Here is a 55,490-nt window from a genome sequence, read left to right as displayed (position 1 = left end):
CGACACGATCCGATAGTCCGTCGCCGGGGGCAAGGACGCGTCGTCCGCGAACCAGGCATCGCGATCCGCCGCCATGGCGACCGCCTGACCGCCTCGCGAGTGGCCGACAAGGGAGATTTTTTGCAAATCCAGCTTGCCGAATAGCGGGGAGACCGGATCTTCGTTAAAGTCCCGCAGCTGGCCGATATGCCGAAGCAGCACCCAAGCCCTCAGCTTCATGTCCTGGCCGGGAATGCCCGACCAGACGGAATAGTTAAGGAAGTTCTCGTCGACCGATACGGCGACGCAGCCGCGGCTCGCGAGCTGCTCGCCCAGATAGGCATAGCCTCCGTCGGAATAATCCTCCATGGCGTGATTGCCGTGAACGATGAGCACGAGCGGAAATGGGCCGTTTCCCCGTGGCATCCACACTCTTCCGTTCAACGGAAGTTCCTTCGGCCCGAACCCCCAGTACCATTTTCGAAGCAGCGGCCAGTCCTTCAAATAGGCGGAAGCGTCCGCAGGCGCCGAGATCAGCCCCGCCTCCTTGCCGAAGTCGGGACGACGGCCGGTCCCGCTCCCGTAAGTAAAAGCGTCGTATGCATAGCTGCCGGGCAGCGAAGGATCGCCGGCCGCCAGGGGACGGAAGGCGACGCCCGCTGTTCCGGTGCTCCCTCCGTCCGCGCCCGCTGCCGAATCGGCGTCGTCCATCGAAGCGTGGCGCAGCCAATCCGGCCGCAGGTTAGAGGGATCCGCCGCCGATGCGCCCGCGCCGCCTAATAGCGCTAGCGCACAGATGGAGGCGACTCGGCGGCGTTTGCCGGTCCCCCGCGCGAACGCTGCGGCAAGGAGCCAGCCTATTATGGCAGCGGCGAACGTATACGAGCATGCCAATAGAAACGACACGGCGACCCCCATATCGCTGAAAAACAGCAAAAAGAAGCTGAGCGCGCCCGTGTACAGCAGCCCGCCGATCGTCGCGAAAGGACCGGACAGCCGCGGCACGAACGTCAGCGCCCAGGCGATGAGCAGCGAGAGAAAAGCGAACGCCGCCGTATGCGCGGATACCGCCGACACGAGATCGACCGGCGCGCCGAAGCCCGTCGGCGCTCCCAGCATGCCCGTGCCCGCAGCGGTCCCGCCCGCGACCCACAGCCCCAGGATCGCGCCGCGCCAAGGCCCTTGGTCGCCGGCGAGCCCGCGGCTGAGCCGCCATTCGCCCGGCAGTAAGCTGTAGGCGCGGCGCGGCGGCGATATACCGGCCTCTCTGTCGCTCATGCCCGTCAGCCCCTTCTATCGTCTCGCTTTTCGATTCGTCTATCTTTTCAATGAATCTATTATAACGCCGGCAAGCGGCGCCAACCTACGACCAAGTTCAGGAACGGCGCTTCGCGAAGCGATCCGAGCCTTCCAGTCAGCCGCCATGGCCGATCAGCCCGAGCCACTTCCAGTAGGGCACGCAGGCGACGGTCAGCAGCAGCACGGCGAGGCCGTAGCCAATCGCGGTCAATTGACCTTGTCGATGCGTGAACGATCGGCCTTCCGCGCTATAGTAGCCGGTCAGATAGGTCGGCGATTGATAGGCGAAAAAGAACGGGTCGGTCGACAGCAAGATGACGAACACGAGCACCCAAGGGTGAATGCCCGCCTGCGCCGCCAAGCCGGCGGTCGACACGACGAGCAGGATGACGGCCGCGTCGTCCCGGACGACGAGCGTCACGAGGAACGACAGCAGCACGACCGAGACGAGAAACAACGTGGGCGATCCGGAAAAGGCGGCCATCCGCGCGCCGAGCACGTTCGACATCGCGTCCACGACGCCGACGCGCTCGGCTACCTCGGCGAAGCTGAAGGCGACGCCGATGAACAGCAGGAACGGCCAGTCGATGCCCGTCTTCAGCGTATCTCCGTCGAGCACGCCAAACAAGACCAGCGCCGCAAACCCGAGCAGCATGACCCAGGCATAGTCCAATCCGTGCAGCGGCTGCAGGATCAGGAGCGCAATCGATCCGAGCGCAGCCGCCGCCGTCGCCCGCTCGCTGCGGGTCCACCGTCCGATCAGCTTCAGCTGATCGTCGAGCACCTCGGTGCGGATGGGACGTCCGGGCTCCCGCCGGCGGAAGGTCCAGGCCATGAAGCCCGCCATCGCCCCGCCGAAGACGAGGAAGGCCGGCAGGGCGTAGATCAGCCATTGAAACCAACTCACGCCCTCGGTCCCGCCGGCCATGCCGAGCGCCATGACGTTGGTGTAAGAGCCGGTCAACACGAAAGGGGCCGTGAAGCCGTAGAACACCATCGCCGTAAGCGACAGGCCCGCCATCCCGCGAGAGCGGTCCGCGAAGCCCATCGCCTCGGACAGCGTGCGGGCGATCGGCACGCCGAGCCCGACCTTCGCCGACGAAGAAGGGATAAGCGGGTTCAGCAGCGCGCCGCTCGCGACGATTCCCCAGAACTGCCCGCGGTAGCTGGCGGGAAAAAGCTTCAGCGCGAGCAGGGAGAAACGGTACAGCAAGCCGGACTTCGTAATGGCCGCGCCCAGCGCCAATATGAACAGCATGTAGAGCCAGCTTGGCGAGGCGAAGCCCGACAGCGCGACCGACGGCTCTGCGACGCCGCCGACCGCCCACAGCATCGCCATGAATAACGCCACGAGATAGTCCGGCACGGCGCGCACGATCCACATGACGACCGCGGCGAGGCCGATGCCGATGAAGTCCATGCCCTGCCGGGCCAGCCCGGCGAAGGGATCGGCGAAGTGGAAATAAACCAAGCCGGACAGCGCCAGCGCGAGGCCGGCAAGCAACGGAAGGCGGCCTCGGCCCAGCAGCGCGCCCGCTTGCTCGACGAGCCGCTTGTTCTGCTCGTCCCTCAGTTTTTCCCGGGCCAGCCGCAGGCTTCGCTCCGTACTCTCCGCCTCGGTGCCGGGGAGGGACTCGGCGAGCCGCATGTATTCGAGCGCTTTGTGCGAACGGCCCGCCCGCCGGCACCATTCGGCGCCCCAAGCGTACAGGGCTGCGGTCTGCGCCGGCTCGAAGCGACCGGACGCCGTCTCCAGCGCGGCTTCGAACCGGACGTAGCCCTCTTCGCGGCCGCGCGCGAGGCAATCGTCCAGATAGGCGGCGAATAGTCGCGGACGGTCGAACAGCAGCTCGTCGGGACAGCGAGCGAGCAGGTCCGCTAGCGGCAGGTCCTTCGGCAGCGCCGAAGCTGCCTCGGAACGCCGGCGCAAGGCCGCGTCCGGCTCGTCGCGGTCTAACGGCGACGCGGTTGCGGCTTCCAGCGCCGCGGCGGCCTGGTCGCGTGACGGCGCGGCGGCCGCCATCGCTGCCGGCGCTCCGCCGACGTTCGCGTCCGAAACGGAACGTCCGCCTTCCAGCAGCGCGATGAGCGCCGGCCATGACCCGCCGTCGGACAGCACGGCCGCCGCAGCAGCCGTATCCCCCCGCTTCCGCATAATAAATCGCGGCCTCGCGCGTCCATTGCGCGCGCGCGCTATGACCCTGCAGCTCGACGTACAGCTCCGTCAGCACGGTCCGAACCGCCGGCATGACGGAGACGCGCGCGGCGCGGTCCGGATCCTGCCGGATCATGGCGCGAAGGTCCGCATCCGCCGCCAGCGCGGCGTCGAAGGATGCAAGTCCCGCCGCGCGCTCCAGCAGCGGCTTGTCCGCGAACGGCAGCGCCGCCGCCGCGAACATCGCCACCGCCACTTCGGCGGGCCAGCGTGCCGCCTGCTGCCGGATGCGGGCGGTCTCCGCCTCGCGCGTCTCCGTCAGCCGCGCGTTCGTCTGCGTCAGCCTGCCGGACAGCAAGCGGATAAAATAGGCCGACAGCACGGCATGCTCCCCGATCAGCTGCCGGAACGTCTCTTCGCCGATCTCGAAGAGCTCGGTCTCGGCGGCGGCCACGGCGGTCGCGCTGCGCGGCTCGCCGGTCAGGAGCGCCATCTCGCCGAGCATGTCTCCCTCGCGCAGCACCGTCAGCGCCCGCCGCGCGCCTTCTTCCGTCTCTACGTAGAGCGCGATCTGCCCGCGCAGCACGACGTACATGCCGTCCCCCGGGTCGCCCGCGCGGAACAGCGTCTCGTCCGCCCGCAGCGTGCGCCGCTCCAAGCGCCCGAGGACCTTGGCCAAGTCCACGTTGGACAGCCCTTTAAACAGCGCGATATCCGCTATGTTCACATGCATACCTCGACTTAGAAGTAAATTGATCGGACAGGCGGCTTTGCTTGAAAACAGGCCGCCATCTGTCTGCCTCGCTCGCCTGCAATCTCTCCGTATCGTACGCCCGGCACCACGCCTCGCCTATTGCCGAAAGTTAACGCCTCAATGCCCCGGGCGCGGACGGCCGCGCATGCGGGCGAGCACTTGCTCGATGTCCTCGGGATGGAGCAGCTCGATCGGGGACATCCCCTTCTCGAAGTGCAGGCCGTCGGCCTCGATCAAAAGCACGTACCTGCCGTTCATGCGGGCGATATGGATCGAATCGCCGTAGTCGCTCATCTTGGCCCGGACGGCAATATCGTCCGCCTTGAACTTCAGCTCGAGGTCCGGCTGATACTCGACGATATGGGCGGTCGCGCCCATGACGTCCTCGTGCGTCCACTTCTCCTGCAGCTGCCGCTTGTCGCCGGCCGCCCACATCTCGAACTCGCGCGCCTCCTGCGCCCAGCCGCCGCTGCCGCGCGCAGCCCGCGACACGCCACCGCCGCCTTGGCCGCCGTAGCCGCCGCCTTGACCGCCGCCGTATGCGCCGCCGCCCAAGCCGGCTTCATCGTAACCCGCCGCACCATAGCCCATATCCGCCGACAGATCGCGCTCGCGGATCGCCTCGTACTCGCCGTAACCGCCGGCAGCGTCCGCGCCGGCACCGTAAGCGTCGGCCATGCCGCCGTCCTGCAAGGCGCCCGGGCCTCCCATCGCTCCCGCCCCTCCGTCCGCCGCATAGCCCGTCTCGCTCTCCGTGCCGTCTCCCGACCATTTGCGCTCCATATATTCCTGCACCAGGCCCAGGACCTGGTCGTTCACGATCTCCGGCTTCGACTTCTCGTAAGAGACGTACTTCAGGAAGTCCTCGAAGTAGCGCGCGTGCGACGCCTGATGAATCTTCAGCTCGTACGGCTCGAGCATCCCTTCCTCCGGCATGTGGGGATACTGGATCGACTTGATGTTGCGCGCGCTGATCGCCATGTCGACCTTCGAGATCAGGCTGCGCTCGTCGGAGATGCGGGCGATCTTCGACTCGAAATCGCACTTCAGCACGAACACGAACGGCTCGTCGAACAGCTCGTTCACCTTGGCCGCCGCGACGATAAACGCGCCTCCCCGCACCGCGCTCGTGTCCATGTAGCTCCGCAGCACGTCGTCGCAGGCATAGTGGAACTGCTCCTTGGTCGTGGCCACGCGCAGCCGCTGGAACAGGTTGTAGTTCGGGTTGCTCTCGGGCTCCTGCCCCGGCTCCATAATAAAGCGGCCGATCTTCGTCGGCGCCGCGGCGGTATCCGGATTCACGTCGGCCTTGCGCTTCGCGATCCGCGAGAATTCCTCGTCGAGAAACGACTTGACCTCGCTGTCCTCGTAGTCGTAGTGGTCCAGCGTCTTATAGTGCTTATACCGCTTGTTCGTGTCCGTCTCCTTGGGGCTCTCGGACTGGATGACGAAGAAGGACAGGTATTGTATGGAAAATCTCATTAGATACGGTCTCCCTGCTTTGTTCGAATCTAGATCTGACCTGCGGCGTTTGCCGCACTATGCCAAGTGTACCGATCGCGGCTCGGAGTTGTCCAGCCCCGGAGGGGTCTAATTGTGCCACTGACACCCTGTTGTCACCGTCCTTGCCGTAATATACCGTTATACCAAGTTGGGAGGTACGTCCATGTCCGCCAAAATCGACTACAAAAAACACGACAAATCGCTCTATTTGCCCAAAGGAGAACCCGCCATCCTCGACGTGCCCCCCATGCCCTTCGCCGCCATCGAAGGCGAGGGGGGATCCGAACCGCCCCGCATTCGCGCTGGAGACGGAGGCGCTGTACGCGCTGAGCTATGCCGTCAAAATGTCGTATAAAGGAAGCGACGCGCCGGAAGGGTATTACGACTACACGGTCTATCCGCTGGAAGGGGTGTGGGGTCTCGTGGATCTGACGCGGCCTGCCACGGACAAGAACAACTGGAAGTATACGATCATGATTCGGCAGCCCGATTTCCTGACCGAGGACGGGTTCCGATACTTTGTCGGCAAAACGGCGGCCAAGAAGCCGAACCCGCAGCTAGCACGCTTGAAATTCGTTACGATCGAGGACGGCCCGAGCTGTCAAATGATGCACGTGGGCAGCTTTGAAAACGAGCCCGCGAGCTTCTCGAAAATGGAGGCGTTCTGCGCGGAAGCGGGCTATCGGCGAGCGTCGAAGCTCCATCGCGAGATTTATCTGTCCGACCCGCGCAGGACAGGGACGGAAAAACTGCGGACGGTGCTGCGGTTTGCGGTGGCGAAGTAGATGGTTTATCAGAAAAAGCCCGCGCTAGCGCCACCAAGCGTGCTCGCTTAGCTCAGCGAAGCCAGCCGTTCCAGCACGTCGCCCTTGAACAGCTCGTCCACCGCAAAAGAAACGCAAGGGAACCGCTCCGACGCGACACGGTCCTGTTCCTCGAAAAGCTCGCCTACCCGGTAGCGGCCGTCGACGAGCACAAATTGCTCCAGCGTGCGGGCGGTCGGGTCGACGATCCAATATTCGGGCACGCCATGCTTCTCGTAGACCGCGTGCTTGCGTACCCGATCCCGCTTGCGCGAGCCCGGCGACAAAATCTCCACCGCCAGATCAGGAGCGCCCTCCACGCCGCGCTTGCTGACAATCTCCCAGCGGTCCTTGCTGACGAGCACAAGGTCCGGCTGCATGACGTTAGTCTTGCTCAGAATGACATCCAGGGGCGCGTACAACACGATGTAATTCGAGATACAGCTCTGCACGAGCAGATACAATTTGCCGCTTATCGCCTGATGAAAAATATTCGGTCCGGGAGACATCAGCTCCAGCTTGCCGTCGAAGATCTCGTAGCGTTTGCCGTCATCCGGCATCTCAGCGTAGATCTCGTAGGTCACGACCTGCTCGCGCACCTCGCCATCCTTGCCCTTCTTGTTCCCGTCGTCCATTTTCCCGCTCCCTTTACGGTAAAAAAAGCGCCCCGTCAAAGCGACACGTCCCGTGTGCGGCTCCGACGGGGCGCTTCCCCGTACGATTATTTACCAGTATTATGCTTGGTTAACGAAGCCATGTCAATCGCATTTCGCTACGATTCGACCTCGATGCCTTTGTCGGCATCATCCGCTTCGATTGGGGCATAATGGTACGGTTGGCAACCGACGATACAGGAGGGCGTGTAACCGCAATGAGTCAACGCTATCCCAAGGCGATAACGGGCACAGCGCGCGCCGGCGTCCTGCTCGCCTTATTGGCCATCGCAGTCTGGACGGCTTTGGCGGTCCGCGCCGAACAAGCCGATGCCGCGGATACGACCTATCACAAATGGAGCCTCATCGCCATCGAGGAGACGAAGCACAAGTACCCGCAGGCGTCGCTCGTCGATTATTTGCACATCGGCAGAACGCAGCTCGAAGGCGGCCTCAGCGAGGAGAAATTCAAGCTTTGGCTCCGCCAGGCCGACCGGGAGTTCGGCGTGTTCGTGACCGTCCGTTTTAATGACGCCGAGGATCGCCTGATCTCGGTCGCCATGAGCGAAACGCCTCGCTGAGTCGGAAGTCATGGATAAAAGTCCCTTCTTTGATCAAAATCGCAATTTGTCGTTTGACGGCGCGCGCACGCGTTTAATTACAGATTAAGCCATGAGTCATTGGACGCGTCGTCCCGGGGTCGAACCCGGGCGCTGCAGCCGACTGCGCTTCGATCACGGCGGTACGATCTGCGGGTAGACGAACCCTAGACACAGCAAACCCGCATAGCCGCCCTGCCCAAGAGCAGGCTCCGGCCCATCAACCTTCTTCGTTCGTCTCCCGTCGCAGCGCGCGACAAAGACGGCGCCCCGGCCGCTTGGCGGTTCGGGAGCGCCGTCTTTTTAGTTCGCTCGGCGGCGCTGCCGCCGAGCCCTGACATGCTATTCCAACGCGACTTCGTCCACGTACAAGGTCATCGTGCCCGTACCGTCCGGCGCGTAGACTTGCAGGCCGATCGTTTTGATCGCCGTCTTGTCGATGCCGCCGGCATTCAGATTCAGCGTTAACGTCTGATAATCGGTATTCAGCGTCGCTTCGTCGGCGTTCACCCACGTCCATGCGCCGCCGTGCTTAATGAACAGCTTGGCCTTGGCCGTGCCCGCGGCGAGACGCACCTTAAGCTTGATCGCGGACCCGTTGCTGAGGTCCTTGTCCGAGACCGCGCCGAGCTCAAGCTGCGGCGAACTTCCCGTGCCGGTCGCGTTGAAGTCCACCGCCAGCACCTTCGCGCCTCCGTCCGACGTCTGCCTTACGTTGCCGGCGCCGAGCGTGTTCTGGCTGTCGTTCAGCGCCCAACCTTCGGCCGAGCCGTCGAAGCCGTAAAGCGTGCCCGTCGGCAATCCGCCGCCGGCGCTGCCGTTCGGCACCGGGCCCGCCGCGTCGTCGCTGACCGCGCGGATGTCGTCGAAGTACATCGAAGACGTCAGCTTCGTGCCGTCCGGCTTCGCGTTCGTGTAGATGGAGAACGCGTTCACCTTGGACAGGTTCAGCTTCGTGAGCGTGCCCGTCGCGCCGTTAGCCGGCTTGAACGCGCTAAACGGAGCGGTCACGAACTGCGCTTCCTCCGTCGCCGTGTCCGGGTAATACTCGTACGTCTTGCCGTCGGCGTTGATCTGCATGACGAGCTTCTGGCCCTTGCCGTCCGGCTTGTACCGAAATTGCAGGGCGTTGTAGCCCGACCAATCTACGCCGCCGAGCGCCTTGGTGATGCCGGCATAGCCGCTGTTCGCCAGCGTATAGGTATACTTCAGCCCGTAGCTGCCGCCGTGCTTGCTGCCCGCGTCGAGCGCCGCGGCCGTATCGTCGCCGCCCGCATGGACGAACTTCGCGCCGAGCGCATCGTTGCTGCCGAGGTAGCCTTCGAAGTCGTCGACCGATGCCGGATCGGAGGCGGCATCCTGGTACGTGCTGTACAAACGGATGTTGTCGATATAGACCGGGTATGCGGCGCCGCCGTTGTCCAATCCGCTGCCGACGAGCGAGAGCGCCAGATCGTCCGCCGCGGCAAGCGCTTCAGCGTTCGTCAGATCGATCGCAGCCGCATAGTGGACATACGGCTCTCCGTCGATCTGGACCTTCTCCAGATTGTCGAAGGAAACCTGCGTCGTGTCCATGCCGTACTTGTGGTCCCAATCCGGCGGCAGCTGAACGACGCTGCGCAAGGTCGCTTTGCCGCTCTTCGCGCCAGCCGCGACCGGCACCCACGCTTCGTATTTAAGGCGCTTCACGCCGGAGAGCGTGTCTGCGCCGGCGACGGCCTTGGCGTTTTTCAGCTCCAGCTTGAGCTCCTGCCAATCGTCCGTATACGTCGTGCCGACGACGCTGAGCTTAAGCTTGCCGTCGCCGTTCAAGCTGACGTGCGAGAGCCCCTCGATATCCGCCTGCCATCCGCCGTTGCTCTGAATGCCCTCGATGCCGTCGTCGAACGTGTAGGCGCCGATCAGCACCTCCGGAATCTTCACGAATACGGTGTTCGTCTGCGCCTGCAGCACCTTGCCGTCCGCGTCGTACGCCTTGACGGTGACGGTCGCCGACTTGCCGTTCAGGCTGGCCGCCGGGGACCAATCGGCCGTGTAAAAGCCGGTCGCGGGATCGAGCGTCAGCGCATGCTCCGCATCGTCCCCAGCCGTCGCGTAGACGACCTTGGCAGGCGTCTCGTTCAGAATGCGCGCGCGAATCTGCGTCGTATTCGTCTTGACCGTGCTTTGGTCGGTCGGCGAAGCGACGTGCATGAACGGCTGCTCGCGCTCCGTCGCCACGTTGCGATCGTAGGCATGGGAGACTTCCTTGTTGAAAAGGGTGTACGACTCTTCGAAATACTTGACGAAGTCGGGCAGCATCTGATGCGCCGGCTGTCCCTCGCCCGTCGGATACGGCACGTAGGCGGTCGGCCCGAAGTTCGCCCAGGTGAGCATATAAGCCATCTTCCTGGCGTCCGGATCGGATTGCAGCGCCTCCGAAAGCTTGGTGTAGAAGTCTGGCGTCGAATTGCCGCTCGCCTTCATCTGCTGGTAGCCGAACTCGGTAAGCGCCGCGACCTTATGATGGCCGTCCGCTACGCGCGAGACGAGCGCGGCTTCCGTCGTGACGCCGTCGAACCAGCTTTGGCCTTCCCCGTTGTAGTAGCTGTCGAAGCCGAGGATGTCGACGTAGTCGTCGCCCGGATACGTCTCCATATACCGCTCCTCGCTCGTGCCGAAGCCGCCGCCGGGCGAGTAGGCGTACAGGAAGTTGCTCACGCCCTTGACGTCTCTCAAATATTCGACGGTATAGCGGTAGATCTCGCGGTATTCATCCTTCGTCGTGAACGCCGCGCCCCACCAGAACCAGCTGCCGCTCTGCTCGTGGAACGGACGGTAGATGACCGGGATCGGGTTGCCGTTGTCGTCCTTCAGATGGTTCGCGAAGTCCGCGATATTGTCGAGAAACGCATTGTACGCGGCATGCTTGTCTCCGCCCGGCAGGATATGCGAGACAACGTTGCCCTTCAGGTCGTAGAAATCGCCGCCCGTCACGAAGTTCGGCAGGTGCGAGCTCAGCGTCAGTACGCCGCCGTAATTATAAGCCTTTTTCATCACGTCGATCAGGTTGTCGCGGCTCTGCTCGAAGTCGCCGGATACGCCCGGCTTCTCTTTGCCTTCCAGCGTCAGCGTGTCCCAGCCGAATAACGCGGGGTATTCCCCGACCGCATTGTACGTGTCGGACTCGGTGCCGTCCCGCTTGCCGATCGACAGGCCTTCCGTCGTCGCGTGCTGCTGCCCGAACAAGATGCCGCCGCCTCGAATCTCGTTCAGGTAAACGAACAGGGACTTCGTCGCGGCGGAAGCGTCCGGATCGACAAGGTTCACGCTGACCGCGGGGTTGGCTGGCGTGGTGACAGGGCCATTCGCCGAAGGCGAGGTCGTACTCGGCGCAGCTGCGCCGTTCGCGATGCTGAACTTGCCTGCTTCGACCGCTTTCCCGCCTACGATGACGCCGGATGCCTGGATGTCGGCGGATCCTACGGTGCCGCTCCCGGCGATCGTCGTGCCGCTGGCGCCCGAATTCACCTTCAGTTGGTCGATCGACGCACCCGAAGCCAGCTCCAGCGCCACCGGGCTGTTGAACGTAGCGGATTCAACCTGAACGCCCTGTGCCAGCTCCAGCTTCGACGCGCTCTCTACGGTGACCTGTTCGATTTTCGTCTTGCCGGTCGCTTGCACGCGAACCTCGCCTTCCTTGCGGTCGACGACGACTTCGCCAAGCGTCGCATCGTTCAGGATCACCGTGTGCGGGCCGCCGCCCGCGATGAACGTCTTGCCTTTGACCGTGACGCCGTCGAGCTTCACCTCGCCGTCGCCGATGCCCGCGGTCAGATACAGATTGCCGTTAACGACCGCGTTCTTAAGCGTCGCGCCGTCGTGATTGACCACGACATTGCCCGCGATCTCTCCGCCCTCGACGACGCCCGCGGAAGCATAGTAGCCCGCGACGAGCTTGTCGATCAGCGTCACGACCTCCGCGCGCGTGATGCTGTCGTTCGGACGGAAGGTGCCGTCCTGATAGCCGCTTAGCGCGCCGGACAATGCGTCTACCGCCGCCTTGGCGTAGGCTTGGATCTGCGCGCCGTCGCTGAAGCCCGCCTGCGTAGAAGCGCTTCCGGAAGCGGCCAGCGAAAACACGCGCGCCAGCAGCGTTACCGCGTCCTGGCGGCTGATCGCGTCTCCCGCCTGCGCCCGATTCCCCGGGAAGCCCTCGTAATAGCCGGCTTCGCGCGCGATCGACAGCGCGTCCGCGTACCAGCTCGTTCCCCTGACGTCCGAGAATGCCTCGTTCGATTCGGCGTAAAAGCCGAATACGCGGTTCAGGATCGTCGCGAATTCGGCGCGCGTGATCCGGTCGTTCGGATGGAACGTCTTGTCGGGATATCCGCTCAGCACGCCGCTTGCCACCCATTTGGCGATGCTGTCCTTCGCCCAATGCTGCAGCGTGTCGGATAGCGGCAGCCCGGCGGTCGGAGCGGACACGGCGGACGGACTTGCCGTCGCCGACGGTTCTGCAGCCCATGCCGACACCGGCGCGGCGACGCCGGCCAATACGGCGGATGCCGCCAACGCCGTCGATAGGGCGCCGGACAGGATTTTCTTTGAAGCTTTCATCAAGAAACCTCCTCCAACGAAATGAGCGCATTTACGCATTCGGTTAGCGCTAACAACGAATAAATCTTTACATTCGCGTATGCCAAACCAGAATATGCCTCAGATTATAAAGCGCTTACTTTCATTGAAATAGGTGCTCAATTGCTTTTAATATAACTGTATCGTCTTTTTCATCTAACTAATATGCGATCGTTATTTTCGTTAGGTTTACTAACGACTGTTTTACATGGCAGGAAAGTTAGGTTTATTCATGCAAATATATTCGCCTTGTGAATATGTTGAAGACTCATCCGCCGTATTTAGAAAAAAGCAGGCAGATAAGGACGGTTCTTTTCCAGCATCTCGTCCAGCAGCCGCTTCGCGACTCGGACGGACGGCACGAGCGGATGCGCCGCCATTGCCTGCAGGGCCACATCACGGTCGCCCTCCACGGCCGCTCGGATCGTCAACCGTTCGTACGTCTTCACGGCATGGATGAGTCCCTTGGCCTGCTCGGGCACCCGGGTTACCGGCAGCGCCAGCGGACCCTGGCCCGTCACGACGCAGTTCACCTCGATGCAGGCGTCCGGCGGGAGAAAATCGAGCGTGTTGCCGTTCGGCACGTTTAACGTCTGGATATCGCGTTTATCGCCGTAGAGCGACTCCATCAGGTTAACCGCCGCCTCGGAGTAGTAGGCGCCTCCGCGTTTCTCCAGCTGCTTGGGCTTCTCCTGCAGTTCCGGGTCCTTGTACAGCTCGAACAACTCATCCTCGACCTTCTTCACGATCTCTGCGCGCGTGCCGCCGCCCTTCAGCGATTCAAGCTGCTCCTCAAGCATGACGTCTGTCATATAAAAATACTTGAGGTAGTAGGAAGGAAACCCGCCCAGCGAGCGGAGGAAGTCCGGGTCCCATTCGGACGCGGGCACGTTTTTGCCGCTGTATTCCGCCCGCTTGTCGAGCAGCTCGGGCAGCCGGTCGACGCCCTCGACCTCGATGCGCGTCACCCAGTGCAGATGGTTGAGCCCGACGAACTCCGTGTAAATGTGAGAAGGCGTCGTGTCGTACTTGGCGCTGAGCCACTTCGCGAGACCGATCGGCGCGTTGCACAAGCCGATGCTGCGCACCTTGGAATAGCGGCGGATCGCCTCAGTCACCATGCCGGCCGGATTGGTGAAGTTGAGCAGCCAGGCGTTCGGCGCCAGCTCCTCGATGTCCCGGCAGATGTCCAGCAGGGCGGGGATCGTGCGCAGCGCCTTCATCATGCCGCCGGGGCCGGTCGTCTCCTGCCCGATGACGCCGTGCAGGTTCGGGATGTGCTCGTCCCACTTGCGGGCTTCGAGCAAGCCGACGCGCATCTGCGTCGAGACGAAGTCCGCGCCGTCGATCGCTTCGCGCCGGTTCAGCGTCAGATGCACGCTGATCGGCAGGCCGGACTTTTCGACCATGCGCTTCGCGAGCGCGCCGACGATCTCGAGCTTGTGCCGCCCCGCTTCGATGTCGACGAGCCACAACTCCCGGATCGGGAGCTTGTCGTACCGGTTGATGAAGCCTTCCACGATCTCCGGCGTATACGAGGAGCCTCCGCCGATGACGGCCACCTTCAGCCCTTGCGCCATGCTAATCATCCTCCTGATATATGGATCAGATCGCTTCGAATTCCGCGGCGTTCTTCAACGTCTCGCGCGCCGTCTCCGGCAGCGGGCCGTCGGCCTCGAACGCCAGCCACAGCGCGCCGACGACCGGCTCGACCGCCAGCTTCACCACCGAGGCGTCGGGCGCCGCAGCAGAAACGGCCTTCCGAATCTCGGCATGCACCCAATCTCCCTTGCCACGCGTCAAAATGCTGCCGGCCATGACGACGTCGAACGTCTCGTCCGACATGCCGAGCCTTCGGATAATCGCGTTCGCCTGCCTGCCCAGCTCGTCACCCTGTTTCCGCAGAATCGCCTGCGCGGCCGCGTCTCCGCCCGCGGCGGCCTCGAACAGCAGCTTCGCGAGGCCCAGCGGCGGCTGCAGGTCGCGGTCGAGGTAATCGTGGAACATCTCTTCGACCGTCGCGTAGCCCGTCTCCGCAAGCACGAGCGGCGTGAGCGCCGTCTCCGCCTCGCGTCCGTCCCAAGCGCGCACGACCGTGCGGAATGCCTCGACGGCCAACGCCATGCCGCCGCCGAAGTCGCCCGTCATATAAGTGAATCCGCCGACCTGGAGGCTCTCCCCGGCGGGATTGCGGCCCGCGCCGTTGGTGCCGCTGCCGCAGATGAGCACGACGCCGTAGGGCCGGCTCGTGCCTGCGCGCATCGCGATGATCGTGTCGCAGTGGATCTCGTGCTTCGCGAAGCCGAGCTCCGCGATCATCGGACGCAAGATCCGGAAGTCCGCCTCGCGGTCCGCGCCGGCCAAGCCGAAGCAGGCGGACGCAACTTGCTCCCGCGAGATCCCCGCGGCGGCAAGCGCCGCCTTCGTCGCTTCTCTGATGCTGCGCCGCGCGACTTCACGGTCGAGCTGATGATTCCCGTTGCCGCTTTTGCCTTTACCGACGACCCGTCCCCGCTCGTCCGCGACGAGCGCGTAGGTCTTGGATCCGCCGCCGTCGACGCCCAAATAATACTTCATCCTCGTCTCTCCCTCTCGCCTATTCGTTTGTTGAACGGCTGGCCGCCGTCGAATCCCTGACGACCAGCTCCGGATCGATCTGCACCGTGACGTGGCGCCGCTGCTGCCCCTCGATCGCCGCCAGCAGCAGCTCCACGCCCTTGCGCCCGATCTTGTCCGCCGGCTGGCGGACCGTCGTCAGCGCGGGCTTGAGTTCAGAAGCGAGCACCTGGTCGTCGAACCCGACGACCGACAGGTCCCGCGGTACGCGAAGACCCGCGTTCTTGCAGGCGTCGACGACGCCGAGCGCGATGTGGTCGTCCGCGGCGAATACCGCTTCCGGCAGGCTCTCTGCCGCGATCCAGGCCTCCGCGATCCGATAGCCGGACGCGATGTTGAACTCGCCGGACTCGACGCTCCAGGGCGAGAGTCCCTCCTCCGCAAGCGCCTGCAAAAATCCCCGCTCCCGGTCCTGGCTGCTTAAAAAAGCGCGCGGTCCCGCGATATGCGCGATCTTGCGATGTCCGAGGCCGATCAGATGCCGCGCGGCCTCGTAGCCGCCTTTGAAGTTGTTCACGACCACGGACGGCGCCGAAGGCGAAGGCTGCTGATTATCCAGCAGGATATATGGAATTCTCTTCTGCAGCAGCTCCAGCTCGTATCCGTCTTCCTGCATCGGAGACAGCACGATGACGCCGTCTACGCGGTCCTCCTCGAAGAGCAGCCTGCCCGAACCGCCGCCGGCTCCCGTCTCGACCGATAACGCGAGGAAGTAGCCCTGCTCGGCCAGCCGATCGCCGATCTCCTTGACGACCGCGTCGAAAAACGAGTCCTGCAGCGTCGCCAGCGTGAGGCCGATGACGCCCGTCCGCCCTCTGGCCAGGCTCCGCGCCGCGGCGCTCGGGTGGTAGCCGAGCTCCTTCATTGCCTGGAGCACCCTTTCCTTGTTTTTCTCCCTGACCGACGGGGCGTTGTTAATGACGCGGGATACGGTCACCACGGACAGACCCGATTTTTTCGCGACGTCGAAGATGCTGATTTTCACGCTGCCGCGCTCCTTTTCTACCTCAAGAAAGAGGACTGATGCCGGCTGTACGCCGCCCTTCCCAAAAGTTTAAACGCTTTAACTTTCATGACGTTATTTTAGCGTATCTTCTTATCTCTAATCAACCTCAAATGTTTAAACGCTTATACTTTTATGACGCGTTTTTCTTTACATGATTTAGCTCTCGACGGATGGCAGGATTATGGGCAGGCGCACAGAATTTATAAAAACCGGCTTTCGCCCAGTCATCCGATCCAGGCATCTTTGTCCAGTCCCCATCCTACTAGGAGGCTTTCCGCCTTGTCCATAAAGCTTAAACTTACCGTGTTCCTGTCCCTTCTCGTCGCGGCGATCCTCATGCTGAACTTGTCGATTACGTATTTCTGGTCCAAGGCCGGCATGCAGAAGTCGGCGATCGACCGCATGGATATTATCTCCAAGCAGATCGGCGAATCGATCAAATCGTACGAAGACGAGCTCGAGCGGCTGGAGAAGGCTCAGGAGGAAAAGCTGCTCGCCGCCTCGATCGCGATTCGAAGCTCGCTGGATCCGGACATCGACAACGTGACCAACGAAGAGCTCGTCAAACTGACCGAGGAGCTCCAGCTGGAGGGAATCTCGCTCTGGGTGCGGACGCCGAACGACATCGTCGTCAAAAAATCCTCGAAGCCCGGAGAGATCAATCTCGGCTCCAACACGATGGATTACTGGTACAGAGCGTTCCAGCAGCTCTTCGCGCGCCAGCCCGTCAACGTCGGCTTCGGCCGGGCCATGCCGAACTTCTGGTCGGGTCCGTTCAACTTCGCCACCTCGGATCCCGACTTGATCCTGAAGTGGGGCGACTATTACGACGGCACGACGAACTATATGATCAATCCTTTTATGCGGGGCGACGTCCTGGTCGACTTCAAGGACTCGGTCGGTACCGAGAAGCTGATCAAGCAGCTGCTCCAAGACAATTCCGATCTCGTCGAGATTACCGGCATCGATCCCGCCTTTTTCGGAAAAGCGCCCATCATCAAGATAAAAAAAGGGCAAACCCGTCTATAATCTGGACGTGCGCGATATCGTATTCGGCACCTACGCCTATAAGGACGACGCCGACGTCGAGCATGTGAACACGGCCATCACCACGGGAGAAACCGTAACGGCGAACAGCCGCTCCGGCGGCAAACGGCTGCTCAAGAGCTATATTCCGATCCGCGGAGACCGGGACTACATCGTCACCGTGAGCTTCGACCGCGCTGCGATCAGCGGCGACCTCCACCGGCAGCTGCTGCTAAGCGGCGTCATCGGCCTCGCCCTCTTAGCCGCTACCGTCTTGACCAGCTACTGGCTGTCGGGTCTGATGATCCGCCCGGTGCAGCAGATTTTGCGCAAGGTCAACGCGGTGGCCGAAGGCAGCTTCGACGATCCGCTGCCCGTCGCCAGCCATGACGAGCTCGGCCGGCTGTCCGATCGCGTCAACACGATGGCAAGCAATCTAAGCACGTATACGAACCGGCTGAGGGATACGGCGGCGGAGCTGCGGAGCACCAAGCAGTACCTCGAATCGTTCGTGCACCACAGCTCGGACGCCATCCACGTCGCGGACCCCCCTCGGGAACCTGATGCAGGTGAACGCCGCGTTCGAGAAGATGTACGGCTGGAGCGCCGCCGAGGCGCTGGGCCGCCGGCTGCCCGAGGTGCCGGAGGAGCTGCAGGAAGATTACTCACGCATCCTGCGGAAGGTCGTCAAGGGCGGCTCGGTCGCGGACTGTGAGACGATCCGCTACCGCAAGGACGGGTCGCAGATCGACGTCAGCATCACGGTCTCCCCCCGTGCGCGACGAGCATGGAGAGGTGATCGGCATCGCCTCGATCTCGCGGAACATCACCGAGCGGAAGGCGACCGAGGAGATGCTGAGACGGACGGAGAAGCTGTCGATGGTCGGCCAGCTCGCCGCGGGCGTCGCGCACGAGATCCGCAACCCGCTCACGACGCTCCGGGGGTTCGTGCAGCTCCAGCAAAAGTCGGGCGGCATCAACCCTGCCCATCTCGACACGATGCTGTCCGAGCTCGACCGGATCAACTTCATCGTCGGCGAGTTCCTCGTCCTGTCCAAGCCGCAGGCCATTCGCTTCCAGCTCGTCGATATCCGCTCCATCATGAAGGAAACGGTGGCGCTGCTCGAGGCGCAGGCGATCATGAACAACGTGCAGTTCGAGCTGCGCGAAGCCGACGAGCTGGCGCCGTTGAACGGAGAGCCCAACCAGTTAAAGCAGGTTTTTCTGAACGTGCTCAAAAACGGGATGGAGGCGATGCCGGAAGGCGGCACGCTGCGCATCGGCATCTGGGCGGAGCGTCACGGGGAGAATGGCGGCAGCGAAACGGTTGGCGGAGATTCGGTCGGCGAGGCGGTTAACGGGAGGGAGACGATTGCCGAGGCAGCAGCTGCGCGCGAGCCGGAGATGATGGCGGACGTGGCGTCGATCGGGACGTCCCACCAGGCCGACCCTGCGGCGGACGACAACATCCTCATCGTCATCGAGGACGAGGGCTTCGGCATTTCCCAAGAAGAGCTGAAGCATCTGGGCGAGCCGTTTTACTCCAACAAAGCCTCGGGACACGGCCTCGGCCTCATGGTCAGCCAGCAGATCCTGGCGGGGCATAGGGGCACCATCCGCTACAAGAGCGAGCTGGGCCAGGGGACCCGCGTCGAGATTCGTCTCCCGTATTGACGACCCGCATCGATGAAGTGAAGCACGATCGAAAAGCATGGAACAAAATGGCGCTGATGCGGCATTCCTTCCTGACAGACTGCTGTCAGAGCGCATGCGTTATTCTTGGGTTAAGCGATGAGGACTGAAGCGCCTCGCCAAGGAGGAGCGATTCGCATGAACGAATGCCCGTCGGGCCCGATCTCTACAGATAGCGGCTTAGCGGCCGCTCCGACGCTGGACCGCCGCGCGCTGAACCGGGCGCTGCTCGCCAGGCAAATGTTGCTTCGGCGGGAGCGCATGACCGCGCTCGAAGCGCTCGAGCGGCTGTGCGGACTGCAGGCGCAGGCGCCGACGGCGCCGTATTACGCGCTTTGGTCGCGGCTGGAGCACTTTGATCCCGCCGAGCTCGAGGGTCTGCTCCTGGGCCGCGAGGCGGTGCGGATGGCCTTGATGCGGGCCACGCTCCACCTCGTCTCGACCCGGGACGCCCTGGCCCTGCGCCCGCTGCTCCAGCCCGTGCAGGATCGCGGCCTGGCAGGCAGCTTCGGCAAGCGGCTCGCCGGCGCGGACGCGGACGCGATCGCCGCCCTGGGGCGCGAATGGACGGCCGAGCGGCCGCAGACCTTCGCCGAGCTGGGCGCGCGGCTGGCCGAGCACTGGCCGGGCCGCGATCCCGAGGCGCTCGCGGCCGCGGTCCGGGCGCGCGTGCCGCTCGTGCAGACGCCGCCCCGCGGCCTGTGGGGCCGAAGCGGGCAGGCGCTGCATGCGCCGCTCGAGGCCTGGACCGGCCTGCCGGAGGAGGCGAGCTGCACGGACGAGGCGCTCGTCGTGCGCTATCTGTCGGCCTTCGGACCGGCATCGGTCAAAGACATGCAAGTATGGTCGGGCCTCACGAAGCTGCAGGACGCGGTCCGGCGGCTCGGCCCCCCGGCTCGTTCGCTTCCTCAGCGAGCAAGGAACCGAGCTATTCGACTTGCCTGAAGCGCCCCGCCCGGATGCGAACACCTCTAGTCCGCCGCGCTTTCTGGGCGAGTTCGACCAGATGCTGCTCGCTTACGCGGACCGATCCCGCATCCTGGGCGGACCGCACAAGCAGCGCGTCTTCACAGCCAACGGGCTCGTGCGCCCCGTCTTTCTGCTGGACGGCTTCGTCGCCGGCAAGTGGGAGATTCGGCAGCGGCGTCGCGATGCGGCGCTGCTCGTCGAGCCGTTCGCCGCGCTGTCGGCGGGCGACCGAGAAGCGCTCGGCGAGGAGGGCGCCCGCCTGCTCGCGTTCGCAGCGCAGGGGCTCAAGCATGATATCCAGTTTGCGGATAGCGGCGAGGATTAAGCGGAGCATGCTGCGGGGCTCGCTGGGAGTGCCGTAACAGCAAAATTGCAGTTGCATGGACGATCGGGTCGCTTGGACATGCTGTAACCGCAATTTTTGCGGTTGCAGGGACGTGTGCTCGCTCAGACGCAATGGATCAGCAGTTGGACGGGTTTAGGGCAGCAAGGGTACTTTGAAGCAGCGCGTGGGGGCGATGCACGGTTGTACCGCACATCGGCGGCCCAAGCAACGTTTTGTAGCGGGAAATACTTGGCTTCAGCCCCTCGCCCGCGACATCCCCGCCCGCACCCTTTTGACCAGTTGATTGACGACCTCGGAGAACACGAGCCCGACCGCGATCGCGCCGGACAGCATGAACGCCTTGGCCCCCAGCTCCACCGCGGACATATAGTCGTTCTGCACGACCCGCAGCATCGCGTCGTAGGCCATGCCGCCCGGCACGAGCGGGATGATGCCGGATACGCTGAACACGGTGACCGGCACCTTGAAGCGGATCGCCTGATAATGGGCGATCAGTCCGATGAGCACGGCGGACGCCCAGGTGGCCGCGATCGGTCCGGCGCTGCCCTGGTCCAGGCCGTAATAGACCAGCCAGCCGACCATGCCCGTCAGGCCGCATTGAATCAGGCTGCGCTTCGGGATCTGGAAAATGACGCCGAAGCATGCCGTGCCGACGAAGCTCGCGATGGATTGCGATAAGTAATCTGCGATCATGCCCCGCCCGCCCCCTTATCCATTCAGCGTCAGCGCGATGCCGATGCCTGCTCCGATGGCGAAGGCCGTCAGAAACGCCTCCGCCCCCCTTCGAGATGCCCGATACGAGATGCCCTGCCATCAAATCGCGGACCGCGTTCGTAATGAGCAGCCCGGGCACGAGCGGCATAACGGACGCGATCATGATCGTGCTGTGCTGCTCACCGATGCCGAGCCGAACGACCAGATAGGACAGCAGACCGACGGCGAGGGCCGCGATCAGCTCCCCGAACAGCCGGATCGAGCTGAGCTTCGCCATCCGGCCGAGTAGCCAGAAGCCCGTTCCGCCGCAGAGCATGGCCGCAGGCATGTCCGCCCAGGTGCCCTCGTACAGGATAAGAAAGCAGCCGCTCGCGAGCGCCGCCAGCACGAGCTGGACGCGCAGCGGATAAACGGGCGAACCGCGCTGAATTTCCTTGAGCAGGCTGCAGGCTTCCGCAGGTCTCAGATGGCCGCCCGCGATGCGCCGGGAGATGTCGTTCACTTCGGTCACCTTGTTCAGGTTGGTCGACCGCTGCGAGATGCGGACGAGCCGCGTCGCCGACTCCGAGCCTTCAATGGCGAACATGATCCCCGTCGGCATGACGAAGCTCTGCGGTCCCTCCGCGCCGTAGGCGGACGCGATCCGTATCATCGTGTCCTCCACGCGATACGTCTCCCCGCCGTTCTCCAGCATGATCTTGCCCGCCAGCAGGCACACCTCGACGATCTCCGCGCTTCGCGCGTTCATTGGTTCCATCGAATCGATCCCTCGATCTCCGCCACCTCCCGCGCCGGCTCGGCCCGATCGCGAGCCCTCCGCTTGGAGATTGGGTACTTGTAAAGTAGTATGGGGTTAGAATAAGATGCAAACGGGGTGAGCGTCAAATGGCTGTCATTCGTATGGCGGACGGTCCCATCGTGACCGTCGGCCATGTCAAACCTTCTCGTCCGGATTTCCAGGTCGTAGGCGCCTTTAACGCGGGCGTCGCCCAACTGGGGGACGAGGTTATTTTGCTGCTGCGCGTGGCCGAGATGCCGCTGCAGTCGGAGTCCGGCGCCGTGCTGGTGCCGATGCTCGACGAGAACGGCGCCCAACTGGAGCTCGTCCGATTGGCGGCAGACGACCCGAATTACGATTTTGCCGATTCGCGCGTGATCAAAGGCTATGACGGCTCCTACGCCTACCTCACTTCGATGTCGCATCTCCGCGCCGCCCGCAGCCGGGACGGCGTGCGGTTCGTCGTCGACGAGACGCCTGCGCTGTTCCCGTCCGGCGAAGACGAGGCATGGGGCATCGAGGATCCCCGGATCACGCAGATGGGCGATAAATACTACATTACTTACAGCGCCGTCAGCTCCCGCGGCGTCGGCGTCGGGCTGGCGGCGACCCGCGACTTCGTTTCCTACGAGCGGCTCGGGATGATCCTTCCGCCCGAAAACAAGGACGCGATGTTTTTTCCGGAGCGGATTAACGGCAAATACTACATGCTGCACCGTCCCGTGCCGAAGTCGATCGGGGCGCCGGAGATGTGGGTCGCGGAGTCGCCCGACCTGCTCCATTGGGGCGGCCACCGCTACCTGATGGGCCTGCGCCCCGGCCACTGGGACGGCGGACGCATCGGCGGCGGCGCCGTGCCGATCCGGACCGAACGCGGCTGGCTCGCGCTTTATCACGGCGCCGACTCGGATAGCCGCTACTGCATGGGCGCAGCCTTGCTGGACTTTGACGATCCGGCGCGCGTGCTGGCCCGCTCCCGCGTTCCGATTCTGGCGCCTGAAGCCGACTACGAGGTGAACGGCTTCTTCGGCAAGGTCGTGTTCTCCTGCGGCGCGATCCTGGCCGGCGACACGATCCGCATGTACTACGGGGCGGCCGACGAAGTCATGGCCCGCGCGGATATCCCGCTCGCGGATATCTGGGACAGCTTCTGAACCGAACGGCTCAATGCCCCGAACGAACGCCGCCACGCGGCCGCAATCGGATATTCGATGAACGGAAAGGATGTCTGCTCACTTGTCCGCAAAATTGCCCGCTAAAATTTTGGTCCTCTTTACCGGCGGCACTATCGGCAGCCGACGCGGCGCGCACGGCATCGACGTCGATGCGTCGGGCTCCTACTTCCTTATGGAGCAGTATGCCCAAATCGCCGGGGCGCGAGAGATCGCTTTTGAGACTTCGCAGCCCTGCAACCTGCTCAGCGAGAACCTCGTGCCCGGCGACTGGGCAACGTTGACCGAAGCGGTTCGCGCCGCCTACGGCGGCGGCTACGCCGGCGTCATCGTCACGCACGGCTCCGATACGCTCTCGTTTACTTCGGCGATGCTCTCTTATCTATGCTGCGACGCGCCATTCCCCGTCGTGCTGACGGCGGCCAACTATCCGCTGGACGACCCGAGGAGCAACGGGCTCGCCAACTTCGCCGCGTCGGTCGACTTCATCGCCGACGCCGGGTTGCCCGGCGTCTTCGCCCTGTTCGGCAATGACCGGGGCGACTCCGTCGTCTATGTGGGCACGCGCATCACGCAAGCGCTGCCGTTCACCGACCAGTTCGACGCGCCCTACGCGGCGCCGTTCGGCCGGATGCGGAACGGCCGCTTCGAACCGGATCCGCATCCGCTCAACCCGGCCCCGGCAAAGCTCGCACGCTCAGCTCCGCCGTCCCCGCCCGCAACGCCTACGCGGGACGATGCATGGCCGGCCGTGCTCTACGTCAAGCCGTATCCCGGCCTGGACTACCGCGTATACGACTTCGATGCGCGTCGTCCGCGCGCCGTGCTGCACGACACGTATCACTCGGGCACCGCCAACGCGCGGGACGGGGCGGCGGGCAGATCGCTCGTCTCGTTCATCTCGTACTGCCGCGAGCGCGGAGTCGACGTTTATCTCGTGCCGATGCGCAGTCCCGAAGGCGATATGTACGCCTCGTCGTCGCACCTGACGGGAGCCGGCGGGATCGCGCTCGGCAACATTTCGTCCGAGGCCGCGCTCATGAAGCTCCTCCTCGCCTGCGCCGTCTTCGCGGACGACCGCGAGGTCGAACGGTTCGTACGAACGCCGCTGTTTTTCGAATACATGGCATAGTCAGTTGAAAAGGAGAAACGGCCCCCGATGCCGTGCCTCCTTTTTTTGGATGAGGAGCTAGGCATGGATCGTGGCCCGGCCGCCTTCGCGCGTCGCGTTGCGCCCGAACGCTTCGCCGGCCTTCAATCCCGGCAGCGCCGGCGCGAACTCCTCGCTCCCGATACGGCCGAAGAGCCCGAGCTCTCCCGCCGTCGTCCGCACCGAATCCGCGAAGACGCGCAGCGTCCGGTCTCCCGTCAGGCGGCCGAACTTGTCGTTCACTCTTTTGAAGCTGTCGATGTCGCGGACGAGCAGCGAGAGCGGCGTCCAAATCGCACGGCGATTTCCAAATATTGATCGTCCTTTCTTTGGCGCCGAACTGGAACATTTGCCCGCCGGGCTCCGTCAAGAAGTCAAACCACTCGGAAACGGCGGTGCCCCTCATGTCGATCAAACTTTTCGGAACCGTCCTGCTGGCGGTCGTCCTGTTGGCCGGCGGCTTGCTCTTGAACGGCCCGTTGACGCCCTCTTTCGCCTTGTCTCCCGCCGAACAAATCGTGCCGCTGCCTCCCGTGCATCTCGACCTTCCCGCGCATGGACAAGACGACGCCGCTGGCGGTCCGGCCGATCAAGGCGACGCAGCCCGCCTTCTGAGCCTCATGAACGCGGCCGATGCCGTCGTGACGGGGACCGTCATCGCCGAAGCGCATGCGCTCGACGGCAACTCCGCGGTCACGACGCTCGAGGTGCGCGATTGGCTGAAGGGCGGCACCTCGCGTTATATTCGCATCGTCCAATCCCCGAACGCGGGCGGCTCCCTGCTCTGTTCGGGAGAGAGCTACCTGCTGATGCTTCGCGCCGATCAGACGCAGGCGCCCGACGTATACCGCATCGCCGGTAAAGCAAGCGAGGGCAAGTTCGCGCAGCAGGACGGCCGCTGGGCGAACGACGATCCGCTGCTGACGACGGCGCTGCAGGCCTGGTCGCAAAAGCAGCCTGCCGCCTTGGTGAAGAAGCTGGCTGCCTGACCGCGATCCGGCCGGACAGATCCTATTCCGCCGTCCATGCGACCGACGAGGCGTATCTGCTCGGGGACATGCCCTCCGTTTTTTTGAACAGCTTGCTGAAATAATACAGGTCTCCGATGCCAACGCGGACGCCGACCTCCTCGACCGAGAGCTTGCGCTGCGCGAGCAGCTGCTTGGCCCGCTCCATTCGCAAGCGGAGCAGGTAAGCCGACACCGCGACGCCCGTCGCCTGCTTGAACAGCGTGCCGAAATACTTGGGCGTGAAGCCGGCCCTGCCCGCGAGCAGCTGCGCGTCGATCCGCTCCGCATAGTGCGCCTCCATGTACTGGATCGCTTCAAGCACCGTATCCGCGTGCGGATGTCCGATCCGCACGCCTTCACGCGTCATCAACTCCTCGTACACCAGCCCGAGCAGCCGCAGCATGGCGGACTTCAGCCGAAGCCGCGCGCCGACGCCGGCGCGGTTGAAGCAGTCGTTCAATTCCTTGAACGTCTCGTAAAAGCCCTTCACGTCTCCGACCGCGATCGCTTCAGGGATGTCCAGCTCAGCAGGCTCGACGGCCGGCCTTTCGTGCAGCCGTCCCGCTCTCTCCTCCACGCCCTGCCCCATATACACCGCATACGGCGAAAACTCGTGTCCTTCTCCCAGATACATATAATCGAAATGAACGGCAAAGCAATCCATCGGCTGCGTCTCGGCAATTTCCATCGCGTTGCTCAGATGCGGCCGGATATAGAATAGATCGCCCCCTTTCATCGCATGCACGCGGTCGCCGAGCCGCAGCTTGCCTTCCCCGCGGACAACGAAAATGAACTCGTAATCGTAAATATGCCGGTCGGCGTTACGTGCGCCGGGAGCGATCACGATCTCGTGCACAAAGCGCACGTAAGGCGACAGCAGGCGGTAATCGATTCTCTGCGGGACAGACATGTAAGCGCTCCTTTTTTCGACCTTTTTTACAAATACGGCGAACTTCTATCCATCCACCGCGACTCCTTTACCCATTATGCTTGAACTACAGCAAATCACAAGGAGGCTTCAGCGCAATGACGAATCAGACGCAAGTACAAACGCCGATCACGCAAGCCCATATCGATTTCTATCGGGAGAACGGGTTCGTGCAGGTGGACAACATGATCTCGCCGGAGGAACTGGCCGAGCTCCGCGAATATTTGGAGGAAGCGATGCAGAACGACGGAGACCGCGCCGTCAACACCGACAAGAAGGGCGGCCTGTACTACCGGGTATTGAACCAGAAGGTAAACGTATGGCGCGATCATGCCGGCATGGGCCGCTATACTGCGCATCCGCGCTTCGCGGAATCGGCGAGACTGCTGGCCGGCGCTTCCGGCATGCGGCTTTTCCACGATCACGGCTTGTGGAAAATGCCGGGCGACTCCAAGGAAACGCCGTGGCACCAGGATACCCCTTACTGGCCGGTCAACGAAAAAAATCCCGGCATGATGTCGATCTGGCTGACGCTAGACGACGTGGACGAGCGCAACGGCTGCATGGCCTTCGTTCCGAAGTCGAACCGGCTGGGTAAATTGAAGGGTATCGATCTGACCGACCCGCAAAACATTTTCGACTATGTGGAAGGCGGCCAGGCGGATACGCAGAAGCCGGTCATCGTGCCGCTCAAGGCGGGAAGCTGTACGTTCCACGACGGCCTGACCTTCCACTACGCGCATGCCAACTCGACGGATCGCCCCCGGCGCGTGCTGGCCATCATCTACATGCCGGACGGCGTCACCTACAGCGGCGACGCGCATGTCATCACCGACGGGGCGGGACTGGAAAAAGGCCAACCGATCGCAGGTCCGCGCTTCCCGCTGCTCGCCCGGGAGGGCTGAGCCGATGTGCAAGCCGAACGGATGCGCCGGGATCTGCCCCGGCGGCTGCCGGCGGGAAGAGACGCGAAGCGGACCGGAAACGACAGGCCGCGGCAACGAGACCGCAAGCGCGAGCGGCGACAAAAAACGGAAGGCGGACCGAAAGTGACGGATATGAGAAAGAACGGCATCCGGGAGGCGGCGAATTACGCGCCGCTTTCCGGGTGGGCCAAGCTGCCTGAGGGCGTCGCCCTCGGGTATACGCACGGACTGGCCGAGGATGCGGCGGGACGAATCTATGTGTTTAACATGAGCCGGCATGCGATCGCGATCTTCGAGCCGAACGGCGAATATGTCGGTTCCTGGGGCGAAGAATATGCCGCCGGCGCCCATGGCCTGTGCCTGGACCGCGAGGCGGACGGCGCGGAATATTTGTACGTGACGGACATCAGCAGGCAGCGCGTCGCCAAGCATGCGCTGGACGGCCGCGAGATGCTCGTACTGGACGTCCCGCCTTTACCCGAGACCTATGAGACGCCGGACAAGTATCGCCCGACCGACGTCGGCGTCGCGCCGAACGGCGATATCTACGTGACGGACGGTTACGGGGAGTATCAGATCCACCGCTACGACAAGGACGGACGCTGGCTGCAAAGCTGGGGCGGACGCGGGGACGCTGAGGACGGGAAACTGTGCGAGCCTCACGGCCTGTGGGTCGAGGGCTCCGAATCCGGCGAGACGACCGTCTACGTCGCGGACCGCAGGCACCGGCGATTCGTGCAGTATGCGGCGGACGGGGAGCTGCTGCGCGCGTTCGGGGGCGATTACATGCTGCCATGCGATCTCGTCGGCGCAGGCGATTATTATTGCATTCCGGATCTTAACAGCCGCGTCGTCGTTGCGGATCGCGAATTTAACGTCTTCGCCCAGCTCGGCGAGGCGGGCTCGCTCTGGCAGGACGCCAGATGGCCTGCAATCCCGCCGGCCGAATGGCCGGAGCGCGGGTTCGTGTCGCCGCACGCGGTGCATGTGGACGGCGATGGCGCCATTTACGTCGTGGAATGGGTGCCTGAGGGACGGATCACGAAATGGGTGCCGCACGCATAACTCGTTGGAAAAAGCCGTCCGCCGCGTCGCAAGCGCGGGGACAGCCTTTTTTGCTTCGAAAACGCCGACGCGGTACCAAGCGGCCCCCGCGAGGCTGTACCGTAATGCTGTGGGGAATAGGGGCGAGTTGTGGCAGGTGAAACCTAAGGACGTCACTTCAGGCCGACAGGTGATCCGCTCCAGCCATGTGGCGTTGTATGGCGTCTCTTTGTGCCGCTGGGAATCGTCCGACGAGACGCTAACGACAAATAACCGCCGTGGCTTTGCCCCGACGGTTATTTGTCATGGTCCGATGCGGCTATCGCTTTCGATTCGCTACTCCAGCGGCTTGACCGGAATGCCCGCTGCCACGAACTCGTCCAAATCCCGGTTCGCCTTGGTCTGGTTGCACAGGTTGCACGCGCAAACGCAGTTGTCCGGGGTCGTATGCCCGCCCTTGGAGCGCGGCAGCAGATGGTCGATCGTGTCGCCGTATTCGCCGCAAAAATAGCAGGTGTACTTGTCCCGGTTCAGGATCATCATCCGGAAATCGCGATTGCTCAGCAATCTGCGTATCGTATGTCGGTTGACGACGACAGCCGCGTGCTCCCGCACCAGCGTGACCGCCATCTCCAGGTCGATCTCCTGGTACCAGCCCCTGCCCTTGTCTGTCCGGCCGCGCATGCGGACGAACCCCTCGCGCGTCGCCTGGAGCTGCGACGCGTCGTGCGGGTCGATGCCGCGCGCGGCTCCGCCCGGCGCGGTCGCCCGGGCGCGGGCCGAGCCGCGCGGCTGGACCCGCGGCGCTGCCTCGCCGGCCGGCGCAGCCGGGCGCGGCTTGGGCTGCGGCCTCGCGGCGGCGGCCTTCGGCTGCGGCGAGGCCGCCCGCGCAGGCGCGGCTGGCGCAACCGGCAGCACGGCAGCCTCGGCCGGCTGCTGCTGCGCGTGCGCGGCCTCTGCTGCCGCTGCGCCGCCGCGGCCCTTGCGCCGGCCGCGCCGCTTGCGCTTGGGCGCGCCCGACGCCGCGGGCGCGGCCGGCTCATCCGCCGGCGCCTCCGGCACGGCCTGCTCCGGCGCGGGCAACGCGTTCGTGCCTGCAGCCGAGCCGCGCTTGCGACGGCCGCGGCGCTTGCGCTTCGGCGCGCCGGCGACCGCGGGCGCAGCCTGCTCCTCCGCCGGCGCCGCGGTCACGGCCGGCTCGGGCTGCTGCTGCGCATCGCCGGCCGCGGCGGGCGCTCCTCCGCGCCGGCGCCTGCGCTTGCGCGCGGGGCGCGGCGCCTCCTCGGGCGCGACCGCGAGCGCGGCCGCCTCGTCGAGCGCCGCCTCGGGCGCCGCCGCAGGCAGGCCGCGCCGCCGCCGGCCGCGCTTGCCGCCGGGCGCCAGGCCCTCGGGGGAAGCCGCCGGCAGGCACGCCTGCGTCAACCGCCGCGACCGAGGCAGCCGTCTCGCCCTCGTCTGCCGCGCGATCCGCGCCGGACGCGGCCGGCGGCAGGGACGCCCTGCACTGCTTGCAGATGCCCCTGCGCGCGTTCGCTCCCGCCCGCCGTCCGGATCTGCGGCGGAACTCCGATATCGGTTTAAGCTCGAAGCAGCTCACGCATTGCTTCAATTCCGCGGATGCCGCCTGGCCCTCCGGTGTCGATGTCGGCTTGCTCAACGCTGTCAGCTCCGTATCTCGTTAGTAGTGTTATGTCCATTATACTTGATTTGCCAACGTTTGGCTCGGCTGCCGCCCGCTTATCGCCAAGCCGCGTTCCCCGCGCGCTCCCTCCAGCGTCCGCGACCGCCCGTTCTCGCAGCCTCGCGTCATTCATCCGCATTACATTTCGCATGACCCCGGTAACTTACCAATTACTGCTTTTCTATGCCACAATATGCCATAGTCGAACGCGCTTTGGCGGCGTTTGAAACGGAACGAAGGAGAGATCGAATCATGAAGTTCAACAAAAACGCGCTTCGCCTGACTGCGGCGGCGGCGCTGGCCGTCGCGATCATCGCGCCCGGAGCGGCCCAGGCGGCGGACGCCGTCGTCAAGACCGACAGCGAAAAGGGGTTCGCGGCCCTCCAGGTCGGCAACCGCGTGTTCGTGCACGACAGCGAAAAGCAGCTGTACCAGACGAACGGCAAATTCCACGACGGCAAGCTGATCGACCTGTTCACGCTGCCCTACGGCCCCGCGACGATCCCGATGATCCTCGTCTATAACGACAAAGCCGGCTTGACGGTGTTCAGCGACCTGTGGCCGGAGTTCGCCAAAGGCAAGGAATTGAACACGACCGAGGAGTACATGAGCGGCCATATCTCCTTCAAGCCGATGAAGAAGGCGGCCAACCGGACGAACCACAACTATGCCGAGCAGGTCGGAGACACCGTGCACGTGTATACGGCCAACGACTTCGGCGATCTGAAAAAGGGCTATCATGAATCCTACGCCGTTAAAGGCACGCTGCGCGGACTCATCCTGTACGATTGCTGTCCTTACGCGGTGCTCGAGAGCCCCGATGGCGGACTCGACGTGTACCATGCCGGCAAAGAAGGCCCGATGAAGGCCGGACATATCAATCTCTAAAAACCGATCCGCAGGCCGGGGCGCTGTCGCTCCGCTGCGGATTTTACGATCTGTGGCGCCCGTCCGCGCCCCACTCCTCGGGAAGCAGCCGCCGATAAGGCCCGCGTCTGTACCTGTCGTCGATCAGCACCAGCACGCCGCTGTCGGACTCGGTCCGGATCAACCGCCCGCCCGCCTGGAGCACCTTGTTCATGCCCGGGTACACGTAGGCGTAATCGAACCCCGACAATCCGGCGGCGTCGTAATGCGCCCGCATCAGGTCGCGCTCGAAGCTCGGCTGCGGCATGCCTACGCCGACGATAACGACGCCCTGCAGCCTGTCGCCGGCCAGGTCGATCCCCTCCGAGAAGACGCCTCCAAGCACCGCGAAACCGATCAGCGCCTCGCCGTCGTCCGCTTCGAACGCCGAGAGATATCGGCCCCGCTCTTCCTCCGTCATCTCCGGCCGCTGCAGCATCGTGCGCAGGGCCTGTCCGCCCTGCGCCAGAAACGTCTCGTACACGGCGTTCATATAGGCGTAGGACGGAAAAAAGAACAGATAGCGTCCGGGCCGGCTGCCGGCCAGCCCAAGCATTCTGGCCGCGATCCGCTCGCGGCTCGTCTCCCGGTCCGCGTAGCGCGTGGACAGGGGCACGATCTCCGTGTCCCACTGCTCGGCGCGGAAGGGCGACGGCACCGACACGGAGTAGTCGGTATCCTCTGCGCCTAGCAGGTCCATGTAGTAGCTCAGCGGGAACAGCGTCGCGGAAAAGCAGATCTGCGAGCGGTAGCCCTTGCGCATCTGACGCAGCAGGCGGGACGGGTCCATGCAAAAGATCTTGAGCTTCAAATCCGCGCGCTGCCGTTCGGCATAGACGACATGGCGTTCCGGGTCGTAGAGCTTGACGGTCCGCATCCAGCCTAACGCCGCAAAATAAGCTTCGAGCAGCATCTCGTGCGGGTCCGCCGGCACCTCGGCGCCCTCTTCGGGTGCTGCGGAAGATGCGGAAGAGTCCCTTGAAACGTCAAGATCGCCGTCGCTTACTGCAGCGGATCCATACCGTGCAATCGCCGCGGCGTCTGCCGACATCGTCTCGCCGCCCCATGCGATGGGCAAGACGTCACGCGCGTCCGCGCGCCCCCCTCCATCGAAGCCTCCGCTTCGCTCGGCCATGACCAGCGCGCCCTCGGCTGCCGCCGCGAACGCCTCGACCGCTTCGTCGAGCGCCTCGGGCACGCCTTCGGGCAGCAGAAACGCGCCCTGACCGTCCTCCCGCTTGCGCACGGCGAGCAGCGCGGCGTCGACCGCTTTGGCGGCCGCGCGCACGGCGGCGTCTCGCCCTTTGAAGGCGCGGACGAGATTCAGAAAGTCCCGCTTGAAGAGCTCCGCCGAGTACATCTCCCGGGCACGGTCCGGCAGGTTGTGCGCCTCGTCGACGAGCAGCGCGCAGGCGGCCTTCCACTCCGCCGCGACGCGCTTGAGCGAGATGCGCGGATCGAATATGTAGTTGTAGTCGCAAATGACGGCATCCGCGATGTAGGCGACCTCCAGCGACATCTCGAACGGGCACACGCGGTGCTTCCCCGCATAACGAAGCAGCTCGTCCTTGCCCATCAGCGTCTCGTTCGACAGCAGGTCGAGCACGGCGCCGTTAATGCGGTCGTAAAATCCTTCGGCATACATGCACGCGCCCCCGGCGCACCCCGGTCCTCCGGACTGCGCGGCCGCGGCCGCGCAAAGCTTGTCCTTGGCGGTGATCGTCACGGCGTGCAGCCGCAGTCCGCCGTCCTGCATGCGCCGCAGCGCGTCCTCGGCCGACGCCCGCGTCGTCGTGCGCGCGGTCAGATAGAACAGCCGCGCGAGACGCCCTTCGCCGATCGACTTCACGGCGGGGTATAGCGTGGACATCGTCTTGCCGATGCCGGTCGGCGCGCGCGCGAACAACTGGTGGCCCGCCTCGATGCTCCGGTACACCGCGCCCGCAAGCTTGCGCTGACCTGCGCGGTACGCCGGATACGGGAAGGCAAGACCGGCAATGCTCTCGTCGCGCGCTGCGCGATGCCGCAGCTGCAGCTCGGCGAACGGCGCATAGCGCTCGACGTAGTCCTGGATGCGCCGCTCCAACTCCGCGTAGTCGGCCGTCCGCTCGAAGGATCTCCTGGCTCCTCCGTCCCCCCCGCGTCTCCACGTAAGTCATTCTCACCCGGATCCGATCGACGCCCTCCGCCTTGGCGTGCATGTAGGCATAGCAATAAGCCTGCGCCCAGTGCACTTCAGGCGTCTCCGCCTCCGACGGGGGCAGGTCTCCGCCGGTCGACTTGATCTCATCGATCGTCACGCTGCCGTCTTCGCCGGCCAGCAGACCGTCGCAGCGCCCCTCGATGACGAACAGCAGATCCCCATGCTCGATCTCCGCCCTCAGCTGAACCTCGCGGCGATCCTGCTCGCCATAGGCCTCCTGCACCTGCTGATGCGCCTTGATCCCGTCCGCCAGCGCGGAAGCCTGGCGGAACCCGCTCGCCAGATCGCCGCTCCGAAGCGCGTATTCGACCAGCGGCCTGACCGCGATCGTGACCGTTCCCCCGCATATCGTCCGTCCTCCAAGCCGTACCGCGCTTTCCCGCCGGAACATTTGTTCTCTCATTGTATCACGAAGCGGGCGGCGTAGGAAAAGGCCGGGAATAACAAACCCGCCTGAACGCAGGGGCGCGTCGGCGGGTTCGTCTTTTATGCGGATAGCGACGCGGTCAAGGCTGTTGCCGAGACAGCTTCTCCTGCGCCAGCCGAATCATCTCGCGCACCATGGAGCCGCCGATCTTGCCGCCGATATGGCCGGCATCCTCAGTCGTGAGGTGACCGTTGTCTCCAGGCGTCAGGGGTACGCCGAGCGACTTGGCGACCTCGTATTTCACGTCGTCGGGATGCGCAGGATCTACGGCGTAGCCTTCCTTGCGCATGACCTCGGCCTTGAACGCATTCACGCCTTGCTCGGCGCCGGGAACGGCGAGCCGCCGCGATCTTCTTCTGGACATGCCTCGCACCACCTTTTCGTCGGATGATGCTAGCTTGCGCGATCGCGGCGCCGTTATTCGGAAAAGAAAAGGAGCCGGCAGCAGATGCTGCCAACTCCTCTTTTTGCGACGCTTTATTTGCTGAGCAGTTTGACGACGTCGCGCAGCTGCCACTGCAGCGCCGCGGCGCTGAAGTCGTTCCAGTGGCCGCTGTCGACGAGGTAGACTTGGTTTTTCTGAACGGCCGGGATGTTCTTCCAAGCCGATTCCTTCAGCGCGTTGTACGTGTCGATGTCCGCTTGGCCGTCGACCATGATGAACAGGCGATCGGCGTCGGCAACGTTGGCCGGTACAGCCTCTTGCGTAACCTCGGTGGTCTTGGTCAGCGTCTTCACGTGCTCCGTCGGCAGGAAGCCGATATCCTCGTAGAGCGGCGTGAATACTTTGGTCTGATGCTCGTAAATTTTCTTGCTCCAGAATTGGAGGATGCCGACTTTCTCGCCTTCGGCGATCTTGCCCTTCAGCTTTTCTTTGGCGTCCGCGGCTTCGGCCTTGAAGCCGTCCAGGAAAGCCTGCTTCCCATCTTCTACGTTCAGCAGCGCAGCCAGGTCGTCCAACTGCTCGTAGGGCGTGCGGCCGAACGTCGTCGCGTAGGTCGGCGCGATCTTCTGCAGCGCGTCCACCACTTCTGGCTTGAAGTAGTTGCTCACGATGATCAGATCCGGGGTCGCGGCAAGGACCTTCTCGTTGTCGGCTTCCTGATCGCCTACGCTCTCGATGCCCGCGACGGCTTCCGGCTCGTCTTTGTACTTGTCGAGGTAATAGTTGATCGTGCCGACCGGCTTGACGCCGAGCGCTAGCAAATCGCCGAAGTTGGCGATGGCGACGACGCGCTGCGCTTTCACCGGCACCTCGACCTCGCGGCCCATGCCGTCGGTGACCTTCTTCGTCGTCGCGCCGGCGTCGGACGAAGCGGACGCAGATGCGGATGCTGAAGCGCTCGCGCTGGCGGAAGCCGACGCGCTCGCGCTCGCGGACGGGGACGCGCCCGACGATGCGTTATTGTTGTTTTTGCTGCCGCAGGCGGTGACGACGCTGACGAGCAGCAGGATAAACGTGAGGACCAGGCCGGATTTGCGAAGCTTAGACATGTAGATGTTCTCTCCTTGGAGGGTTTGTTTTGTTTGGCGCTATCGCCGCAAGTATAATCGATAACGATTCTCAATATCACTTGGACTATATTACCCGAAAGATGCGGAAATGGCAAGATGTCCATTGCTCTTCAAAATCGATGGACATCTTTATTCGCCGGAGTCCGGCGGACTTCGTTTATACCAATCAGAATATCCCGGACCGTGAAAAAGCACCGCTACGAGAAGCGAGTGAAGGGCGAGGCGGTTGTCGTTAATCTGAATTAAAAATCTCAGGAGAGTTATGACACCAATTGGGTCTGTGAAGGGTCCCTAGCCCTTGCGTATAATACAAAACGAGTGCGGCCTGTTTGTTTGCGCATTAACGAGAACTTGACGGATCGAGGAACCTTTATTTGTAAACTTTTCGCGCTTAGCGGCCCCTCGCGACCCAGGGGCTGTTATTGTGGGATTGCCGGCCATGTTTAGCCCTGATGCGGGGTAATAACGACCCTCCAGTCCGAAATGATCGCGATTGGACTATTCTGCAAGAAATAGTGTCTCCTGAGTCCGATGCGTTATCTTTAATAATCCAGAAATAACCCAGATTATTCAGTGTTATGCCCTTTCTGGTATCGCGCGACGATGCGAGAGGGGGCGGAAGGCGCTGTACAGTGCCACCTGTCGGGAGTAAGGTATATTCCGGGCCGAAGAGGCGTTGCACAGCGGTACCTGTCGAGACTACGGCGTACCCGAGGCCGATATGCGGCGATAGTCAAACGTGAATAGAGCCAAGCCTGCGGGGCTTGGCATCCTTGCGCTCGCTGCCTATCCGATAGTTGTTGAAAAGCAGTTATTTTCCTTGATCGCGACATCCTGAGGGCAAATAAGTGTTAAAAGGCAGTTAATTCCCCACTTTCCAACATTTTGACTCGTTTTAGACCAAAATAAATGCGTTTTAACCCTTATTTCCTCCGCAACTGGATCACCGCGCCGATTAACTGCTTTTTAACACTTATCCATACCAGCTCGCTGACCCAGCCCCCCCCCCCTGACCCCCGCCCAGCTCCCGGCTCAACCGTGTCGAGATTAGCGTAGTTGCGCTTGTTTGCACCCCCCCAACGCAGCTCCCTACTTAAGTTATGCGCTGATTCCATACTCTCTCATATTGCAAAAAAAGTCGTCCCTCGCCCGCATTGCCGGGCGTGGAACGACTTTTTTCGGATATAAACCCTATTCAAGCACCGCGAACAGACCCTTGATGTGCGTCAGGTAGCGGATGTTGCTCATTTCCTTCATCAGCGTCGCAGGGAAGCCCTTGAAGCGCGTGTTGCTTGCGCCGACGGTACCGACCGCATCCTTGCGGCCGAGGCTGCCCAGCGTACCGGAGAATACCGGCTGGAACGTATCCTGCACGCCGCCCTTGATCACGGCAGCCAGGTTGTGGCCGATGAGCTCGCCCATTTGCCAAGCCAGCTGTGCCGTCGGCGGATACGGACGCGCGCCTTCGCCAGGGATGACGACCGCGCAGTCGCCTGCGAGGTAGACTTCAGGGTGCGAAGTCGACTGGAGCGTATCGGTGACCGATGCGCGGCCGCGGTTCACTTCGATGCCGCAGTTCGCGACGATCTCGTGACCTTGGACGCCGCCGGTCCAGATGATGGTGTTGGACTTCAGCGTGCGGCCGTCCTTCAGGGAGACGGTATCCTTGGAAGCTTCGGTGATCGCTACGCCGATGATGAACTCGACGCCGCGCTTCTCGAGGCTCGCTTGGGCGCGGGCGATGAGCTCCGGCGGGAAGATCGGCAGGATCGCCGGGCCGGCTTCGACGACGTAAAGCTTGATGTCGGCCGGGTCGATGCCCTTGGCGCGCGCGACTTCAGGCAGCTTGTCGGCGAATTCGCCCACGAGCTCGATGCCCGTCAGGCCGCCGCCGCCGACGACGATCGTCGCGTCCGCCGGATCTTTGGATGCCTTGTAGGCGTCAAGACGCGCATGCACGTGCTCGCGGATCTTGTTCGCGTCGCTGACGGACTTCAGCACGAAGCTGTTCTCCTGCAGGCCCGGGATGCCGAAGTAAGCCGTCTCGGAGCCGAGCGCGATGACGAGGTTGTCGTACGTGTACGTGCCGCCGCCGGCCGTCGTCACCTTTTTGTCGTTCGGCTTGATCTCCTTGACCGTATCGATGATCACATTGATGCCTTGGTTCTTCAGCAGCTTGGCAAGCGGAAGCGCGACAGCCGGTTCGCTGATCGTGCCTGCAGCCAGACGGTGCAGCTCGGTGATGATCTGGTGGGTCGGATAACGGTTGATGACCGTAATCGCCGCTTCGTGGACGCTCAGATGCTGACGAGCCGTCAGCGCGCTCAGCAATCCGCCGTAACCGCCGCCCAGGATCAAGATTTGTTTAGCCATGGTCCATCCTCCGTTCGTGAGTCAGTGGTTTGGGGATTAGCGTTGCTGCTGGCGCTCCGCCAGTACGTTCAGGAATGCTTGGGTGTAGCGCAGCGTCTTCTGCACTTGCGGATCCTTGAGCATCTTAAGCAGACCAAACAGGCCGACAGCCTGCGTGTCGGCTTCGGCGCGGTCGCCCGCTTCGATGGCCGCGGATGCGAGGCCCTTGGCTTTGTCGACGACAGGCGTGAAAAACTCGACGATGCCCGCCTTCGTGTCGTTGATGAAAACTTGGTCCTTCGCGAGGCCGGATGCGAAGTCGTACGCCGCGGTCAGCGTCGTCACCATCTCGGTCAGCTTGGGCAGGTTGTCCACCAGCGTAGTGAGCGATTGTTGAACTTCCGGCTTCATCAGTTGATCCAGCACATCCTGGGCCTTTTGCGCGTCGACGGCTTGCTCGGCGCCTTGCGATTGCGGTGTGGTAGTCATGAGACAAAGTCCTCCTTTACAGTAAGGTCATGCGGTCTCTTGCGAATCTCCGTCTCGACGGACGAAGGGGCATGGGGAGGCGGGCGACATTTGTACCATTTTTCACATAAAAAAGGCGTGCCGCTATTCCTTTGGCTTCTTCGTTTTCGATCCGGAAGGTCGAAATGAACCCTTGTTCCCCATTTTACACCCGTTTGCGTCCCAGATGTAAAAAAAATTAAAAAGGTTAATTGTGTCTATTTTGTGTCAAGACTTGTCGGATTGTTGGACGCTTGCGCGGAAGTTGACGACACGTAGGCGGCGCGGCTCGAACCGAGCCCGAATACCGCAGCCAGCGCCACGACGACGACCATTACCACGAGCGGCGTCTGCCAGCCGCCGGAGCGGTCGTGCACGAAGCCGATCAAAGCGGGGCCGACCGCCGCCACGAGATAGCCCACAAACTGAGCCATGCCGGACAGCTCCGTGGCCTCGGTCGCGGTCCGGGTGCGCAGTGAGAAAAACACGAGGCAAAGGCTGAAGCTCGCGCCTGCGCCGACGCCGATGAGAAGAACCCAGGCGACCGTCAAAGGTCCCGTGCCGGCATCGAAAAGCAGGCCGGCGTAGCCGACGAGCAGCATCGCCATCACGACTGCCATGATGCCCCGCTGGCTCGGACGCCGCGCTGCCAGCACCGGCGCCAGGAAGTTGGCGGGCAGGCCGATGATCTGCATCAGCGACAGCATCCAGCCGGCCGTACCCGGGCTCATGCCGCGATCCTGCAGAAGCTCGGGCAGCCAGGTGACGTTGACGTAAAAAATGATGGATTGAAAGCCCATGAACAAAGAAACCTGCCACGCCAAAGGCGACCGCCACGGACGCGCGGACGGCGAAGCCGTGCGGCGGATGTCCCGCTCGCGCCGGCCGCGCGTCACTTGCGGCAGCCAAGCGGCCATCGCCAGCGCCGAAGCGAGGCCCCATACGCCGAGCGCGCCGCGCCAGCCGAAGCCCGGCGCGTCCGCGATCGGAATGCTGACGCCGGAAGCGATGCCCGCGACGAGCGTCAGCGCGACTGAGTAGATGCCGGTCATGAGGCCGGCGCGATTATCGAAGTCGCGCTTGATGAGCGCGGGCACGAGCACGTTGCCCAAGCCGATGCCGATACCGATCAGGACGGTGCCGCCGAACAGCAGCGCTGCATAAGGCGCGGCCCGCACGATGACGCCGACCGTGATCAAGCCCATGCCGGCGAGCAGCGTGTTCTCCGCGCCGAAACGGCGGGACAGCTTGGGCGCGACCGGCGAGATTACGGCGAAGGCAAGCAGTCCGAGCGTCGTCAGCATGCCGGCGCCGGCGCCGGAAAGGCTCAGATCGTCTTTGATCCGGCCCACCAGCGGACCGACCGCGGTAAGGGCGCCGCGCAGATTGGCGGCGATGAGCACGATGCCGACGGCCAACCAGAGCAGCCGTCCGCGCTTCGCTTTCTCGGTGCGCTCGTGCTCCTGGGCTTGTTCGAGGGCAAGCTCCCGTTCGAATTCGGTACGCGCATCCGGATGCTCTTCCGTCCGGACGCCCGTCATTTCCTCGCGTTGATTCGATTTATTCTTCATGTTCATCCATCCTCCGCGCATCACCTACAGCATACGCCAAACCCGCCGCGCGAATGCCGAGCCGGCGCTGTAACATATCTCCGGCAATGCCCGAATTGTAACACACGGCGTCAAGTTCGTCTCACGCCGAAAGCCCGTACGAACCGCATAATACGGCTAGTCTCAAGGTAAACTAAAGGGGCTCTCGTAACGATGCCAAGGAGGGGATAACGAATGTCCGGACGCAACAACAGGCCCGAAAACGGCGGACCTGCAGGTCATCCCGGCAGATTGGACCAGTTCGGCGACAAGCTGGGAACGCGCAACGACGACGAGTTTCGGTCCGCGGCGGATAAGGCTTGCAGCACCGGTGCGAAGGGCAAGAGCAGAGGCTGAGTGTCGCAAGCTTCGGAAACCCGTGCATCACAAAGACATCATTTATTAGTCATTTCGAGGGGGTTCGCAGAAATGAGCGATACGCATGCGTTCGTGGAGCAGGTCCATGACCGCCAGCGCAAGGACCGGCGCAACAAAGCGCATCAAGGTCAAGGCACGCAAGGACAAAAGGTGTCTTCCCGCCAGCATAGCACGAATAAATAAAGCAGCGCGCCTCCGAACGCAAGACGTCCGGAGGCGCGCTTTTTTCATCGGCCCGCCGTTATCCCCGGCCGAGCGCGAGCTTGGCCAATCTGAACGCCGACCCGAGCCGAGGCCGACGCAGCTTTTCCCTCACATACCGGTAATCCGTGAGCTGCACGCCCGCATCCTTCATCGCAGCCGCGAAGTCGGGATCCAGCATCAGCTTATACTCCCATACCCGCTTTTCCCAATTCGGAATGCGCGCGCCGAGATCGGCGTCCGGCACCGCCGGATGGATATAGGTCTCCACGACGCCTTCCGGCAGCTTATACAGCTTGGCGATCAGCATCGCCTTGAACGATTCGTACGTCTCCCCCGGCTCGATGCCGTAGGGATGACTCAGCAGGTAGTCCGGCACCGCCACGCCAAGCGTGTCGCACAGCGCCACGGCTTTGGCCAGCGTCGCCTCCACGCCCGGCGCGTTCGCCGTCAGCGCTTCGGCAGGGTCGATGTGGCGGAATAGCCGGAACGGAAGGCCCATGCGCGAGCATTGCCAGAAAACCTGCGGCAAGTAGCTGCGGCCGGCGGCGATGCCGTACAGACTGCCCATGTGATTGTCCGCGTGCGTCACGGCGATTCCGGCGCGCGCGACGGCGTCGAACTGCGCGTTCATCTCGGCGACGACGTCCGCCTTGGCGGATCCGCGTTCGAACGCTTCGACGGTCTTGTACATAAAGCCTTCCGCGTCGTGCAGCGAAGGGCGGCCCGTCAGGCTTGCGAAACGAACGGCGTCGTACTCGCTCGTGAAGGTGAGGTGCAGGCCGACGCTCGCTTCGGGATGACGCCTGCACCAATCCGCGGCTTGGTCGAAGCCTTGCGCGGGCGTCATGATCGTGGCGGACGAGACCCGGCGCTCCTCGAGCAGATGCATGATCGCTTCGTTCGCGGGCGCGCTCTGGCCGAAGTCGTCGCAGTTCAGGATCAGCAGCTTGGCCATCAGGCGTCGATTCCTCCTTGCGCATGCGGAGCCGCAGCGACGGGCTGCGGCTTGAGAAACAGCGAGACGACGAACGAGACGACGAGCAGGCAAAGCGGCACGATGCAGATTAGATAGCGGAACGTCTCCTCCGGATGCGGCCCCGGTTCGTCGCCGCTCACGTAGCCGAACATCCGGCCGACGACGAAAAAGGCGAGCGCCGAGATCAGCCCGCTTGAGCGCGTGAGAAATCCGCCGACCGCCGTGTACATTCCTTCTCTGCGTCGTCCGGTCCGCAGCGCGTCCCGGTCGATGATCTCGCTGCAGAGCAGCGCGGGCGATACGAGGAAGCCCGCCAGCCCGAAGCCGAAGCAGATGCCGGCCGCGATGCCGGTCCCTAGATTGTTCGCGAACCAGAGCGGAATGACGGAGAGCCCGTAGACGACGAAGGCGAAGCGCCAACTGCGGTAGCCGCCGAGCTTTTTCACGATATAAAACCATACCGCGACGAGCGGGATGACCGATACGAAAACAGACGCCATCAACAGCGTAACGTCGTCCTCCCCGACGCCGAGCGCGTACTTGGCGTAGAACGGGATCATCGAGCTGACGAGACCGTTCACCGTCTGCGCGAAGGAGCCGGCCACGTAGAACAGCCAGAGCTCTTTGTTCTTCAACGTCTCGCGAAACGCCTGTACGAGGGGCAGCGGCTCTTCCTTGGCGAACGTCTCGTTCTCGCGGACATTCAGAACAAAGATTGTCATGAAGATGCCGAATATGGCCGCGTATACGACGGACATTGTGCCGAAGCCGAGCGCCTTATAGAGAATCGGCGTGAGCGCCGTACCGATCAGAATGGCAAGGATCTGGTAGGCCTGCTGGACCGCGGAAGCCTTGGCCCGCAGACTGTCGCCGGCGAACAAGTCAGGGAACAGCGCGCCATAGTTCACCCATAGAATCGTGGCGATCGCCTCGAAGAGGATGAGCGCGACGAGAAACCAGGTAAATAAAGCGCTGTCATGAAGATTCGGCGGAACGGCGAACACCATGACGAAGGCCAGCATGAACAACAGGATGGATGCGAAAATCCACGGTCTGCGGCGGCCGTGCCGCGAGCGCGTACGGTCGGACAGATACCCGGCCATCGGCTGGTTGACGGCGTCCCAAATGAGATAGATCGTCCGCGCGAGCGTCGCCAGTCCGACGGCCAGCCCCAGCTTTTCGACGTAAAAATACGTGTAAAACGAACTGAAAGCCTGGCTCGGCACCATCATCGCGAACATCCCGAGCGCATAGGCCGTCGGGGAATTCAGGAACTTCCTGCTCATCGGCATTCTCCCGTCGCATGTAGATTCGCGGCCCGCTCCCGCCGCCAGACATCGGCCGGAGCGCCGTTCCTCTACACCATTCTACAAACGGGCGGCAATTTCCTCCAATCCTGCAAAACACCGGAATGCGAGGAAAGACGTATGCGGACGGGTTTCCGGTACGCTCCATGCCGAATTACCAGACGGGCCTGAACTTCGCGGTCCCTTCGCCGAAGGAGCGTACGATGTCGCGCATGCTCTGCGTCAACCGCTCGGCCTCGCGCTCCCCTAACCGCTCGCGCCATCTTCCTTCGATGGCGGCGAATTGCGCTTCGGTCGCCCGGATGCAGGCCCATCCCCGCTCGGTGAGCACGACCAGCTTGCCGCGCCCGTCGCTCGGATGCGGACGCCGCTCGACGTAGCCGCGTCCCTCGAGATAGTCGATCATCTGCGTGGCCGCCTGCTTGGTAATCTCCAGATGCTCGGCCAGCTCGATGCCCGTCGCTCCCCCCGAAGGAGAGCTTCTGGAACGCGTAGCCGTGCGACGGCCGCACGTCGTCGAACCCCTGCGCGGCCAACTCCCGGTGAAGCTCGTCTACCGCCGCGCGAAAGGCCGTCGCAAACAAAAACGTCAACTCGTAACCCCAGGCGCCCGCCTCGGACATGGTCTTTTCCTCCCGATCCCTGTGCTGCTTGTTGCTGTCCATTGTAACAGAAGGGGCCAGGCGCGGGGTAGCCGCGGGCGGGGGCGCGGGGTTTGGTGCGGAAATGCGTTACGCCAACGCCCCGGTTCCGATGAACGGGCGCCATGGCGAACGCCGTTACCCGCGGCGACTGGCGCAGCACGGCGTAAATCATCAATCGTTTAAAAGCGAAGAAGCATATATGGGGCTATCGCGTAAACGTGATGCACTTTTGCAGGATAGCACTACCGGGGACCGACCGGCTCGCTCCAAGTTTCCAAGCTGCCTCGCATGTCCTTCTTATCCGCCGCTACTCCTGCGCCGGCGCTCCATTAATGCGACAGGCAGGCTGCTCGTTAAGCTCCGCGCCAATCTGCCGCAGCAGCGACGCGGTGTCGAACAGCGCCCAATGCTCGGCGATTCGGCCGTCCGCGACCCGATACTCCCGGTACAGCCTGGCATCGATCGGGAGCCCCGTAGCCGCCTTCCCCCTGAAGGTCCCCAGATGCGTGCCCTTCATCCGAAGGCGAACGACGACGCGGTCCCCCTCCGCCGTGACGCTCTCGACCGTCGACCGCTGATCGGGAAACGCCGTCCGCAGCCGGTCCGCCATCGCGAGCAAGCCTTCCGCATTTCCCGGCTCGTAGGCATGATCGACGTAATCGTCCGTCAGAATCGGCGAGATGCACGAGGCATCGCCATTGTTCCAGAAGCGTTCGATGAAGTCTAGCGCCACCTCCTTCGAATGCGTTAAATCTTGCGGGACACCGTCCTTTTCGCCGAATGAACTTAAAGCTTGCGGTTGCTGGTTCATAAACTTTGCCTCCTTTGTTATATAGTCAATTTAGTTGACCATATGAGAATAACACAAGAGAGGCGATTTAGTAAAGTGAATTGACCAAATAGGCAGGATCGCTTTTTTAAATGGAGCTACCGACTAGGATGCACCATCGTTAACCGAATGGTATAATCACGGTTAACAATCAAACGCAAGGAATGATGCAGGATGACGATCAAACTGCGCGGGCATCATCTGCTTTGCCTGCTGGGATACCGGGGAAAAGGGTACTCGGAGGGGTTTTGCGCGAACATGACGCGCGTATACGAGCGGCTGCGGACGGCGCCCGAGACGGAGATCGAGCTGATCCTGGGGCCCGACGATATTTGCGCCGCTTTCCCCGAGGACCAGGAGACGCATTGCGAGAATGCGAGCGTGTACCGCAAGGACGAGGAAATCGCGCGGCAAATCGGCATCGCCGTCGGAGAGCGTCGCGCATGGGCGGACGTCGTTGCCGCCGTCGCCGCGCGCGTGCGACCGGACGACATCGGCTCCCTCTGCAGCGATTGCAGATGGGAGCCGTATGGGTTGTGCCGCGAAGGCGTCGCGCATATTCATTCAACGCCCAGGCTGCGAGAGCTGCCGCGCGCCTGACGGCGTCAGACGGACGTGCGGCGCAGCAGCCCGTAGGAGAGCGCCATGCACAGGAGCGTCAGCGGCGCGGTGCCGCCGGCGATCTCGAGCATCGTGCGGTCCGCCAGCCAATGGCCGAGATCGGTCCACCAGCCTTGCTGCGTCATGACGTAGCTCCAGACCGTGCCGATCGCGAGGACGGCGATGGAGAGGACGAACATGCCGGTCTTGCCGAAGCGCTTGGCGACGCAGGCGATCAGGAAGCCGAGGTAGAACAAGAAGACGATCAGCAGGAAGTAGACCAGAAACTGAACAGGCACGGAGCCTTCGCTGACGTAGGGCAGGTGGAAGAAGTAAAGTCCGACGCCCCAACCGTCGAGCCACTCGCTCTCGACGTACGACAGCAAGCTCAAGACGGCTGCGCAGATCACGCCCACCAAACCGATCGCGCTCCCCGTTCCCCAGAAATAATCGGACCTCCTGACGCTGAAGCCGAGCAAGAACGGCAAGGTATTGGATACCGACATGATGCCGGCTGCGAGCATGTAGATGTACAGGGAAGCGCTGCCGCCCGTCGTGATGTCTTCTTTGGAAAAGAAGGCGATGACTAAATTAACGGCGAAGCTCGATCCGGAAATGATCCAGGGCAGCAGGAACCAGCTGAATTTGTCCTTCAGAATCGTGGACGTGACCGCCTTCATTCTTCCGCGTTGGACGATATTCATAACGAGACCGCCTCCCTCTCCTCATTTTTGCCGCCTGTCAGATGCACGATCAGCTGTTGAAGCGATACCGGCGCGAATTCCAGACCGCGCTCCGCGGCCTCTCTGCGCTCCTGCGGGCTCGCCTCGCCCATGACCGTCGCCGAAGCGATCGCGCCCATGGCGTCCCGCGACAACACCTTTTTCCCCGACACGAACGAATCGATCCTGGCGGCGGCGCCCACGACGCTGTAGGCCATCCCGGACAGCCGCTCCACGTCCTGATCCAGCAGCAGCTTGCCTTGGTCGATCAGCAGCACGTGCTCCAGCAGGCGGCTCACCTCGTCGATCAAGTGCGTCGACAGAATGACGGTGCGCGGATGCTCGGCATAGTCCTCCAGCAGCCGGTCGTAGAACAAGGTGCGCGCGACGGCGTCCAGCCCCAGATACGGCTCGTCGAAGATCGTCAGCGGCGCCCGGCTGGCCAGCCCCACGACCACGCCGGCGGCGGACAGCATGCCCCGCGACAGCTTCTGCATCTTGCGCTTCATCGGCAGTCCGAACGCTTCGGCCAATTCGGCCGCATATGCCGCGTCCCAATTCGGATGGAGCGAGGCGGACACTTCCAGCACGTCCTTCACCGTGAACATCGGCGGGTACTTCTGGCTCTCCTTGATGAAGCAGACGCGTCTTAGAACCGACTCGTTCTCGAACGGCGCTTCGCCGAACACTTCAATGTCCCCGCCCGACGCGAATTGCTGCGCCGTCAACATGTGCATGATCGTCGTCTTGCCGGCGCCGTTGCGGCCGAGAAGCCCGTAGATCTTGTTTTCCTCCAGCTCGAAGCTCACGCCGCGGACCGCCGCGGTGCCGCCGTAGGACTTGGTCAGGTTCGTTACCTTTACGATCGCGCTCATGACTTGTTCCCTCCCTTGCGGACCATGTCCGCGAGCTGATCCTGCGTGATTCCGAGCTTCTCCGCTTCCCGCATCATCGTCACGACATATTGCTCGAAGAACTGCTCCTTGCGCTTCTCGACCAGGCTCGCCTTCGCCCCCGCCGCCACGAACATGCCGATCCCTCTCTTCTTGTAAAGAATGCCTTGCTCCGTCAACAGATTGACGCCCTTAGCCGCCGTCGCCGGATTGATCTGGTAAAATGCCGCGAACTGATTGGTCGACGGCACCTGGGATTCCTCGGGCAGCGCGCCTTCGATAATGTCGTTCTCGATGCGTTCGGCGATTTGCACGAATATCGGACGGCTGTCGTCGATCAGGAAGCTCATCGTTAACTTCACCACCACATTGGTTAATTACTTATGTAACTAACCATACAACACCTTGAATGCTGCGTCAAGCGGGCGAATGCCTTTTTTTTAGAAAAACGCGTTCAGATTCGAGCAATCGATGAGAAATCCCGGTGGCGGAGGCGTGCTACAATGAGGATAAAAGCGAAGCTTGAGTCGTTGGCGAGCTTTGAGCGAACCGGCCGAGAGCCATGGAGGAGACAGCCATGACCAAGGAATTATGGATCAACCTGCCCAGCAAGGATTTGGCGCGTACCAGGCAGTTCTATCGCGATATCGGCTTCACGTTTAATGCGAATTTCCCCGGCGGCGATTCTGCCGTCAGCCTGCTCGTTGGCAACCCGGCGGTCGTCGTCATGCTATTTCCCGAGGAGACGTTCGCAAGCTTTGCTTCAAGCGATGCCTCGGATGCCCGCGCAGCGGCGGAGGTGCTGCTGTCGCTCGGGGCGGACAGCCGCGGGGGAAGTGGACGAGCTGGCCGCGAAGGCGGTCGCCGCCGGCGGCGAGTTGTACGGCAAGCCCGGAGAGAGCCAGGGATGGATGTACGGGTGCGGATTCGCCGACCCCGACGGACACCGGTGGAACGTGCTCTATATGGATAAGGAGAAAATGCCGGGGAGATAAAAGGCAGCGGACCTCCCGGCAAGCAGCCAGACGTCAAAGACCGCCCGAGGCTAGCGCCCGGGCGGTCTTTGACGTTTATCGCAAGCGGTCCAATGCTCATCTCCCCCCGCATGCGAGAGACGAAAAGCTCGACGTACGCGGGGTCCCACTGCGTGCCCTTGCCCTCTTCAAGAATGGCGAGGGCTTTTTCGAACGGCATCCCCCTGCGATACGGCCGATCCGACGTCATCGCGTCGAACGCGTCCGCCACCGCGATGATGCGGCCGGTCGGGGGGAATGCCTTCGCCGATAAGGCCGTCCGGATAGCCGCGGCCGTCGTAGCGCTCGTGGTGCGAACGAACGCCGGGCAGCAGCGGCGCCATCGCTTCGCGGGGCTCGACCTGCAGCAGGATGTTTTCCCCCAGGACGGGATGCTGCTTGATCTGCTCGAACTCCTCGTCCGTCAGCTTCCCCTCCTTGAGCAGCACGCTGTCGCGAACGCCGATCTTGCCGATGTCGTGGAGCAGCGCCGTCTTGTTCAGCACGTCGAGCTCTTCGACGGAGAGGCCCGCCGCCCGTCCGATGACCGAGCTGTACTCGGCTACGCGCTGCGAATGGCCCGCCGTATACGCATCCCGGGCATCCAGCGCCGCGGCCAGCGTGGCGTAATAGCTCTGCAGCAGCTGCGCGTTCATCCGCTCCCGCGACCGCAGCCCGTCGACCATACCGTTAAAGCCCGCCATCAACTTGGCGAACTCGTCCGAGTACAGATCGGACGCCGAAGTCTGCAGCCTGCCCGCCTGTACCTCCGACATCGCCTCGTACAGCTCGCGAATCGGCTGCTGGACGTCTCTGCCTAGAAGCCAGGCGCCAAGCGAGGAAAAACCGACGCCGGTCACGAGAATGAGTCCCGCCCATCGCCAATAGTCGTAACCCAGATCCTGCGACCAGCCGTTCAGGCGAATCTGCGTCGCCAGGCTGAACAGGATGACCGGGAATGTCCCGATCAAAAACGCGCTCAGCTGAAACTTGCGCTGGATCGAGACGAGGACGCGCCCATTCAGGGAAATATCCGCGCCGTACAGCCGGCGGCCCTCCGTTTTCAGATACGCGAGCAGCGGACGGACGGATTGCGCGGTGAGGAAAAATTCAATTAAAGCGTGCATGCATGCGACGAGAACCGCTCCGGCCGCCGCCAAACCGATATAGTAGTATGGAAGATCCACCCACCCAAGCCGGATCGACAGCAGCGCGAGCGCGCTCGCGGGCAGCGACAACCCCAGCAGATGCGGGCCTAGCGTGCGGACGACGGCGAGCGAGGGCAACCGATGGGCCCTGAGGTAAGCCGCTTCGATCTGCGGAAGCGCCGGCCGTTCCGACCGGAACAGCTCGCGGATCGGCGCGATATGCCGGCGGAAAGCGAAGTATTCCGCAACGAACATCGTCAGCAGGGAGATCAGCAGGATCGCCTGCAAATGCAGCAGCTCGCCCCGCGGCACGTTCAGGCTGCCCGACAGGATCGCGCCGCCCACGCCGATCACCGCGACGACCGAGCCGAAGATGTAATTGCGGACGAGCCGGACGACGAAGGATCTGTATAGCGACTGCTTCATGCAGGGGATGCCTCCTCTAACTGTCTCTCTCACTATGCGGGAGCGCGGTGCGCGCGTAAAGGCCTAACTTGCGCCTCGTCGCGGCGCTGCCGGGATCGCCCGGTATCGGCCGGCCCCGGCGACGGAAGGCGGCGCCAGGCGGAAGGCGGCTCGCTTGTTTTCCCGGGCCCGCCATTTGGGTTATGATGTGAACATACGCAGCTTAGCGCCGTACGAGCGCCAACTTGAGGAGGTGCCTGCCGTGAAGCAGGAATTAATCGACCGGTTCGTCAAATACGTGCAAGTGGACACCCAATCGGACGACAACAGCCCGTCGTGCCCGTCGACGCCGGGTCAATGGACCTTGCTCCGCATGCTGGAGGACGAATTGAAGAGCATCGGCATGGAGGAGGTAACGGTAGACGATAACGGCTATCTGATGGCGACGCTGCCGTCAAATACCGATGCGGAAGTCCCGACGATCGGTTTTCTGGCGCATGTCGACACCGCTACCGACTTCACGGGCGCGAACGTCAAGCCCCAGCTCGTCTACAATTATGCCGGCGGAGACATCGTGCTGAACTCGGCGCTTAAGCTCGCCTTGTCGCCGAACATGTTCCCCGACCTCGCCAAGTATGTCGGCCACACGCTCGTTACGACCGACGGCACGACGCTGCTCGGAGCGGACGACAAAGCCGGCGTCGCCGAGATCGTGACCGCGATGGCCTATCTGATCCGCCATCCGGAGATCAAGCACGGCCGCATTCGCATCGCGTTCACCCCCGACGAGGAGATCGGCAGAGGCCCGCACAAGTTCGACGTCGCCGCATTCGGCGCGAAGTACGCCTACACGATGGACGGCGGTCCGCTCGGCGAGCTGGAGTACGAGAGCTTCAACGCCGCGGGAGCCATCGTGACCGTCAACGGCACCAACGTGCATCCGGGCACCGCCAAAGGCAAGATGGTCAACTCCGCCAAGATCGCGATGGCCTTTCATGCCCGGTTGCCGGAGGCGGAAGCGCCCGAATTCACGGAAGGCTACGAGGGCTTCTATCACCTGCAGTCGATCGAAGGCGACGTGGAGCGGACAACGCTGCGATACCTGGTGCGCGACCATGACCGGAGCCTGTTCGAGCGGCGCAAGCATGTGCTGGAGAATATCGCGGAGGAATTCCGCCAGACGTACGGCGAAGACAGCATTGAGCTGACGATGAAGGATTCGTACTACAACATGCGGGAGAAAATCGAGCCCGTCATGCACATCGTCGACATTGCCCGGGAAGCCATGGAGGGTCTCGGCATCGCGCCGATCATCAAGCCGATCCGCGGCGGCACGGACGGGTCTCAGCTGTCCTACATGGGACTGCCGACGCCGAACATCTTCACCGGCGGAGAGAATTATCACGGCAAATACGAGTTCGCCTCCGTCGACAACATGGTGCAGGCCGTGAAGGTCATCGTCGACATCGTCCAGCGCTATGAGCGGCGAGCGCGTGGATAACGGGACTGGCGGGCGCGCGGAGCAGGCGGCTGAAGGCGGCGGTGCGAGCGTGAATGATGCGGACAACGGGAACGGCATGAGCGCAGCGCTTGCGGGCAACGCTGACGTGCGGGCCGGCGGCCCCGCTCACGATCGCGCTTGGATGTCCGGGCTGCTGATCCTCGACCGGACGGACCGGCTGGCGGCGGAGGACCCGCTGTATGCGTTCGCCCTGGACGAGCTGCTGTGCCGCGCGACCGGTGCCGGAGGCCCGGGGATCTGCCATCTTTGGCGACATCCCCGGGCGTTCGTCATTGGCCTGCGGGACAGCCGGCTCCCGCGTGCGCGGGAGGCAGCCGACCGGCTCGCCGGCCTCGGCTACGGCGTGGCGGTCCGCAATTCCGGCGGCGCCGCCGTGCCGCTCGATCCGGGCGTCGTCAACCTGTCGCTCATCCTCCCGAAGGACAGGGCCGAAGACATGGCGTTCCACGGCGACTTCGAGCGCATGTACGACCTGATCCGGCTCGCCGTCGGGCAGCTAGGCGGAGAGGCTTCCAAGGGCGAAGTCGTCGGCTCTTACTGCCCGGGGACTTCGACCTGTCGATCGGGGGCCGCAAGTTCTGCGGCATCGCCCAGCGCAGACAGGTGAAGTCCTACAACGTGCAGGCCTTCATTATCGCCGAAGGCAAAGGCGACGAGCGGGCGCGGGTCGTGCGGGAGTTTTACGGGCTGGCGGCCGAAGGCGCCGACCCGTCCGCGTACCCGGACGTGGGCACGGACCGGATGGCGAGCCTCGCGGAGCTGACGGGCGCGGGAAGCGGAATAGGTGGCGCGAGCGCGACGGGCAGCAGCGGCTCGGGACTTGCCGCGCGGTTCGCAGCCGCCGTGAAGGACGTCATCCGCGCGCATCAGACGCCGGCCGGAATCGCAAGCGCCGAAGCCGCGCTGCGCCTGCCCGCGCCGGACGAGATCGAGGAGATGGCCGCCTCGCTGCGGACGCGCTACGGCTTGTAGAGCGTGACCAGCGCTACGTCGGCCGCAACCCTAGGTCGGGCCTCTAAAAGCAAAATAGCGGTTGCCATCCGCCCGTCATGCACGCGGATCGACCAACCGCTATTTCGCGTCTTCTTTACCTCGGCCAACTGCAGCCGCGCTTTCCTCGCTTGTAGACCAACTAACCAGCTTTCCCCCGGCTGCTGCCTCGCTTGTCTCGCTTACAGGCACCGCCGCTCCACGCAGCCGCGCTTTCCTCGCTTGTAGACCAACTATCCAGGTTTTTCCCTGCCGCAACCTTGCTTGTCTCGCTTACAGTCAACGCCGCTCCACGCAACCGCGTTTTCCTCGCCTATACTTTGCCTGCCAGCCTGCCTTGCCGGCTCCTCAAGCGAACGCCTCGTCCGTCATATCTTCGTTGAGGCCGATCGCGGCGCGCGAGCCTTCGGCGGCGGCTACGACGAGCTGCGCCGGCATGATGCATGCAGCATCCCCCCGCCGCGTACACGCCCGGCACGCTCGTCCGGCCCGCGCCGTCCGTCTCGATGCCGCCGTAAGGCGTTATCGCGCAGCCGAGGCGCTCCGCGAAGGGCGCCGCCTGACGCAGCCGCTCGGCGACGATGCCTCCCGCGCGCGCGACCTCCTCCCCGTCCGCGAAGCGCACGGCGGACAACTGCCCCTCCTCGCCGACGAAGCGTTCGATCGGGCGATGGTCGATCCGTATGCCGCGCTCCCGCAGCGCCCGCTCTTCCGCAGGCTCGAGCGAATCGTAGCCGTTGGTGCAGACGAGCAGGTCCTTGCTCCAATTAAAGACCGTCTTGGCCAGATGGAACGTATGATCGTTGCCCGCGACGAGCGCGAGCGGACGGTCCCGCATCTCCCAGCCGTCGCAGTAAGCGCAGCAAAACAGGCTCTTGCCGTAAAATTCGCGAAGCCCCGGGATCTCCGGCAGCAGCTCCTTCAACCCCGTGGCCAGCAGCAGCCTGGCTGCCCGCCAGCTTTCTCCCGCCGCATCCGTCAACCGAAAACTGCCGTCAGGCTCCCTCGCCACTTCCTCCACCCGGCTCCCGCAGACGCGAACGCTCGGATAAGCGGCCAGCTCGTCGTGCGCTATTTTCCGCAGCGCGGCCGGCGAGGTGCCGTCCCGTGTCAAAAAGCCGTGCGAGGCCAACGCCACCCGGTTGCGCGGCTTTCCTTCGTCGAACAGCGCGACGGATCGTCTTGCCCTGCCCAGTACGAGCGCGGCGCTGAGACCCGCAGGGCCGCCGCCTATGATTGCGCAATCGAACAAGTCCGCATCCTCCTCCGTTATACCATCGTCCCAAGCATGCCAATGCCTAATTAAGGTATTATACCCAAAACACCAAAAAAGCCCCGCCGCGCGGACAGGACTGAAACGTACGTTGGTTAGCATGCCTGATAGACCGCGTCGTCCGAGTTCAAGACGAGACGGGCGCCGGCAAAATGTCGAGGAAGGCGTCCACGACGTCCGGGTCGAAATGAATGCCGCGCTGCGCGCGAATTTCGGCGATAGCCTCCTCGTGCGTCCACGCTTTTTTTGTACGGCCGCTCGTGGGTGAGCGCATCGTAGAAGTCGGCGATCGCGACGATCCGCCCCGACAACGGGATCTCCGCCCCCGCTAAGGCCCCGCGGGTAGCCGCCGCCGTTCCATTTTTCGTGATGCGTCAGCGCGATCTCTCCCGCGATCTGCAGCACCGGGAACGAACTCGTCTCCAAGATCCACGCGCCGATCAGCGTATGCCGCTTCATCTGCTCGAACTCCTCGGTCGTGAAGCGCCCGGGCTTCAGCAAAATCTCGTCCGCGATGCCGATCTTGCCGATGTCGTGCAGCGGCGTCGCCTGCTCGATCAGCTCAACCTCCTGCTGCGGCAGTCCCAGCGCGACGGCAACGTCGCGCGCCATGCGCCCGACGCGCTGCGTGTGTTGGCCGGTCTCGTCGTCGCGATACTCCGCCGTGCGCGCGAGCAGGTGCAGAATTTCAAGCTTAGCCTGTTCCAGCTCGGCTGTCCGCTCCTGGACCCGCCGTTCGAGCGACTGGTTCTGTTCCTGCATCTGCAAATAAAAATAACGCGTCTTCAGCAAGTTGTCGATGCGGAGCACGACCTCGGACGCGTCGAGCGGCTTCGTGATAAAGTCGTTGGCGCCCAGATGAAGCGCCTCTTTGCGAGCGCCCGGGGAGTCGTCGGCGGTCAGCACCACGACAGGCAGAAAGCTGCTCTCTCCAATCAGCGGACGCAGCTGCCGGAGCACGGCGAACCCATCGACGACCGGCATGTGAAGATCAAGCAGCACGATATCCGGCGACAGCTCGCAGAAGAGCGGCTCAACCTCAGTCGAGTCGGTCGTACTATGCAGATTACCGAAGCCGGCTCTTCGCAGCACATGCTCCAGCAGCATGATATTCGTGGGCTGATCGTCTACGATTAGAATCTTGGCATTCTGCGTCCACGCACGATTCATGGGCATCACCCCTCGGCAAATGTACCGTCATAGCCGTTTTTTACAATCTACTCCGATTATAGGCGATCTTAGCCGCAAAGGGCAGACAGGATTCGCCAAATTTCGCAGGATCCGACGACCGTTAGTCAAATCACTTACCCCATAGTTCATAACTATAAACAGTGTATATTTTATATATTTCCTTTCGCGAAGAAGCGGCACTATGATTAAGGCAGTCGACAAAACGAGGAGGACCTACGATGAATCCGAACGTGAAAAAACAATTCGACGCCGCCGCCAGCCAGTACGACGCGCAGAGAAGAGGGCTCATCCCTTGCTATGACGATTTTTACGGCATGGCCGTCGCGCTGGCCGAGAGCGCGGAGGCCTCGCCTCGGGTACTGGACTTGGGCGCAGGCACCGGCCTGATGGCCGCGATGGTGCGAAGCAAACTGCCCGCGGCCCGACTCTCCTTGATCGATATGAGCGAAAGCATGCTGGACATCGCCCGCGAGCGGTTCGCAGGCGACCCGAATGCCGCGTTCATCGCAGCCGACTATTCCGACTATACGTTCGCCCCGGGCAGCTACGATATCATCGTATCGTCGCTCTCGATTCACCATCTGACCCACGCGTCCAAGCGGGAGTTGTTCAAAAAAACTGTATCAAGCGCTGGCGCCCGGCGGCGTATTCGTCAACGCGGACCAGGTCGCCGGCACGACGCCTGCCTCCGACGCCTACTATCGCAAAAGATGGTTGGCCGAGATCGCCGCCAGCGGCTTGCCCCAATCGGCCATCGATGCTTCCGTGGAGCGGCGGGGCGTCGATATCAACGCCAAGCTTGGCGATCAGCTCGCTTGGATGACGGAGGCAGGATTTCAGGACGCGGACTGCATGTATAAATATCTCGACTTCGCCGTTTTCTACGGCGCTAAGCCTGCCGCCGCGTCTTAATTGACGAGCTCGCTATACGTCTCGGGAGTATACGTAAAACCCGCTCCGGCGCTGCCATCCGGTCGCAGTCCAAAAGGCGGCGCCCGCGTCATTGTCCTCCAGCACGAAAAGGTGGCACTTGCCGATGCCGGCCTCCCGCAGCTTGTCCAGGCTGAGGGAGGCCAATTGCCGGGCAATCCCCCGCCCGCGATAGGCCGGATCTACGGCTGCATGATACACGTAGCCGCGCCGTCCGTCATGGCCGCACAAGATCGTGCCGGCCAGCGCGCCGTCCGCTTCGCCTACGAAGCTCATGCCTTCGTTGCGGCGCAAATAGGCCGCGATCGCCTCTCTCTCGTCCGCCTCGCTCAGCGCCAAGCCTTCGATCCGGCGCCATAGCGCGATCACTCCGTCGTAATCGGCGATCTCCATCGTCCTGTACGCGATTTTCACCTTTTCGGCACCGTCCCTTCCCGCTCCAGCCGGGCGAGCTCCCGCTCGGCCTCTTCCAGCTGGTCCTCTCCGAAAACCTTGAAGCCGTGCTTGCGCAGCAGCGCCGCCGTCCTGCCTTCGCCCTGGCGCTTCGCGCCGCTGAAGGTACCGTCGTAAACGAACAGGCTGCCGCAGGAGGGACTGCTCTGCTTCAGAATCGCCAGCGCCACGTCATGCGCTCGCGCCGCCTGCAGCGCGATCTCGGCGCCTCTCTCGAACGCCTCCGTAAAGTCCTCCCCTTGTTCGGTCACGACCCGGTCGCCCCGAATCTGCGCCGGCGGCCGCGGCGTCGGCAGTCCGCCGGCGACTTCGGGACACACCGGCACAAATCGGCCTTCCGCCTGCCAGCGCGAGAACCTCGGATCCTCGCACAGCTTGCCTCCGCCGTCGTAGCGCACCTGCTGACCGAGCAGGCATGCGCTGACCAGTATTTTCGCCGTCATCCGCTATCCCTCCCCTTCCGGGTTCGCCCCATCCCATCTGCACTGCGCAAGGTCTACGCGGTAATCCCCGTCGAACGATACGCCCTCCTGCTCTAGCAACGCGCGCTGCGTATACCGCGCTTCGTCGCCCGGCAGCGCGATCTCGCCCTTGGCGTTCACGACCCGATGCCACGGAAGACCATGCGCTTCGCTCAGCGAATGAAGCACCCAGACGACGCGCCTCGCGCCCCGCGGACTGCCTGCCGCGGCCGCCACTTGCCCGTATGTCATGACCGTGCCTGCCGGTATTGCCTTAATAACTTCAACTACTCGCGCCGTAAAGGGCTGCATGCCGTCTCACCTCTTCATTACAGCTTATAATAGTTCCCTTAAAGACGCCAAGCCCCCGGGGCCGAAGCGCCCGGGAGCTTGATGATCCAGCCGTATTCGATTCGCCTGAAGCGTAGTCGTTAGAAGCCGCCGCCCGACTCCGCCGTAACCAGCAGGCCGTGCACGACCTTCGCCGCTTCGGCGCGCGTCGTGAAGCCTTGCGGCGCGAAGACGCCGTTGCCGCGGCCTTGCATCAGGCCTTCGTCCAGAATTCGGCCGACCGAACCTTGCGCCCAACTGCTGATCTTGCCGCCGTCCTTGAAGCCGGCGGTACCGGTCGT

54 protein-coding genes and 7 pseudogenes (2 of these 61 cut by a window edge) are annotated in these 55,490 nt (G+C 63.1%); 26 read left to right on the top strand and 35 right to left on the bottom strand.

The genetic code is table 11. From position 1 onward, the window contains the following. A protein-coding gene (locus OMP38_RS28645; RefSeq protein WP_277568117.1) for an alpha/beta hydrolase crosses the window boundary here: on the bottom strand, positions 1-1,257 show its 5' portion. Its footprint begins 330 nt before the window's first position; only the first 1,257 of its 1,587 coding nucleotides appear in the window; its start codon is at positions 1,255-1,257; the stop codon falls past the left edge of the window. Positions 1,258-1,393: 136 nt separating this feature from the next. Continuing rightward, positions 1,394-3,433 (bottom strand): SLC13 family permease, encoded by a 2,040-nt coding sequence (locus OMP38_RS28640; RefSeq protein ID WP_277568116.1) that lies wholly within the window; start codon positions 3,431-3,433, stop codon positions 1,394-1,396. Positions 3,434-3,525: 92 nt separating this feature from the next. On the opposite strand from OMP38_RS28640, the gene OMP38_RS28635 reads away from it, so the two are divergent. After that, on the top strand, positions 3,526-3,804 hold the full coding sequence (locus tag OMP38_RS28635) for a hypothetical protein (RefSeq protein ID WP_277568115.1): 279 nt from the start codon (positions 3,526-3,528) through the stop codon (positions 3,802-3,804). Between the two features lie 77 nt (positions 3,805-3,881). On the opposite strand, the pseudogene OMP38_RS36340 reads toward OMP38_RS28635, so the two are convergent. Next, a pseudogene (locus OMP38_RS36340) lies at positions 3,882-4,028 on the bottom strand (cyclic nucleotide-binding domain-containing protein); the annotation flags it as partial. A 276-nt stretch (positions 4,029-4,304) separates the two neighbouring features. Then, a complete protein-coding gene (locus tag OMP38_RS36335; protein ID WP_420869763.1) occupies positions 4,305-5,669 on the bottom strand; it encodes a DUF3900 domain-containing protein in 1,365 nt (454 codons plus the stop codon). 184 nt (positions 5,670-5,853) lie between these two features. Between OMP38_RS36335 and OMP38_RS28615 the strand changes: the two genes are divergently transcribed. Then, positions 5,854-6,045: a hypothetical protein gene (locus OMP38_RS28615; RefSeq protein ID WP_277568113.1), complete on the top strand. Its 192-nt coding sequence runs from the start codon at positions 5,854-5,856 to the stop codon at positions 6,043-6,045. After that, positions 6,035-6,475, top strand: coding sequence for a GyrI-like domain-containing protein (locus OMP38_RS28610; RefSeq protein WP_338130687.1), 441 nt, complete (start codon positions 6,035-6,037; stop codon positions 6,473-6,475). Before OMP38_RS28615 ends, OMP38_RS28610 begins: the two co-directional genes overlap by 11 nt. Before the next feature lie 47 nt (positions 6,476-6,522). On the opposite strand, the gene OMP38_RS28605 is transcribed toward OMP38_RS28610, so the two are convergent. After that, positions 6,523-7,128: a Uma2 family endonuclease gene (locus OMP38_RS28605; RefSeq protein WP_277568112.1), complete on the bottom strand. Its 606-nt coding sequence runs from the start codon at positions 7,126-7,128 to the stop codon at positions 6,523-6,525. Positions 7,129-7,364: 236 nt separating this feature from the next. On the opposite strand from OMP38_RS28605, the gene OMP38_RS28600 reads away from it, so the two are divergent. Then, positions 7,365-7,727: a DUF3889 domain-containing protein gene (locus tag OMP38_RS28600; RefSeq protein WP_277568111.1), complete on the top strand. Its 363-nt coding sequence runs from the start codon at positions 7,365-7,367 to the stop codon at positions 7,725-7,727. A gap of 360 nt (positions 7,728-8,087) precedes the next feature. Here the strand turns inward: OMP38_RS28600 and OMP38_RS28595 are convergent, their stop codons facing one another. From OMP38_RS28595 to OMP38_RS28580, 4 genes are all read right to left on the bottom strand, one after another. After that, positions 8,088-12,344, bottom strand: coding sequence for a CIA30 family protein (locus OMP38_RS28595; RefSeq protein WP_277568110.1), 4,257 nt, complete (start codon positions 12,342-12,344; stop codon positions 8,088-8,090). A gap of 299 nt (positions 12,345-12,643) precedes the next feature. After that, positions 12,644-13,942, bottom strand: a complete 1,299-nt coding sequence (locus OMP38_RS28590) for a 6-phospho-beta-glucosidase (RefSeq protein WP_277568109.1) — start codon at positions 13,940-13,942, stop codon at positions 12,644-12,646. 25 nt (positions 13,943-13,967) lie between these two features. After that, positions 13,968-14,939 carry an N-acetylglucosamine kinase gene (locus OMP38_RS28585; protein WP_277568108.1) on the bottom strand — a complete coding sequence of 324 codons (972 nt, stop codon included), beginning with the start codon at positions 14,937-14,939 and terminating at the stop codon, positions 13,968-13,970. Between the two features lie 19 nt (positions 14,940-14,958). Beyond that, positions 14,959-15,963: a LacI family DNA-binding transcriptional regulator gene (locus OMP38_RS28580; RefSeq protein WP_277568107.1), complete on the bottom strand. Its 1,005-nt coding sequence runs from the start codon at positions 15,961-15,963 to the stop codon at positions 14,959-14,961. 300 nt (positions 15,964-16,263) lie between these two features. Between OMP38_RS28580 and OMP38_RS28575 the strand changes: the two genes are divergently transcribed. From OMP38_RS28575 to OMP38_RS28555, 6 genes and pseudogenes are all read left to right on the top strand, one after another. After that, a complete protein-coding gene (locus tag OMP38_RS28575) occupies positions 16,264-17,013 on the top strand; it encodes a hypothetical protein (RefSeq protein ID WP_277568106.1) in 750 nt (249 codons plus the stop codon). A gap of 7 nt (positions 17,014-17,020) precedes the next feature. Then, positions 17,021-17,440 (top strand): annotated as a pseudogene (locus tag OMP38_RS36330) (sensor histidine kinase); the annotation flags it as partial. A gap of 133 nt (positions 17,441-17,573) precedes the next feature. Continuing rightward, positions 17,574-17,726, top strand: a pseudogene (locus OMP38_RS36325) (PAS domain-containing protein); the annotation flags it as partial. 79 nt (positions 17,727-17,805) lie between these two features. Continuing rightward, complete coding sequence (locus tag OMP38_RS28565) at positions 17,806-18,684, top strand: ATP-binding protein (protein WP_277568104.1); 879 nt, start codon at positions 17,806-17,808, stop codon at positions 18,682-18,684. A gap of 117 nt (positions 18,685-18,801) precedes the next feature. After that, a complete protein-coding gene (locus tag OMP38_RS28560; RefSeq protein ID WP_277568103.1) occupies positions 18,802-19,647 on the top strand; it encodes a winged helix DNA-binding domain-containing protein in 846 nt (281 codons plus the stop codon). Beyond that, positions 19,640-19,996 (top strand): DNA glycosylase AlkZ-like family protein, encoded by a 357-nt coding sequence (locus tag OMP38_RS28555; protein WP_277568102.1) that lies wholly within the window; start codon positions 19,640-19,642, stop codon positions 19,994-19,996. Before OMP38_RS28560 ends, OMP38_RS28555 begins: the two co-directional genes overlap by 8 nt. A 255-nt stretch (positions 19,997-20,251) precedes the next feature. On the opposite strand, the gene OMP38_RS28550 is transcribed toward OMP38_RS28555, so the two are convergent. Next, a complete protein-coding gene (locus tag OMP38_RS28550) occupies positions 20,252-20,710 on the bottom strand; it encodes a threonine/serine exporter family protein (protein ID WP_277568101.1) in 459 nt (152 codons plus the stop codon). A gap of 15 nt (positions 20,711-20,725) precedes the next feature. Then, positions 20,726-21,488, bottom strand: a pseudogene (locus OMP38_RS28545) (threonine/serine exporter family protein). A gap of 128 nt (positions 21,489-21,616) precedes the next feature. Between OMP38_RS28545 and OMP38_RS28540 the strand changes: the two are divergent. Together OMP38_RS28540 and OMP38_RS28535 are read left to right on the top strand one after the other, a co-directional pair. Next, on the top strand, positions 21,617-22,663 hold the full coding sequence (locus OMP38_RS28540) for a glycoside hydrolase family 130 protein (RefSeq protein ID WP_277568100.1): 1,047 nt from the start codon (positions 21,617-21,619) through the stop codon (positions 22,661-22,663). A gap of 82 nt (positions 22,664-22,745) precedes the next feature. Beyond that, positions 22,746-23,813, top strand: coding sequence for an asparaginase (locus tag OMP38_RS28535; RefSeq protein WP_277568099.1), 1,068 nt, complete (start codon positions 22,746-22,748; stop codon positions 23,811-23,813). Between the two features lie 57 nt (positions 23,814-23,870). On the opposite strand, the gene OMP38_RS28530 is transcribed toward OMP38_RS28535, so the two are convergent. Next, positions 23,871-24,107, bottom strand: a complete 237-nt coding sequence (locus tag OMP38_RS28530; protein ID WP_277568401.1) for a diguanylate cyclase domain-containing protein — start codon at positions 24,105-24,107, stop codon at positions 23,871-23,873. Between the two features lie 128 nt (positions 24,108-24,235). On the opposite strand from OMP38_RS28530, the gene OMP38_RS28525 reads away from it, so the two are divergent. Next, complete coding sequence (locus OMP38_RS28525; RefSeq protein ID WP_277568098.1) at positions 24,236-24,820, top strand: hypothetical protein; 585 nt, start codon at positions 24,236-24,238, stop codon at positions 24,818-24,820. A gap of 22 nt (positions 24,821-24,842) precedes the next feature. Here the strand turns inward: OMP38_RS28525 and OMP38_RS28520 are convergent, their stop codons facing one another. Further along, the gene (locus OMP38_RS28520) at positions 24,843-25,751 is read right to left on the bottom strand and encodes an AraC family transcriptional regulator (protein WP_277568097.1); all 909 of its coding nucleotides are present in this window, start codon (positions 25,749-25,751) and stop codon (positions 24,843-24,845) included. A 116-nt stretch (positions 25,752-25,867) separates the two neighbouring features. Between OMP38_RS28520 and OMP38_RS28515 the strand changes: the two genes are divergently transcribed. From OMP38_RS28515 to OMP38_RS28505, 3 genes are read left to right on the top strand one after another with little or no spacing between them, the layout of a single operon-like run. Continuing rightward, positions 25,868-26,674, top strand: a complete 807-nt coding sequence (locus tag OMP38_RS28515) for a phytanoyl-CoA dioxygenase family protein (RefSeq protein WP_277568096.1) — start codon at positions 25,868-25,870, stop codon at positions 26,672-26,674. Between the two features lie 4 nt (positions 26,675-26,678). Next, complete coding sequence (locus OMP38_RS28510; protein WP_277568095.1) at positions 26,679-26,822, top strand: hypothetical protein; 144 nt, start codon at positions 26,679-26,681, stop codon at positions 26,820-26,822. Next, on the top strand, positions 26,819-27,760 hold the full coding sequence (locus OMP38_RS28505) for an NHL repeat-containing protein (protein WP_277568094.1): 942 nt from the start codon (positions 26,819-26,821) through the stop codon (positions 27,758-27,760). The genes OMP38_RS28510 and OMP38_RS28505 overlap by 4 nt, the downstream gene beginning before the upstream one ends. A 315-nt stretch (positions 27,761-28,075) precedes the next feature. Here OMP38_RS28505 and OMP38_RS28500 read toward each other — a convergent pair whose 3' ends face one another. Next, positions 28,076-29,161, bottom strand: a complete 1,086-nt coding sequence (locus OMP38_RS28500; RefSeq protein WP_277568093.1) for an HNH endonuclease — start codon at positions 29,159-29,161, stop codon at positions 28,076-28,078. Positions 29,162-29,672: 511 nt separating this feature from the next. On the opposite strand from OMP38_RS28500, the gene OMP38_RS28495 reads away from it, so the two are divergent. Beyond that, entirely contained in the window at positions 29,673-30,308 is a 636-nt protein-coding gene (locus OMP38_RS28495; protein ID WP_277568092.1) for a hypothetical protein, read from the top strand. Positions 30,309-30,351: 43 nt separating this feature from the next. Here OMP38_RS28495 and OMP38_RS28490 read toward each other — a convergent pair whose 3' ends face one another. Together OMP38_RS28490 and OMP38_RS36705 are read right to left on the bottom strand one after the other, a co-directional pair. Beyond that, positions 30,352-32,412 (bottom strand): ATP-dependent DNA helicase, encoded by a 2,061-nt coding sequence (locus OMP38_RS28490; RefSeq protein WP_277568091.1) that lies wholly within the window; start codon positions 32,410-32,412, stop codon positions 30,352-30,354. Then, positions 32,372-32,752 (bottom strand): annotated as a pseudogene (locus tag OMP38_RS36705) (PD-(D/E)XK nuclease family protein); the annotation flags it as partial. The gene OMP38_RS28490 and the pseudogene OMP38_RS36705, both read right to left, overlap by 41 nt. Between OMP38_RS36705 and OMP38_RS28485 the strand changes: the two are divergent. Then, positions 32,690-32,956 carry a hypothetical protein gene (locus OMP38_RS28485; RefSeq protein WP_277568090.1) on the top strand — a complete coding sequence of 89 codons (267 nt, stop codon included), beginning with the start codon at positions 32,690-32,692 and terminating at the stop codon, positions 32,954-32,956. The pseudogene OMP38_RS36705 and the gene OMP38_RS28485 overlap by 63 nt on opposite strands. A gap of 79 nt (positions 32,957-33,035) precedes the next feature. Here OMP38_RS28485 and OMP38_RS28480 read toward each other — a convergent pair whose 3' ends face one another. From OMP38_RS28480 to OMP38_RS28460, 5 genes are all read right to left on the bottom strand, one after another. Continuing rightward, positions 33,036-33,320, bottom strand: coding sequence for an alpha/beta-type small acid-soluble spore protein (locus OMP38_RS28480; RefSeq protein WP_277568089.1), 285 nt, complete (start codon positions 33,318-33,320; stop codon positions 33,036-33,038). Between the two features lie 113 nt (positions 33,321-33,433). Beyond that, a complete protein-coding gene (locus OMP38_RS28475) occupies positions 33,434-34,450 on the bottom strand; it encodes an ABC transporter substrate-binding protein (RefSeq protein WP_277568088.1) in 1,017 nt (338 codons plus the stop codon). A gap of 1,212 nt (positions 34,451-35,662) precedes the next feature. Next, positions 35,663-36,844 (bottom strand): NAD(P)/FAD-dependent oxidoreductase, encoded by a 1,182-nt coding sequence (locus OMP38_RS28470; protein ID WP_277568087.1) that lies wholly within the window; start codon positions 36,842-36,844, stop codon positions 35,663-35,665. Between the two features lie 36 nt (positions 36,845-36,880). After that, on the bottom strand, positions 36,881-37,312 hold the full coding sequence (locus OMP38_RS28465) for a DUF1641 domain-containing protein (protein WP_277568086.1): 432 nt from the start codon (positions 37,310-37,312) through the stop codon (positions 36,881-36,883). A gap of 236 nt (positions 37,313-37,548) precedes the next feature. Continuing rightward, entirely contained in the window at positions 37,549-38,901 is a 1,353-nt protein-coding gene (locus tag OMP38_RS28460) for a CynX/NimT family MFS transporter (protein WP_277568085.1), read from the bottom strand. Positions 38,902-39,114: 213 nt separating this feature from the next. On the opposite strand from OMP38_RS28460, the gene OMP38_RS28455 reads away from it, so the two are divergent. Together OMP38_RS28455 and OMP38_RS28450 are read left to right on the top strand one after the other, a co-directional pair. Next, positions 39,115-39,276, top strand: a complete 162-nt coding sequence (locus OMP38_RS28455; RefSeq protein WP_277568084.1) for a hypothetical protein — start codon at positions 39,115-39,117, stop codon at positions 39,274-39,276. Positions 39,277-39,348: 72 nt separating this feature from the next. Further along, positions 39,349-39,480, top strand: a complete 132-nt coding sequence (locus OMP38_RS28450; RefSeq protein WP_277568083.1) for a DUF4023 family protein — start codon at positions 39,349-39,351, stop codon at positions 39,478-39,480. A gap of 58 nt (positions 39,481-39,538) precedes the next feature. Here OMP38_RS28450 and OMP38_RS28445 read toward each other — a convergent pair whose 3' ends face one another. The 4 genes and pseudogenes from OMP38_RS28445 to OMP38_RS28430 form a co-directional block, all read right to left on the bottom strand. Beyond that, complete coding sequence (locus tag OMP38_RS28445; protein WP_277568082.1) at positions 39,539-40,456, bottom strand: polysaccharide deacetylase family protein; 918 nt, start codon at positions 40,454-40,456, stop codon at positions 39,539-39,541. Further along, a complete protein-coding gene (locus OMP38_RS28440; RefSeq protein WP_277568081.1) occupies positions 40,456-41,763 on the bottom strand; it encodes an MFS transporter in 1,308 nt (435 codons plus the stop codon). Before OMP38_RS28440 ends, OMP38_RS28445 begins: the two co-directional genes overlap by 1 nt. Before the next feature lie 175 nt (positions 41,764-41,938). Next, a pseudogene (locus tag OMP38_RS28435) lies at positions 41,939-42,241 on the bottom strand (MarR family winged helix-turn-helix transcriptional regulator); the annotation flags it as partial. Between the two features lie 494 nt (positions 42,242-42,735). After that, positions 42,736-43,239 carry an ester cyclase gene (locus tag OMP38_RS28430; protein WP_277568080.1) on the bottom strand — a complete coding sequence of 168 codons (504 nt, stop codon included), beginning with the start codon at positions 43,237-43,239 and terminating at the stop codon, positions 42,736-42,738. Between the two features lie 192 nt (positions 43,240-43,431). Here OMP38_RS28430 and OMP38_RS28425 point away from each other — a divergent pair, with 192 nt between their 5' ends. Beyond that, positions 43,432-43,857 carry a DUF1284 domain-containing protein gene (locus tag OMP38_RS28425; protein ID WP_277568079.1) on the top strand — a complete coding sequence of 142 codons (426 nt, stop codon included), beginning with the start codon at positions 43,432-43,434 and terminating at the stop codon, positions 43,855-43,857. A gap of 5 nt (positions 43,858-43,862) precedes the next feature. Here the strand turns inward: OMP38_RS28425 and OMP38_RS28420 are convergent, their stop codons facing one another. Genes OMP38_RS28420 through OMP38_RS28410 form a run of 3 tightly spaced genes read right to left on the bottom strand, consistent with a single transcriptional unit; the run spans position 43,863 to position 45,822 of the window. Beyond that, positions 43,863-44,561, bottom strand: a complete 699-nt coding sequence (locus OMP38_RS28420) for a hypothetical protein (protein ID WP_277568078.1) — start codon at positions 44,559-44,561, stop codon at positions 43,863-43,865. Beyond that, positions 44,558-45,454, bottom strand: coding sequence for an ABC transporter ATP-binding protein (locus tag OMP38_RS28415; RefSeq protein WP_277568077.1), 897 nt, complete (start codon positions 45,452-45,454; stop codon positions 44,558-44,560). The genes OMP38_RS28420 and OMP38_RS28415 overlap by 4 nt, the downstream gene beginning before the upstream one ends. After that, positions 45,451-45,822: a GntR family transcriptional regulator gene (locus OMP38_RS28410; RefSeq protein ID WP_277568076.1), complete on the bottom strand. Its 372-nt coding sequence runs from the start codon at positions 45,820-45,822 to the stop codon at positions 45,451-45,453. Before OMP38_RS28410 ends, OMP38_RS28415 begins: the two co-directional genes overlap by 4 nt. 212 nt (positions 45,823-46,034) lie before the next feature. Between OMP38_RS28410 and OMP38_RS36320 the strand changes: the two are divergent. Next, positions 46,035-46,112: pseudogene (locus OMP38_RS36320) on the top strand (hypothetical protein); the annotation flags it as partial. Here the strand turns inward: OMP38_RS36320 and OMP38_RS35255 are convergent. Together OMP38_RS35255 and OMP38_RS28400 are read right to left on the bottom strand one after the other, a co-directional pair. Next, positions 46,109-46,717, bottom strand: coding sequence for an HD-GYP domain-containing protein (locus OMP38_RS35255; protein WP_338130686.1), 609 nt, complete (start codon positions 46,715-46,717; stop codon positions 46,109-46,111). The pseudogene OMP38_RS36320 and the gene OMP38_RS35255 overlap by 4 nt on opposite strands. Further along, positions 46,635-48,059 (bottom strand): HD domain-containing phosphohydrolase, encoded by a 1,425-nt coding sequence (locus OMP38_RS28400; RefSeq protein WP_338130685.1) that lies wholly within the window; start codon positions 48,057-48,059, stop codon positions 46,635-46,637. Before OMP38_RS28400 ends, OMP38_RS35255 begins: the two co-directional genes overlap by 83 nt. 241 nt (positions 48,060-48,300) lie before the next feature. Here OMP38_RS28400 and pepT point away from each other — a divergent pair, with 241 nt between their 5' ends. The 3 genes from pepT to OMP38_RS35245 are packed head-to-tail and all read left to right on the top strand — an operon-like array spanning position 48,301 to position 50,532. Then, complete coding sequence (gene pepT, locus OMP38_RS28395; protein ID WP_277568075.1) at positions 48,301-49,539, top strand: peptidase T; 1,239 nt, start codon at positions 48,301-48,303, stop codon at positions 49,537-49,539. Then, positions 49,532-50,167 (top strand): lipoate--protein ligase family protein, encoded by a 636-nt coding sequence (locus OMP38_RS35250; RefSeq protein WP_338130684.1) that lies wholly within the window; start codon positions 49,532-49,534, stop codon positions 50,165-50,167. The genes pepT and OMP38_RS35250 overlap by 8 nt, the downstream gene beginning before the upstream one ends. After that, entirely contained in the window at positions 50,164-50,532 is a 369-nt protein-coding gene (locus OMP38_RS35245) for a hypothetical protein (RefSeq protein ID WP_338130683.1), read from the top strand. The genes OMP38_RS35250 and OMP38_RS35245 overlap by 4 nt, the downstream gene beginning before the upstream one ends. Positions 50,533-50,863: 331 nt before the next feature. Here OMP38_RS35245 and OMP38_RS35240 read toward each other — a convergent pair whose 3' ends face one another. After that, on the bottom strand, positions 50,864-52,993 hold the full coding sequence (locus OMP38_RS35240) for an FAD-dependent oxidoreductase (RefSeq protein WP_338130682.1): 2,130 nt from the start codon (positions 52,991-52,993) through the stop codon (positions 50,864-50,866). Between the two features lie 239 nt (positions 52,994-53,232). On the opposite strand from OMP38_RS35240, the gene OMP38_RS28375 reads away from it, so the two are divergent. Further along, complete coding sequence (locus tag OMP38_RS28375; protein ID WP_277568074.1) at positions 53,233-53,874, top strand: class I SAM-dependent methyltransferase; 642 nt, start codon at positions 53,233-53,235, stop codon at positions 53,872-53,874. A 64-nt stretch (positions 53,875-53,938) separates the two neighbouring features. Here OMP38_RS28375 and OMP38_RS28370 read toward each other — a convergent pair whose 3' ends face one another. The 4 genes from OMP38_RS28370 to OMP38_RS28355 form a co-directional block, all read right to left on the bottom strand. After that, on the bottom strand, positions 53,939-54,358 hold the full coding sequence (locus OMP38_RS28370; RefSeq protein ID WP_277568073.1) for a GNAT family N-acetyltransferase: 420 nt from the start codon (positions 54,356-54,358) through the stop codon (positions 53,939-53,941). Beyond that, positions 54,355-54,840: a 2-thiouracil desulfurase family protein gene (locus tag OMP38_RS28365; RefSeq protein WP_277568072.1), complete on the bottom strand. Its 486-nt coding sequence runs from the start codon at positions 54,838-54,840 to the stop codon at positions 54,355-54,357. The genes OMP38_RS28370 and OMP38_RS28365 overlap by 4 nt, the downstream gene beginning before the upstream one ends. Before the next feature lie 3 nt (positions 54,841-54,843). After that, positions 54,844-55,170, bottom strand: a complete 327-nt coding sequence (locus tag OMP38_RS28360; RefSeq protein WP_277568071.1) for an MGMT family protein — start codon at positions 55,168-55,170, stop codon at positions 54,844-54,846. 119 nt (positions 55,171-55,289) lie between these two features. After that, a protein-coding gene (locus OMP38_RS28355) for a bifunctional 2',3'-cyclic-nucleotide 2'-phosphodiesterase/3'-nucleotidase (protein WP_277568400.1) crosses the window boundary here: on the bottom strand, positions 55,290-55,490 show its 3' end. Its footprint extends 4,506 nt past the window's final position; 201 of the gene's 4,707 nt are visible here — the last part of the coding sequence; its start codon lies beyond the right edge, outside the window; its stop codon occupies positions 55,290-55,292.

Origin of the sequence: Cohnella ginsengisoli, from assembly GCF_029525555.1 — a bacterium.
Taxonomy (GTDB): Bacteria; Bacillota; Bacilli; order Paenibacillales; family Paenibacillaceae; genus Cohnella; species Cohnella ginsengisoli.
Note: the sequence above shows the minus strand (reverse complement) of the source record. Positions and strands in the feature narration are given on the sequence as shown.

What these genes read in the sequence shown, in the direction of transcription:
- OMP38_RS28640 (WP_277568116.1), bottom strand. Translation starts at nt 3,433, where the DNA reads ATGCGGAAGCGGGGGGATACGGCTGCTGCGGCGGCCGTGCTGTCCGAC.
- OMP38_RS28635 (WP_277568115.1), top strand. Translation starts at nt 3,526, where the DNA reads ATGACGGAGACGCGCGCGGCGCGGTCCGGATCCTGCCGGATCATGGCG.
- OMP38_RS36335 (WP_420869763.1), bottom strand. Translation starts at nt 5,669, where the DNA reads ATGAGATTTTCCATACAATACCTGTCCTTCTTCGTCATCCAGTCCGAG.
- OMP38_RS28615 (WP_277568113.1), top strand. Translation starts at nt 5,854, where the DNA reads ATGTCCGCCAAAATCGACTACAAAAAACACGACAAATCGCTCTATTTG.
- OMP38_RS28610 (WP_338130687.1), top strand. Translation starts at nt 6,035, where the DNA reads ATGTCGTATAAAGGAAGCGACGCGCCGGAAGGGTATTACGACTACACG.
- OMP38_RS28605 (WP_277568112.1), bottom strand. Translation starts at nt 7,128, where the DNA reads ATGGACGACGGGAACAAGAAGGGCAAGGATGGCGAGGTGCGCGAGCAG.
- OMP38_RS28600 (WP_277568111.1), top strand. Translation starts at nt 7,365, where the DNA reads ATGAGTCAACGCTATCCCAAGGCGATAACGGGCACAGCGCGCGCCGGC.
- OMP38_RS28595 (WP_277568110.1), bottom strand. Translation starts at nt 12,344, where the DNA reads ATGAAAGCTTCAAAGAAAATCCTGTCCGGCGCCCTATCGACGGCGTTG.
- OMP38_RS28590 (WP_277568109.1), bottom strand. Translation starts at nt 13,942, where the DNA reads ATGGCGCAAGGGCTGAAGGTGGCCGTCATCGGCGGAGGCTCCTCGTAT.
- OMP38_RS28585 (WP_277568108.1), bottom strand. Translation starts at nt 14,939, where the DNA reads ATGAAGTATTATTTGGGCGTCGACGGCGGCGGATCCAAGACCTACGCG.
- OMP38_RS28560 (WP_277568103.1), top strand. Translation starts at nt 18,802, where the DNA reads ATGAGGACTGAAGCGCCTCGCCAAGGAGGAGCGATTCGCATGAACGAA.
- OMP38_RS28550 (WP_277568101.1), bottom strand. Translation starts at nt 20,710, where the DNA reads ATGATCGCAGATTACTTATCGCAATCCATCGCGAGCTTCGTCGGCACG.
- OMP38_RS28540 (WP_277568100.1), top strand. Translation starts at nt 21,617, where the DNA reads ATGGCTGTCATTCGTATGGCGGACGGTCCCATCGTGACCGTCGGCCAT.
- OMP38_RS28525 (WP_277568098.1), top strand. Translation starts at nt 24,236, where the DNA reads ATGTCGATCAAACTTTTCGGAACCGTCCTGCTGGCGGTCGTCCTGTTG.
- OMP38_RS28520 (WP_277568097.1), bottom strand. Translation starts at nt 25,751, where the DNA reads ATGTCTGTCCCGCAGAGAATCGATTACCGCCTGCTGTCGCCTTACGTG.
- OMP38_RS28515 (WP_277568096.1), top strand. Translation starts at nt 25,868, where the DNA reads ATGACGAATCAGACGCAAGTACAAACGCCGATCACGCAAGCCCATATC.
- OMP38_RS28510 (WP_277568095.1), top strand. Translation starts at nt 26,679, where the DNA reads ATGTGCAAGCCGAACGGATGCGCCGGGATCTGCCCCGGCGGCTGCCGG.
- OMP38_RS28495 (WP_277568092.1), top strand. Translation starts at nt 29,673, where the DNA reads ATGAAGTTCAACAAAAACGCGCTTCGCCTGACTGCGGCGGCGGCGCTG.
- OMP38_RS28485 (WP_277568090.1), top strand. Translation starts at nt 32,690, where the DNA reads ATGCTCGATCTCCGCCCTCAGCTGAACCTCGCGGCGATCCTGCTCGCC.
- OMP38_RS28480 (WP_277568089.1), bottom strand. Translation starts at nt 33,320, where the DNA reads ATGTCCAGAAGAAGATCGCGGCGGCTCGCCGTTCCCGGCGCCGAGCAA.
- OMP38_RS28475 (WP_277568088.1), bottom strand. Translation starts at nt 34,450, where the DNA reads ATGTCTAAGCTTCGCAAATCCGGCCTGGTCCTCACGTTTATCCTGCTG.
- OMP38_RS28470 (WP_277568087.1), bottom strand. Translation starts at nt 36,844, where the DNA reads ATGGCTAAACAAATCTTGATCCTGGGCGGCGGTTACGGCGGATTGCTG.
- OMP38_RS28465 (WP_277568086.1), bottom strand. Translation starts at nt 37,312, where the DNA reads ATGACTACCACACCGCAATCGCAAGGCGCCGAGCAAGCCGTCGACGCG.
- OMP38_RS28460 (WP_277568085.1), bottom strand. Translation starts at nt 38,901, where the DNA reads ATGAAGAATAAATCGAATCAACGCGAGGAAATGACGGGCGTCCGGACG.
- OMP38_RS28455 (WP_277568084.1), top strand. Translation starts at nt 39,115, where the DNA reads ATGTCCGGACGCAACAACAGGCCCGAAAACGGCGGACCTGCAGGTCAT.
- OMP38_RS28450 (WP_277568083.1), top strand. Translation starts at nt 39,349, where the DNA reads ATGAGCGATACGCATGCGTTCGTGGAGCAGGTCCATGACCGCCAGCGC.
- OMP38_RS28445 (WP_277568082.1), bottom strand. Translation starts at nt 40,456, where the DNA reads ATGGCCAAGCTGCTGATCCTGAACTGCGACGACTTCGGCCAGAGCGCG.
- OMP38_RS28440 (WP_277568081.1), bottom strand. Translation starts at nt 41,763, where the DNA reads ATGAGCAGGAAGTTCCTGAATTCCCCGACGGCCTATGCGCTCGGGATG.
- OMP38_RS28430 (WP_277568080.1), bottom strand. Translation starts at nt 43,239, where the DNA reads ATGAACCAGCAACCGCAAGCTTTAAGTTCATTCGGCGAAAAGGACGGT.
- OMP38_RS28425 (WP_277568079.1), top strand. Translation starts at nt 43,432, where the DNA reads ATGACGATCAAACTGCGCGGGCATCATCTGCTTTGCCTGCTGGGATAC.
- OMP38_RS28420 (WP_277568078.1), bottom strand. Translation starts at nt 44,561, where the DNA reads ATGAATATCGTCCAACGCGGAAGAATGAAGGCGGTCACGTCCACGATT.
- OMP38_RS28415 (WP_277568077.1), bottom strand. Translation starts at nt 45,454, where the DNA reads ATGAGCGCGATCGTAAAGGTAACGAACCTGACCAAGTCCTACGGCGGC.
- OMP38_RS28410 (WP_277568076.1), bottom strand. Translation starts at nt 45,822, where the DNA reads ATGAGCTTCCTGATCGACGACAGCCGTCCGATATTCGTGCAAATCGCC.
- OMP38_RS28400 (WP_338130685.1), bottom strand. Translation starts at nt 48,059, where the DNA reads ATGAAGCAGTCGCTATACAGATCCTTCGTCGTCCGGCTCGTCCGCAAT.
- OMP38_RS35240 (WP_338130682.1), bottom strand. Translation starts at nt 52,993, where the DNA reads ATGAATCGTGCGTGGACGCAGAATGCCAAGATTCTAATCGTAGACGAT.
- OMP38_RS28375 (WP_277568074.1), top strand. Translation starts at nt 53,233, where the DNA reads ATGAATCCGAACGTGAAAAAACAATTCGACGCCGCCGCCAGCCAGTAC.
- OMP38_RS28365 (WP_277568072.1), bottom strand. Translation starts at nt 54,840, where the DNA reads ATGACGGCGAAAATACTGGTCAGCGCATGCCTGCTCGGTCAGCAGGTG.
- OMP38_RS28360 (WP_277568071.1), bottom strand. Translation starts at nt 55,170, where the DNA reads ATGCAGCCCTTTACGGCGCGAGTAGTTGAAGTTATTAAGGCAATACCG.